The sequence below is a fragment of the Chryseobacterium kimseyorum genome (assembly GCF_025971945.1).
In the GTDB taxonomy this organism is placed as follows: domain Bacteria; phylum Bacteroidota; class Bacteroidia; order Flavobacteriales; family Weeksellaceae; genus Chryseobacterium; species Chryseobacterium kimseyorum.
Genome location: NZ_JAPDHW010000015.1, coordinates 1 through 42,799, shown reverse-complemented (window position 1 = coordinate 42,799; position 42,799 = coordinate 1). Strand labels below are relative to the sequence as shown.

The following is a 42,799-nucleotide window of genomic DNA, read 5'->3' as shown; positions in this document are numbered from 1 at the left end:
CCCTGATGGGAACGGCATCCTTTTTTGTTATTGCGATTGCTGATAAGTTCAATTTATTAATTCGCGTAGTTCGCAATGACAAAAAAGATATAGTGGACAGCAGGTTCCCGGCTTCTAATAATCTGTACAGTGTTGAATCAAACACTATTTTGTTTCCTCTCATACAATAAAGAAATGCTGACCATCGCAATATAAAATAAAAATAAGAAAATCAGTTCTTTAGCGATTTCGCCAATGCCACTGTTTCTTAAAATAATATCATAATACGCATTCAGTCCCCAGTTCATCGGGGAAAACTGTGCAATTTTCTGCATAAATTCAGGCATCAGGAAAACCGGAACCCAGATTCCGCCAATTGCCGCCAAAACCACTACGGAAGTCGCTCCAAACGGCGCTGATTGTTCCTGTGTGTCTGAAACGGTTCCAATTAAAACTCCAAATCCAATCGCTGCCAATCCTGCAAAAAGAGTGACAATGAGAAGATGAAACATTTTTCCTGAAACATCAAACTGAGGTAAATCCATCAAAGGGAAAAGCCAAATTCCCACCGCAACCATCAGCAAAAACTGGATGACGCAAATGATGAGGTACGTGAATGTTTTTCCTAAAATATGAATGTAATACGGCGTCGGGCTCACGCGAACTCTCACGCTAGTTCCCTGACTTTTTTCTTTGACTAAATTAATCGACAGTGGCACCACAATAAAGAAAATCGCGAACAGCGCCCACGCAGGAACGTTGTGTTGTACGGAATTTGGCATTACTTCTTCGCTGCCTCTGTTCGGGGTGATTTCTTTGAAGGTAATCAGACTTTTATTTTCAAGGTCTTCCGTCGTTCCAAGTTGGTCCTGGAAGGCTTTGTAGATTTTTTTATTCTCAATTTCGAAAACCATTTTATTGATGGCATTCATTACAGAATTTTTGAAACCTGCGTTGGTAGCTGGGTCGAAATAGAGATGAATGTCTTTTGTCTTTGAAGCTACAGCTTTTGTCGAAGTAGAATCAGTTTCCAGGCCAAACGAACTTACGACGGTCTGAACTTTGGAATCGATATTTGAATTTAAATCTTTCGTTAAATTTTCAGGAATGACGATGGCCATCTGATAATCTCCCGTAAACACAGCTTTTTCGGCTGATTTTTCGTTGTAATCGGTGACGAGTTCAAATGTTTTGCTGGTTTCGAGTTCTTTTTTAATGACTTTCGAAACTTCAGATTTATCGTTATCAATGAAAATAATCGGGATTTTTGAGCCTTCCAGATTTTTGAATGTCGAATCCTGAATTAAAGTGATGGTAATAATCAACAGCAACGGCATCAGGAAAATAATGACAATTCCGCCTGAATCTCTCTTCAACAACTGAATTTCCTTGATGAAACTTCTCCACAATTTATACAACATCTCTCAATTCTTTTCCGGTTAATGAAATGAAAACATCCTCCAGGTTTTCCGCATTGGCAACTCTTTCCACCAATTCTTCCGGCGTTCCTGTTGCGTGGATTTTCCCGTGGTCGATGATGGCGATTCTTGTACAGAATTCCTCGGCTTCAGATAAGTGATGCGAGGTGTAAATAATGCACATTCCTTTTTTATTTAAATCTAAAAGATAATCAATAATCGCTTTTTTGGATTGAACATCAACGCCAACAGTCGGCTCGTCCAGAAACAGAACTTTTGGGTTGTGAAGCGTTCCTGCAATCAGATTGCAACGGCGTTTCATTCCGCCTGAAAACTGGTCGACTTTTTTATTGGCAAATTTCGTTAAGCCCATTAATTCTAAAGCTTCATCGATGGCTTTGTGAAGATAATCGTTCTTCAAACCATACAGACTTCCGAAGAACAAAAGATTTTCTTTCGCCGTTAAAGTCGGATAGAGCGCATATTCCTGAGGAACAACGCCGATAATTTGTTTGATTTTGGAATTGTCTTTTTTAGGAGACAAACCGTTGATGGAAAAACTTCCTGAGGTTGGTTTAATCAAACCTGAAAGCATAGAGATCAACGTTGTTTTCCCCGCTCCGTTGGGTCCGAGAATTCCGTAGATTTCGTTTTTATCGATGTTCAAAGAAATATCATTAACCGAAAAGTCTTCCGAGTTTTTGTATTTCTTGTAGAGGTTTTTTATTTCGATGATTTTCTCCAAACTATATCGCTTTTCTCAATTTCTTATAAAAAGCTTCTTCTAAATCGGCAATATGCAACATTGATTTTGAAAGCTGATTGTAAATATCGCTTTTCGAATTTCTATTTTTGTAAACTCTTGCAATATCCACGGCAAAGTCTCTCCAAAGGTCACCGATTGCAGTAATTTCTTTAGATAATTCTTTCAATTCGTCATTTTTAAGAATCATTGAGGCTTCCTGTAAAAAAGCACCGTAAATAAACCTGAATCCGCCACCGCCGGTTCCGATTTCCTCCTGCATTCTGATGAGTTGTCCAAGATAATGGTTGGTTACTTTCGTGCCTTTTTTCTCAGCCCATTTCGGGATGCTTTTCGCCACCCAACGCATTGCTTTTATTCCAATAATCGGAACGGGAGCGAGCATATTTTTGCAGGTGTCTTTAATTCCTTTCTTGATAGCTTCTTCCAAGTGGACATTCTCAGGAATGTGTGTCGGGAAATACATATGACCTTTTGGAGCGAGTGCACCTTTGGCGTAACGAACTTTCTCAAGTTCTGCTTCGGTCAGCGTTGTTGCGAAATCCATCACAGGGTCGCTGATGAGGAATTTTCCGTCCTCTTTTCCGTAAACCACTAAGTTGTGGGCGTTGAAATGGAATTTATATTCTTCAGGAAAATAAGTAAGGTTGAAAACTCCAACCTGTAAACCTGTTGGTATATTTTGTTCTAAATTTTTCTCCAAAGCGGCCTGAGCTTCTTTCGGGCTTGAAAATTTAATTCTTTTGATTTTGATGCCCAGTCTTTTTGCTGCTTTGCTGAAAATAGCTCCCGGCATTGGTCGGTAACTGAAACCAGGCGCAAAATTCACTTTTAGAAAAGGCAGATACACGAAAAACAATCCGGAACCGATTCCGAAAATCATCGGTTCGCTGAGTTTTAATCCTTTGTTGAGTAATAGATTGGAGGCAACACCGTTTTCGCAGTGGGCTGTCTGGTGGTGTTCGAAATTGATCTTCATTATAAGTCTGGATTTTATTAAACCTTATAGTTTTTGAAACCTAAAAGGTTTATTTACCATTGAAGTTTTTTAATTCATCTACTGAAATCCCGAACGTGTCGGCGTATTTTTTCAAAGTAGAATCGCTGAGTTTTTTAAATATATTCGGTTTTGCGTGTCGTTTGACTGTCCATTGCCACTTTCCGACGTATGCCGCAAGAACCTGCAAATCCATTTTATTGAGTTCCATAAAATAGATGATGGGGCTCACGACATTATTCGCCACATTTTGTTTCGCTTCTTCAATTCTTTCGTTAATGAGCGCCATCGATTCATCTAAGGCCGCTTTCTTAGCTTCCCAACCGATGCTTTGGGCGGTGGTATAATTGTTATTTTCATCAGTCACATATAACATTTCGGTCATATTTGCTGACTGCAAATTACTTTCGTCTTGTGGAATGTCTTGTTTTTTCATCCGGGAAGATTAATGTTAAATTCAGATGATATTTCAAGCATCTGTTGTACTGATTTTTCAATGCGCTAAAATAATAAAAATGCAGGACATAAGATAATGGAATGTATCGGCTTCATAAATTGGAATTTATGGCATTTTGCCAGTAAATCATTGGAATTACGCATTTTGTTACATCATAAACACATTAAACTTGTGTCCGTCTGGATCTGAAAAGACAAAACCATAATAACCATCTCCAAATTCTTCGGGCTCAGACTCAATCTTTCCGCCTGCATCTTCTACAGATTTTGCCCATTGATCTACTTCTTCTCTTGTTTCTGCCGACAATGTAAAAATAATTTCATTGGCAGTTTGACTGTCTACAAAAACCACTTTCGTGTTCTTTTCTATACTATCTTTGAGAAAAAAATGGATCACAAAATTGTTTTCACTAAAGAAAAAACTGGTCAAATCACCAGAACGGCTATTTGATTTAAATCCCAATGCACTATAAAATTCAGTGGTGCGGTTAAGATCGGCTACTGCATAATTTGCCCAAATCATTTTAGTTTTCATAATATTTTTTTGGTGGATTAGTTAGTTTTCAACTGCAAAATCTATTCCCTGTAAATTTGTTTTAATTAAAATTACAATCTAAAATCACCCGTTATTAAAGCCAAGAAAAAATTTTAATAAAGATAATTATTGGTCTAGAGTAGCAAAAAGTTTGTATAGAATTACACATAAATAAAGTTGATCTCTGTAGAAACTACACTTTACCAGATGCAATATAAATAGTTATAAGGCTGTAACAAACGACTTCGAAATCCTACTTATTCAGCATTAAATTAATAAATTCAACTATGAAGAAAGTTTTTATTTCTCTTTCATTCTTTTTCATGATCAACGCAATGGCGCAGAAATTTGATACCCAGACAGTGACTGACGGTCAGGGTTATACGTATGAAACTGTGAAAAATGATCAGGCGGGAGTGAGGGTCTATACTTTAAAGAACGGATTAAAAGTTTATCTCGCAAAAAACGACGATGCTCCGAGAATCCAGACCTATGTTCCGGTAAGAACAGGTTCAAATAACGATCCAGGCGACAATACAGGATTGGCTCACTACCTTGAGCACATGGTTTTCAAAGGAACTTCTCACTTGGGAACTCAGGACTGGGCAAAAGAGAAGGTTTTGCTGCAGCAGATTTCTGACCTTTACGAACAGCATAAAGCAGAAAAAGATCCTGAAAAGAAAAAAGCACTCTATAAGAAAATCGATGATGTTTCTCAGGAAGCTTCAAAATTTGCAATTGCCAATGAATATGACAAAGCGATTTCTTCTTTGGGAGCAACGGGAACTAATGCTCACACCTGGTTAGACGAAACGGTTTACAAAAATAATATTCCGGCTAATGAGTTGGAGAAGTGGCTTAAAGTTGAAAAAGAACGTTTCTCAGAATTGGTTTTAAGACTTTTCCATACAGAACTGGAAGCGGTTTATGAGGAATTCAACAGAGCTCAGGATAACGACAGCCGTCTGGTAAATTATACTTTAATGGAGGCGCTTTTCCCTAAGCATCCGAACGGTCAGCAAACGACAATCGGTACGTCGGAGCATTTGAAAAGTCCTTCAATGGTGGCTATTCATAAATATTTTGATACGTACTATGTGCCTAACAACATGGCAGTAGTTTTGGTAGGAGATTTAGATTTCGACAAAACGATAAAATTAGTTGACCACTACTTCGGGTCATTCAAATACAAAGAACTTCCGATGAAAAAAATGGTTTCTGAGGAGCCAATGACACAGGTGGTAAGCAGAACTGTAAAAAGTCCTTCTGCACCAAGAATGACCATGGCCTGGAGATCTGATTCATACGGAACCAAAGATGCAAGAATGGCAAGCATGGTTGCTGAAATTCTGAGCAACAGCGGTGATGCTGGTTTGATCGATTTAAACATCAGCCAAAAACAGAAAGTGCTGAGCGCAGGAGCATATGAATCACCTTACAAAACTTATGGTGCATTTACAATGTATGTTGTACCAAAAGATGGGCAAAGTTTTGATGAGGCTAAAAAATTATTGCTGGGGCAGTTAGATTTAGTTAAAAAAGGGCAGTTCCCGGATTGGATGCTGAAAGCCATCGTCAACGATATGAAAGTACAGCGTATGAAAGGCTGGGAAACTGCCGACGGTTTGGCAACGACGCTTTACAATGCTTACATCAACGAAAGAACCTGGCAGCAGGAATTAGACGAGATCAATGACTATGAAAAAATTACCAAAGCAGATATTGTAAAATTTGCCAACGAGTTTTTCAAAGACAATTATGTAGCCGTTTATAAAGAAAAAGGAGTGAATGATAAATTGGTTCGCGTACAGAACCCTGCCATCACACCTATTAAATTAAACAGAGAAGCACAGTCGCCTTTCCTTAAAGATCTGTTGGCAACAAAAGCAGGAGACATCAAACCTCAGTTTATTGATTACAAAACTGCCATCGCCACTTCGCAAATCAAAGACAAGAAAATAAGTTTTGTTGAAAACAAATACAACAAAGTTGCTCAGGTCAACTATATTTTCCCTTTCGGAACAGATAATGATAAAGAACTGAGCCTTGGGGTAAGCGTTTTACAATATTTAGGAACCGATAAATATACTCCTGAACAGTTAAAAGAAGAATTCTATAAATTAGGAATCTCCAACGGTTTCAGAACTTCAAATGACCAGACGATCATCTATCTGAGCGGACTGGAAAGCAATATGAAGAAAGGAGTAGAACTGTTGAACCACTGGATGAACAACGTAAAAGCTGACAAAGCAATTTATGATCAGACGGTAAAAACAATCTTGGAATCCAGAGAAGTGGCCAAAAAAGATAAAGCAAGAATTATGGCAGCACTTTCCAATTATGCTAAGTATGGAAAGGATTCCAGAATGACTGATATTATCTCAAAACAACGTCTGGAAAGCATCAACGTTAACGACCTGATGTCTAAAATCAAGACTTTAAACCAGTATCCTTACGAAGTTTTCTTATACGGAGAAGATCAGAAAGGTCTTGAAAAAGCAGTGAAACCATTTATTGCTGACACCAAACTGCAGCCTGCGAAAGCTAAAGTATATGCAGAGCCGGCAACCGAAGGCAAAGTATATTTCACGGCTTATGATATGGTACAAATGGAAATGGCGAAAGTGGCAAAAGGAAGCAATGTAAACCTTGCAGACTTCGGAAAATCAAATGTATTTAACGAGTACTTCGGACGTGGACTGTCTTCTATCGTTTTCCAGGAAATCAGAGAGAGTAAGTCATTGGCGTATTCTGCTTACGTTTCTTATGGAACGGCTTCTGAAAAAGATCATCCGAACTATGTGACCAACTATATTGGAACCCAGGCAAACAAATTACCTCTTGCAGTAAACGCAATGAATGATTTGATGGCAGATTTTCCTCAGATCCCGGCGCAGTTTGAGAATTCTAGAGGGTCAGCATTGAAGCAGATTGCATCAAACAGAATCAACAGAACCAATATTTTCTATAACCAACTGGCACTGAAAAAACTTGGCGTAGATTACGATATCAGAAAAGATTACTATACTGAAATTCAAAATCTGACGTTGCCTCAACTGACAAGTTTCTACAACAAAGAAATTAAACCGTTGAAGTACAACACCGCCATCATCGGGAAAAAAGAAAACCTGAATATGGAATCAATCAACAAAATGGGTGAGTTCAAAGAAGTTACCCTAGAAGAAATCTTTGGATATTAATTTTTCATTAATATAAATTGTTTGAAGTGAGGCAGAAATGTCTCACTTTTTTTATTGAATTTATTTAATAACTGATGAATGAGAATTTACTTATACAGTCACTTAAAATCCTATCGAAGGACGCCGATCAGGAAAAATATATTCATAATTTGTTTAAAGATGAGAATATGGTAATGCCTAAGAACTTCTTTTAGAGTCTGAAGATTCTGGATTTTTAATTGAAAAACATTTGGAAATCAGGATGCTAAGACTTTATTTTTTTGAGCTTAAAAAAGTAATTGACGAGATTGATCGTAGACAGTTTATCCCATAACGATTCTCCCAATGAAAAATCTAAACTGGTGAACGAACTGAAAGAGAAAACGGAGAAAATTACAGATCTTGAAAAGGAAATTCAGATTTATAAAGCTGCTCTCGGAATTCGGAATTGAATGATAAAACTAAAGCTGCCCAGAATTGAGCAGCTTTAGTTTTTGTCGGAAATTTAAGCAGTATTTACTTTCTCCTCTTATACTTTAAATGAATCAGTAAATACACCTCATCTTTGTCTATATCTTTACACCAGGTACGCTCGGTAACCAATGCATTTTCGTACAGATAAAGATCTTCCATGTTGTTGACGTATTCTAATCTTTCTGAAGTTTTGTATTTGAAAAACGATATCAGATTTACTTCATCCCCAATTGACGGTGCAATGGGAAATTCCACAGAGTTTTCAAATTCAAATTCAATATCGTAGGAGTAGAATCTTACTTTAACGCTCATATTTTTATTTTTACCAAATATATCGAAAATAAAAAGGTTTTCACATGTGGGCCTGCAAACTATATTCCGCTTAACGCTTTTAAGTTTATAACCAATTTGATTACTTTGCTGAAACGAAACTGCTTTGTCACACCGTCAATTCGATTGTTTTTCGAAGAAAAATGTATCGAGAATTAGTGAACTACAGACTGCAAGTCATCCAATCAGAAACTTCTCGATACAAATTCTTTCAGAATTTTACTCGAAGTGACGATGTGAGATAAATTAATAGTAAATTTAAAAATACGAAAAAAGCCAACTTCTGAGTTGGCTTTTATATTTTAAAAACAAATTATTCTAAGACTTCAGTTCCTGAATAAACAAGCTAATCTCCGTACGAATCAGTAATTCATCATTACAAAAGGTTTCGCAGAAAATCTGGCAGATGTTTTCGTATTGAGAAATAAGAGAAGCTTTAGAAATAATCGTGTCACCAACAGTTGGCAAACTGAAAATTTCAATCTTCTTGATATTGGTAATGAAACCGATCACTTTTGTTTCAACATCCGAACCTTTAAAAAAACTCTGCCCTAGAATCGATGAGCAGGTCTGTGCTGAATGTTCAATAAGGCCTACTTCAGCAAATCTGTTATCGTGAACAAAGATATTGTCAGATTTGATCTCAAAAGAAGTAACTACTTTTTCAGGAGTAAGCTCAAGAATATAATCAGCCATCAGCATCGGCTCGCGATGCGGTAAAAAATGGTGAATGTTGATGAGGTTGTCTTCTTTTAACTCCATTTTTTATGTTTAAAACCTAACGGGTTTCAAAAACCCGTTAGGTTTGTATTGTGTTAATTTAAATCTTTGCAATTCCTAGGATTACGAGTTTTTTAAAACTTCTGTAAAACAAACCGGACTGATCACTTGCCTCCTTTTACTTTTTCCCTGGCTCTTCACAGCTATTTCACAACCGTTTTCATCTGCGATTTTGCAATTACGGTGTCATTTATTTTAGTGATAATTTCCACTAAAGTGACCCCCAGCATTTCATTCAGAATGGTTGCTTCGGTGACCAACCGATCACCTACTTTTGGTAAAGCATCGGCTTCAAAAGATTTGATGGCACCGATGTAGCCTGTAGGCGATTCTTTTCCCAAAAGAAAGTATTTGTATCCTGTGTGCAAAGCTACAGTCTGAGCCTGATGCTCGATCAATCCTGATGCCTGGAAAATTCCTTCATGTACAAAAAGATTATCTTCCTGAATGGTAAATCCTGAGATCACGTGATTTTCAGAATACTCTGAAACCTCACCTACCATTACGAAAGGAGCTTTCTGCGGAATGAGATTTTCTACAAAACTTTTATCGGAATTGGGTAATGTAGCTTCCATTAGCAAACCGTTAGTAATGCACAAGAATAAGCGAATCTTCCACTTTCCGGAACACAAAGAAGGATTTTCTCTCCTTTTTTCAGGTTTCCGGAGTTCATCAGCTGCTCAACAGCGATAAAGATAGAACCGGCTCCTACATTTCCAACTTCTGAAAGATTGTAGAACCATTTTTCCCAAGGGAAGTCTAATCCAACGTTGGCAAATTCTTCTTTTAAACCTTCTTTAAAATATCCGGAAGAAATGTGCGCCAAAACGTGATCTACCGTGTCCGGATCCAATTGATGTTTGTCGAATGAAGTTCTTAAACTTTCGGCACCTTTTACCAGAATGTATTTATCTAAAATTTTAGTGTCCTGTTTTAAAGCAAAAATAGATTGGTTCAGCCATTCTTCAGCAGGATATTCTGCCCAGGATTTTAAGCTACCGTCTTCCTGCTTTTCACAGCCTGAGTACATACATGCTTCAATTTCGTGAGCGTATGAATAGAAATCAATCCATTCTATTTTAAGTGAAGTTTCGTTTTCTCTCGGTTTTGGCTCTAATAAGAACGCAGCAGCACCGTCAGAAAGCATCCATCTCAAAAACTCTCTTTTGAAAGCAACGATTGGTCTTTCTTCAAGTAATTTCAGGTTTTCAGCTTCGTGGTTAAATTTATCAGCGGTCATCCAGGCAGACATTCTTTCAGAGCCTACACAGACAGCGTTATCTTTTACACCTGCTTTGATATTTAGAAAACCATAGTTCAGAGCGTTCATCCCTGAATTACAAAGTCCCGTTGCTGTATTGATTTCAACTGATTTACCAATATTCAGTTCGCCATGTACCATTGAGGAGTGAGACGGCTGAATCTGATCTGCAGAAGAAGTTCCGCATGAAAGAAGCTGCATATCTTCTCTTTTGAATTGCTCATCAAAAAGTCCTTCCACGGCTTTCGCTGTGATCTGGGCATTCGTATGCGTAGGTTTTCCTTCTTTGTCTAGAGCGTAATATCTGGTTTTTATTTTATTGTTCCTTAGAATTAAAGCTCTCGCTTTAGAAGGTGTATTATTGACCAAGCCAAGATAGCTTTCCATTTCGTCATTCGAAACCGGCTCATTCGGCAAGTATGTTGAAGCTTTTGTTATAAATACGTCTTGCATTTCTATTTTAAATTAATTCCTTGTAAATATTCTTTTTGTTTTTGTCTTTTAGACCACAAAAGGGGTGCTAATAATATATGGAAAACCAACACAATTGGCGAAATAATCCAAATTGCTGCCATCAAATATACTTTAAAGAATTTGATCAGCAAAGGTCGTTTTTCTTTTTTCTTGATAATGAGATTGCTCCATACAGTAAAGATTTTGTTGCCTACTTTCTCTACTCTAACCAAAAAAGGTCGGATTTCTACGGCTCCGTTTTTTACCAGATCGGGCTGTAAATTTGCAAAGTCATTGTTGTCGAAATGATTTTCAATAATCTTTCCGTACTTGCCGGCTCCTTTGATTTCATCATCAGAAATTCCGGCTGCAGGAAGCATTCCTGACTTTTCTTTCTGTCCGGTTGTCAGCCAGCGCAGAATCGTTAAAACACTGGTGTAATTATCATGTCTGTCTACCAAAGCGATATTTCCGATCAGTCTGGCATCCAGATTTTTCAGATAAACTTTTAGTTTTTCCTGAGACAGCATCCACATGTTTCTGGTTCCTGAAACAGTAACGATAGGAGTGTTTTTTAACAGGCCTTCAGCATAACTGCTCTTCAGGAAAGAAATAATAGGAATAGAAGGAGTCAGATACCAAACCTGATATCCGAAAAGAATAAGGTCATATTTTTTATTCAGCACATTTTCCGGTGGCGGAAGAATCTCGCTCGGAATCTGCAAATAAGATTCGGGGAAAGTATTGAAAAAAACATCACTCGGCCATGGAAAAGGAAAGTCTTCTTTCAGCTGAATGTTGTAGTAAGTGACTAGATATTCGTCTTTTTTATCCTCAAACGGCTGGGCAATATTTTTCATAATATCCTCCAGCTGACCCGTCTGTGTATAATAGAGAACAAGTACGTTTTTCTGCATTAATATTCTTTATGGATTACAAAAATATGCTTTTAAAATTTATTATTCGTGTCGGAATACTCTTATTGATTCATTAGTGCGCACTAAGTTAAATGAAGGGTCATTAAAAACAATGTTTTCTGTATTTATAAAAATAACGGTTTTCGGAAGCTGAGCAATTTCGTCAACATTAAAATTGGCATCTGAGATCAGGAGAACATCAATGTCTTTGGTGATTTCAGAAGTATTTTTAATATAGTTTATTTTTCTGTTTTTTACGACATAATTGTTTTCAGCAATCTGTCTTTTTTCTTCATTACCAATAAGACTGAAAATTCTTCTTCCTGCCTGCTGAAGTGTCATCAAAATGTCTTTCTGCCCAAAATCGTCCGCTATGTGTAAGATGTTTGCATCTTTTGCGATGTGTTGATTCAGTTCGAAATAAACGGATTTGTTGTCATTAAAATCCTGCTTAACTTCTTTTACAACTTCCGTTTCTTTATAGAGGAAACTTAAAAATAATTTCTTTTTAAAATAATTCTCATCTTCAATTTCATTTCGCAGCTTGGCAAATTCATTCCTAAAGTAAGAATTAATGTTTTTTGCTCTCTCTTTATAAGTTGTCCCAAATGACAGATTGTCTTTACTGATTCTGTCACCTACTTTTACGATAATGTTACCGTCATAAATAATGAAATCGCCTTTAGGTAAAACTTCAGAATTTCCGTGGATGTATAATGGTAAAATATCTAAACCAAATTCTTCAGCTAAGTAAAAAGCACCTTTGTGAAAACGTTTCACGTCATTGGTGTAAGATCTTTCCGCTTCAGGAAAAACGACTAATGAATATCCCTGATCGATTTTTTCCTTTAATTTTTCCTTCCCATTTTCTATACCCTGTGAAACCGGATAAAAACCTAAAGCTTTCACCAACTTTCCGAAAACCGGAGAATCGTACACCCAATCGTTGACCAAATAAACAATTTTGTGGGTTGCCATCGCAATCGCCAAAGTATCAAGAAACGAAGTGTGATTGGCAATAATAATCGCAGGCTTACTGAAATCTTCGTTGGGATTGGTGATGACTTTCTTTTTTACAAAAGGATTTCCGTGCAGTACCGATGTTAAAAATTTAGCTAAAATTAATTTAATCAGATCTAAAGTTTTCCCTTTCGAATTTTTCACAAAAAAACTACCGATGACCGAAAATATCAATCCGCCTAAACCATAATAAATAAAGAGAATCACCGAATGTAAAAACAGTCTGAAAGTGATCGGAGATAGTCCTTTTTTAGTTCTGTTAATAATTAAAAATCTAAACCAAAACGGATACAAAGTTGAGGTAATGATAATCACAGAAAGCATTCCAATCAAAGCGACCAGAGCTAATGAATGTAAAGCGGGATGTTTTGCGAAAATTAAAGAACCGATAGATAAAATCGTGGTGAAGACTGCCAAAATAATCGAAATTCTGTATGTGGGAAGTTCATTTTTTCCTGTCGTATGTTCTTTCTGCATTGCTTTCGTGAGGAAAATACTGAAATCGTCACCAACTCCGAAAACCAATGTGCAGACAACGGTACTGAAAATATTGAGTTCTAATCCTAAGAAATATAAAATTCCCGCTGTCACAACTCCAGTTAAAACAATCGGAAACATTGTCAACAAAGTCAGTTCAAAATTCCTGAAGAAAACAATAATGGTCAGGAGAATTGCCAAAAGAGAGTAATTAATCAAGGTATTGAAATCTCTTTTCAGCAATCCCAAAAAGTTCTCATTCATCTGCTGACGGTCGATTGCGATAGCGTCGTGTTTCTTTTCAATGTCTTGTATGAAGGCATCTCTTTTCTTTTCGTCTACTTTTACCACATTCGAAACGGTGTAAAAACCATTTTCCTGACTAAGAAATTCTGAGATTTGAAGCGCTTTTATTTTTTCATAATCTTTGAGGCTTAAAGTAGGATAGGTTTTATTTAAATTTTCACTGAACTGGTCAAAAGCAGAACTGTTGAAACCGAATTTGTTCCCATTCGAAACCAATTCAGAAATTGTGGAGTTCTTCTTATTCTCGTTCCAGAAATTTTGCCAGATTGCTACTTTTTTCTGCTGGTCTTCTTTAGATAAAACAACGTTTCCAAGCGAATTGTAGCTTAAGATTTTGCCATCCTTCTTTTCTTTTTCCAAAAATGTACTTAAGTCTGAATTTCTGGCGAGAGCTTCTTCCTCAGAGTTTCCGTAAGAAATCGTGTAGATGGATTTTGAGGTGATGTCTGACAGTTTTTCAAGTTTCGCCTCACTGATTTTTAATTCTTTCGGAATGTAATTTAAGTCGCCAATGTCTTCATTAAAACCCACGTGACGGAAACCAAACAGACACGCAATAATCACAAGCGAACAGCCGATAATCAACGGCTTGTTTTTTTCGTAAGGATAATGCCCGATTTTATCGATGAAATTAGTATTGAGTTTGTCCGATTTTTCTTTAGGATGATACAATTGCGGAACAATAATCAAGGCTAAAACTGAGGAAAACAAAACCGTAATTGATGCAAAAAGTCCCAAATCTTTCAAAGCTTCCGAACGCACAAAAACCAGACATAAAAATGAAACCGCCGTGGTTGCGCTACTCAGAATAATCGGTTGGGTGATTTCTTTGTAAAGCTCTTCAATATTGTTATTGTGCTTGTAATGCGTGAGAATGTGGAGCGCATAATCAATCGTGATTCCAATTAGAATAGCACCAACACTTAAGGAAATGGCAGAAATTTTATCTTTAATAAAATATAAAACCATCAACGCCAATAAAACAGAGAATAATGTCGGCAGGAAAACGATAATCGGGGTGAAAAAATTTCGGAAATAGTAAATCAACAAAATCAGCAAAACCGTCATCGAAATAATGACCGTGTTTTGAATATCTTTCTTGATTTGCTGGGCATTGGCAACCGCAATCACCGGCGAACCAAAATAACTCAGTTCGGTTTTTCCTTTAAATTCTTTGTTAAGGTTGTCTTTGATTTCGTTTAACTGATTGACAAATGTTTCGTTGTTTTTAGTATCGTTGCTCTTGTTTTTCGGTTCGATGAATAGCAGGAGGTTTTTTCCGTCTTTGGTAACAACGTAATTGTCTTCAAGCTTAAAATCTTTACTGATATTTAAAGCATTCAGTTTTTTAATTCCAAGAAAAGTAATTCCCAAAGGGTCTTTTTTAATGAAATCTTTCGTGACCAAACTTGTTGGCGAAACCAAAGAAACATAATTGTTCTCGACCTGTTTTGCGATACTGTCTTTGTTGAGTTTTCTTTCAATTTCCAGATAATCGTTTTTGTCTAAAAATAACGGGAGATTCTGATTGACAAAATCAAACGTTTCGGAAATCTCATTATCATTTACCTTTCCCTGAACGGAACTGATGTATTTCTCTAATGGCTTTGTTTTTTCTAAAAATGAATCAGCCGTTTCGGATAACTGGAAATTGTCGTCTTTCGATTTCTTTTCGATAATGACGATGATTTTGTCTGAAAAATTAAGTTGTTTAAGAACTTTCGCCGTGAGATCAGATTTTTCACTTTTTGGGATAATCTGATTGATATCTTCTTCAAAATTGATTTTAGACGCAAAAAATAAACACAAAACCGCAACTCCCAACGCCGCTGCGATAGAAAGAATTCTGTTTCTGGCAATCAGATAATATAGATAGATGAAAAAGCGATGCATGAGATTCTCAAATCAAGTGTGCAAATTTAAATTTTTATGCAGTAGTTTTGAAAAAATTGTGATAAGTTTTCGCTGAAAATCAATAAAATATTCCATTTAAAATGAAAAAAACTTTTACTTTTGCAAAAGTTCCCTTTTCGTTGACCATTATTTTTTAAACACAAAATCATTCTTAATCGGGAAACTACTTTGTATGTTGAGAACTTTTGATGAAAAATTGAACGGATTTCTGTTTGTCGTACTACTGCCGATTTTGTTGTTTGTAATGTCTTATTATGGGTTTGAGTCATCCTATACGAGATTCAAGACTTCAGAAAGACCTCCTGATTTTTTGTTTTCTTCAGTGTATTCTTACAGAATCATTCCGAATCAGCTCAGCATTTATATGACCGATTTTATAGAAAACGTCATTAATGGTCAGAATTCTTCAGTTAAAAACCTAATTCTGAAAAACGGGACACCCTTTTACCATGGGCTTTTTTTAACAAATTTGTTTTTCCTGATTTTAAATACTGTGCTTTTAAATACTATTTTAAAATATATTCCTGCACAACTGATTTCAAATATCAATGTCAGAAGGATGATTCATCTTTTACTGGTATTTTTTATTGTAATGACACAATACACGCCGTCAAACTGCGACATGATTGCCCTGTTTTGTTACCTGGCAGGAATTTTACTAACGCTAAAATATGCTCATACAGGAAAAAAAATACTTTTTTTCAGTTTAATTCTGCTTATTATGGGTTCCACTTTTGTTAGAGAAACGGCCTGTCTGAATATTGCTTTTTTTGCTGCGATATTTTTCAGTTTTAAAGAATTGAAGAATAGAAACTATAAGTTTATCTGGAATATTATTCCTCTAATACTTGCATTTATACTTCCATATCTTGGTTTAAGAATGGTATTGAATCGTAACGAAACGACCTTTGTAGAAGGATATTATATTATTCAGAATTTTTCAAGTCCGTTTAATTTAGCCGGTTTGCTTTTTTCGGTAATCGTACTGTACTTTTTGTATAAGCTGTGTGGCAGTTTAGAAAATAGATTCATTTTTCAGAAATATTTGTTTTTTTCTTTACCTTATTTGGGTATGATTACTTTAGTCGGTCTTTTTTGGGAAGTAAGACTTTTTTTACCTCTTATTCTTACTGTAGCCATCGTGGCGTGTCATGATTTTAAAAATCTTTATTGTTAAGCCATGAGTTTACTGCATCCTTATTTTATTATTGCAATTACCTACATGCTTTTCTTCAGTGTTCAGGAGGTGTTTGGCAATAAGGTTGATAAAAAATGGTTTTGGTTTTTGGGGATTTACTTAATTATTCTTGCGGGTCTGCGTAATAATGTTGGTCCTGATTATGGAAGTTATAAAAGTCTTTATCTGTACTCTGACACAAAGGAATATATTAATATATTCTTAAAAGCACTTCATCTTGAAGGCTCTGAGAATGTAGATTTGGAATGGCTTTATGCTTTGATTAATAAGGTGTTGCTTAATGTTTTTAATGCTCCTTTTTACATTCTGACATTTGTAATTGCGATTTTTGCCATCTATTTTAAGGTTGAATATACCGACGATAACACTTTTTACCCTTTCACTTTTACGCTATTTATGTTTATTCCCAACTTTTTTATTGGGGAAAGTGGACAGATCAGGCAGAACTTAGGAACTTTTATTGTGTATTTTTCTTTACGGTTTATCAAAGAACGTAAGCTCCTTCTTTATCTGTTTTGGATGTTTATTGCAACAGGTATTCACAATGTCTGTTATATTTTCTTGCCGATGTATTGGCTTGTGAGAGTACCTTTAAATAAGATGACCATGTTGGTATTAATCATTGCATCGGTGTTTGCTTCTCCTTTTGAAGTGTATAGGGTTTTTGGAGATTTCTTAACTAATATTTCCACTGACAGTATGTTGGTAGAGGGCTTCAACGGGTATATGGACGAATCATCTCAAAGATTAAATGGTGGTTTCGGTATTCCTGAGGCGATGCTGATGATTGTTACCTTTTTTCTGTTTGTTTTTGATGATAAAATGGTTGAAAAGTATCCGTACTACGAGTACCACAGAGTTTATGTGGTATTAGGGATTTGTCTGTACTTTATATTCAGAAACAATCCTATCTTTTCTTCAAGATTGGCAGGTGCGTTTATTGGTTTTTCATATATCATTGTTATTAATGCAATGTATGTGGTGTCCTCAAATACCAAAAAGTTGATTTATACTTTTATTATCGCATTAGTGTTTTTCAATTTTGTGGTTTTTGCAAGCTTTAAAAATATTATCGGGGGTAGATTTACAGTCGATCTTTACAAAAACCATATCCTGCCCTAGTTTTTAAACCTATTTTTCTTTCTTCTTATTCTGAAAAGTTCTTAAATTTTTCAGCGCGTTTAATTTTTTTTAAAATGTTAAGAAAAGTTGACTTCACGCATACCACATTACTCTACGATTATTGTACTTTTGTCGAATATTAGTAAAATGAATAATTTATTGATATTGAATTACACATGGTTATTTAGTAATATTATTATTTTATCTTTTGCTAATCGTCAAAACAAATTGATTATCGTTTGTTTTGGTTTAAATTTTGAAAACTGTTTGATTAAGTACAATTTTTAAGTATGAAAAGTAAAATGACAAAGAATCTAATAGCAATGTTTTGCTTAGTTTCTTTAAATGCGTATTCTAAAATTAGTTTAGAAACAGAGAGGAATTTTATTACAACTAAAGAAGATGCTCGCAGCCTCATAAAAAATGATACTTTAGTTAAAATCTCCGGGAATTTAAGTGAATCTTCACTTAGTCAGTCAAAAGGAGTCATTGCCTTAGACTGGACGAAAGCACCAAACAGTTATATTTTTGACCCGGCACAAAATGGCGAAGGCTTATATATTCCTGTGAAAAAGGCTTATGAAATGTGGCGCAGTTACAAATATTTAGCAAGCGCCGGAACAATTAAAGGCAAAATGACCGCCGATGTTCTTTGGGAAGATGTTCCCGGACTTATAAAATCGGGAGCTAATTATAATCTCGAAATTGTAGATTCCGGTGAAGACGGAAAGATCAAAGTTATGGTCAACAAAGCCAAGAAAGGAAATGCCGTTGTAGCCTTCAGACTCAATGGTGAAATTTTCTGGTCATGGCATATCTGGGTAACCGATGATCCTACCAACGGTTCAACCTACAAAAGTTTTACCGCAGTCAGAAGAGAACGAAGTAATGGTGTGATTGAAAATATACCTGATGCTGACTGGAAGTGGATGGACAGAAACTTAGGAGCTATAACCAATAGCAATACAGGTGGTGAATGGAACCGAAGTGGAGGACTCCTTTACCAGTGGGGAAGGAAAGATCCCATTCCGCCATTGGTTTTAAGAGGAAATGATTTTTACGAAGTTTCAGGATCAATAGGAAAGGTGAGACACAGAGGTGCGAAAAACTTTACCAATGCTGTGAATTTTGATGTTCTGAGAAAGTTTGTCCTGCTTTCTAATGCGACACTAGATAATAATATTCAGCTTTCTGTAAAAAATCCTTTGAGTTTAATTTATGTTAATAAGGATGATAATTCAGGTCCTGCGTATTATAACAACAACGCAAATCTTATGGTCAATTGGTTTGGGAGATCTGCAAGTCTCGTTGACAGTAAATTGACGGAACTGAATCTTTGGTCAGATAACTCAAAAGGAAAGCTGCCCACCAACTACAATTATTATAGCAGCAACGCGCCGTACCGCGATAAGTCACCGTTTGATCCGTGTCCAAATGGATGGCGAATTCCTTCTATGTTGGTGCCCAATCTTGCATCAGGATCTTATGTCGACGACATCAGGATAGATTACTCACCTTTCGGGTTGCAGACCACTATTGGTAAGAGTGCTTTTGAGGCGAGTGGTTATCATATTATTAAACCTACAGATGCTAATGTTCCAGCTTTTATGACTGGTTTTAAAGTGTATCCCAATGTAGGCTTTAATCTCTCCAATGTAGGTGGAAATAATATGGGCGTTTTTCCGGGGACTGGACAGCTGGCGATCAATGCTCAGGGTGGACAGTATACCGATCAGCATCACGTAGCTTTGTGGACCGCAACTTTAACGCGGTTTTTTGACACCACTCCGGCTGTAAGTGCCAGAGCTTTATTTATGGTTCCCGATAAGTATCAGAACGATACTCCTGATTCCGCAAACCCTACAATTAAAGGAAGATATTGGTATCAGCCAACCGCAACTGCCAAAACTTCTGATGCAAACGGTTGCCGATGCATAAAAGATCCTCTTTATGAAGTTAACGGCTATGATTTTCCGACACAATACTTAAATACAAATACAGAATATACAGAAGGATTGAACAATCCAAATACTTATCAGGTAGTAAAAAGTTCTACTTCGGCTAGTGTAGAAATTCCAGTTACAAAGGCATTTTCTGTTCAAAGCCAGCTTTTGAATAATCCGGCAATTTTAAATTCGGCAAATTTCAGTGATCTGAAAGCAAATGTTCTTTGGACAACGAATACAGATTTGATTAATACAGTTACTGTTACAAATCCTTCTCCCGGGTCAGCTTCGAGTCTGATTAATTCAAAAATTGTAGTTTCTTTAAATCCTAATCAGAGTGGTAATGCTGTTGTAACTTTACATAATGGAAGTGTTTCGAATCCTGTGTATTGGTCATGGCACGTTTGGGTTACTGATACAGCGGTTGGCTCGTATACTTATGCAACTGAAACACCTAATGCGGTAGCTACAAATTACGTCAACTATATTACTAGAGGCGATATACTTAAAACAGAATTTATGGATAGAAATCTCGGTGCGACTGATGCGTTTCCCGTGATTGCCAATCCTCTAGTGCCAACTGTTGCTGAGTACGAAAAAATAAGAGCCTCAACAGGTCTGCAGTATCAGTGGGGAAGAAAAGATCCGATTCCTTCTTTTCAATTTGCTGACAACCGCGCGTCATATAATGTATTTTTAGGAAATGTAAATGCAAACGGTGGTGTGGCTTACACAACACTCACTCCTGCTGCATATAATAATCTGTCGGGTTCATATATTATTCCTTATGATACATATACCAATGGTTCTAATGCCAATGTTCTGTCAACAGATAAAACATCAGATAAGGTGGCAAAAGTTCTATCTTATTCCGTTAAAAATCCTCTGGTCTATATGGTTCCGAGTGCGCTGGCGCCTTACAATACGGCTGTTCCTAATTATACAAACGGAACCGACTGGCTGTTGAATGAGCCAAATGCTGCTGCAGACCGATGGGGAAGAGGAGGGAAGAAATCTCCTTTTGATCCATGTCCGGAAGGCTGGAGAATTCCTGATGTTACCGGAGCTGCCATCATTACCAACCAGGATTATGGATTGTCTCCATGGTATAAGAAAGATAAAAAAGCAGCCACCAGCTACAGTATTGTTAATGATTATTTAGGGGTGAGAGTTCAGAATACAACAGCTTCTACAATAGGTTACACTTATAATGATGCAGGATATTCCGTTGGCAATTATCCAAATTCCGGTTCACGAGGTATCAGAAGTGTTACAGCCAACCAAACTGCACAGGGAACTTTTGAAGTGAATAACTTCCAGTATCCTGGAATTTGGACAGCAGCTTTAAATTCAAATTACCTGGGAAGACCAATCAATGTACTTTTCAATGCATCTTCCAATGCGATGATTGCATTCCACGATAATAATGATCCTTATTTTGGGATGAACTGTCGCTGCGTAAAAGTAAAGTATGATCAAAACGGAAGTGAGGCCGGTCCAATTCCTGCAATTCCGGTAACTCCGGGTGCAACTGTAAAAGCTTCAAATGTTTTTACGCAAAAGGAAATCACTGCGATTGCTAAAGAGAATAAGATCACGCTGTTCCCGAATCCGGTAAAAGATGTTCTATATATCAAGGCTACTGATGTTAAAGATTATTATTACCAGATATACAACGCTTCCGGTCAGTTGGTAAAATCAGGTAAATTCGAAAATACTCAGACAGACGTTTCTGCATTGGTTTCGGGAGTTTATCTGGTTCGGATAAATAATTCTGAAATGGTGGTAAAGATTATTAAAAGATAAATCTGCGCGGATATTTAATTTTTAAAAGAGACAAAACAATTATCGGTTTTGTCTCTTTTTTTTAGTCATTAAAATATTATTAAAATTTAATCTAAAGATACTGCTATAGTTTATCTAAAATTTCAAACAGCTATAATGATAGAATCTATTTAAAGAATTTCCATGATTCTTTTTAAAAATTGCCACATATGATTTTGATATAATTTTTAAATTGCTATCAACATACAGTTAATCAGCATTGCTGTGGATTAATGTTTACCAGATTATGATGAGACTTTCACTAAACTAAATACTTTATTTGTTATTCAACATTATAATTTTTAAATGGTAAAGTGTTATAAATATTTCTTTAATCTACAGAATTCTCACAATAAAATGACCGCACAAAAATCTATATAATAAAAAAGCTTTACTTTTGCAAAAATTTAGAGGATGTCGAAAAATTTAGTAATCGTCGAGTCTCCGGCAAAAGCAAAAACTATTCAGAAATATTTAGGGAAGGATTTCGAAGTCAAATCGAGCTTCGGACACATCCGTGATCTTCCGAAAAAAGGAATGGGAATTGACCTTGCCACCTTCAGTCCGGATTACGAAGTTTCCGCCGATAAAAAGAAATTGGTAACAGAATTAAAGTCTGCCGTAAAGAAAGCCGAAATGGTTTGGCTCGCTTCCGATGAGGACCGCGAGGGTGAAGCAATCGCCTGGCACTTGGCAGATGAATTGAAACTAAAACCTGAAAACAGAAAAAGAATCGTCTTTCACGAGATCACCAAAAATGCTATTCTTAAAGCAATAGAAAACCCAAGAGATATTGATCAGAACTTAGTAAATGCTCAACAGGCAAGAAGAGTTCTCGACAGAATTGTAGGTTTCGAAATGTCTCCGGTACTTTGGAAAAAAGTAAAACCGGGATTGTCTGCAGGAAGAGTGCAGTCGGTTGCAGTACGTTTGGTGGTAGAAAGAGAAAAAGAAATTCGTCAGTTTACTCCTAAGGCAAGTTTCAAACTTGATGGAGTTTTCTTAAATAAAGCAGATCAAGAAATCGCCGCCAAGCTTAAAAAAGATTTCGAAAAAGAAGAAGACGCAGAGAAATTCTTAGAATTGGCCAGAACTACAGAGTTCAAAGTTCTGAACGTTGAAACCAAACCGGGCACTCGTTCAGCGTCTGCACCTTTTACAACGTCTACACTTCAGCAGGAAGCTTCTTCAAGATTGGGTTACAACGTGACAAACACGATGCGTTTGGCTCAGAGATTATACGAAGAAGGTTTCATTACGTATATGAGAACTGACTCGGTAAACCTTTCTCAGGAAGCGATTGACGGTGCCAAAAATCAAATTACATCAGAATACGGAGCAGAATATTCGGCTCCAAGAAAATATACCACCAAATCATCTTCAGCACAGGAAGCTCACGAAGCCATCCGTCCGACAGATTTTTCTGTAAAATCGATTGGTGATGTTCAGCTAAGTAAATTATATCAGTTGATTTACAGAAGGACATTAGCTTCTCAGATGGCAAATGCTAAAATTGAGAAAACAGTGATCGAAATCGGAAATGCAAAACTTCCGCAGCATTTTGAAGCACAGGGTGAAGTGATCATCTTTGACGGTTTCTTAAAAGCATACGGAATTGTAAAAACTGAAGACGAAGACGAGGAAAGCAGCGAAAAACTTTTACCGAAAGTGACCGTAGGTGAAGTTTTAGACTATAAAAAAATTACTGCTACAGAAAAATTCACAAGACCATCAGCAAGATTTACCGAAGCGATGTTGGTTAAAAAATTGGAGGAATTGGGAATCGGCCGTCCGTCAACGTATGCGCCGACAATCCAGACCATTCAGAACCGTGAGTATGTAGACAAAAGAGAATTGGAACCGCAGACCCGTGAAGTGGTGAAAATCTCTTTGGCAAAAGATAAAATCAAAAAAGAAGTTCTTGAAGAAAAATTCGGGGGCGACAAAAATAAATTTATTCCTACCGACATTGGTGAGGTAGTGAATGATTTCTTAACCAATAACTTCTCAGAAATTCTTGATTACGGTTTTACGGCAAGAGTAGAGGAAAGCTTTGACGAAATCGCCAATGGCGACCAAAAGTGGAAGGAAATGATGACCGATTTCTACTCAAAATTCCACCCGAGAATTGAAGATGTAGAAGAAAATGCCGACCGTGCCAATGGTGAGCGTCTTTTAGGTGTAGATCCTAAGTCAGGAAAGAATATTTATGCAAGAATCGGAAGATTCGGACCCATGATTCAAATTGGGGAACAGGACGATGAAGAAAAGCCGATTTTCGCATCACTGATGGCAGGACAAAACATAGCAACCATCGCTTTAGAGGATGCTTTGGAATTGTTTAAATTACCATTTGAATTAAAGGATTTCGAAGATCAGTCGATAACGATCGGTGTCGGAAGATTCGGGCCTTACGTGAAGTGGGGAGAAACCTATATCAGTATTCCTAAAGGTGAAGATCCACTTTCTGTAGATCAGAAACGTGCAGAAGAAATTATTGCTGAAAAGAAATTAGCTGATGCTCCTATTGCCAACTTCAAAGGTGAGCCAATTACCAAAGGAACCGGGAGATTTGGGCCTTTCATTAAATATCAGAGCATTTTTATCAATGTTCCAAAAAGATATGACTTCGACAATCTGTCTCAAAGCGATATCAACGAATTGGTAGAAGCTAAGTTAGAAAAAGAAGCCAACCGATACATCCAGCAGTGGGAAAAAGAGAAAATCTCTCTTGAAAACGGCAGATGGGGACCATTCATCAAATTTGGAAAAGCCATGTTCAAAATTCCAAAGAAAAAGGATGACACCAAATATGAATCTGACGAGCTAAAAGAAGTCTCTCTCGATGAGGTTAAAAAATGGATTACCGCGCAGGATCCTAAAGCTTTTGCAGAAAAGAAAAAACCTGCAGCGAAAAAGCCAGCCGCAAAAAAAGCAACTACGGCGAAGAAAGCTCCGGCGAAGAAGCCAGCAGCTAAGAAATAATAAGTTTTAAATATAAAATCGCAAAATCCTTTTTTGAAACGATCAAAAGAGGGTTTGCTATTTTTGGGACTTATTTTTTTATTGCGTTATAATAAGCTTCTGACGCTGGCAAGAGCATTTTGCTCATGTCCGTATAAAGTATGCGTGAACATGAGTAGGCATTTTACAAAATGCTAAAATATTCATTGCTTTATTTTTCCTGCAATAGTCTTGTGCATCAATCATAATAATATTAAAATACGCAATTCTTGTTAAAAGGTCTATCCATTATACGGTAGTAAACTGATAAAAATTGCTTTCTTACAGTGTTATATTAATCCATTAATATTTTACTGGATATTAGAACACGAGCGGAAGCTTGCGATAGTAGTGGAGAAGGATTGTTTGGTAGTAACCGGTTTATAGAAAAGACTGAAATTATTGCTGTTAATCCAGTCTTTTTATTGATGAATAATTTTATGAAAAACTATAATAATTCATCAAGGTAGAAGAAAAATTAATAATTATTGAGATGGATAAGATAAGTATAAGTATTATGTCTTTTAGTGGTTTTTGTGATTTAATAGAAAATATTAAAGAAGAGAAAAAGAAAAAATAGAAAGGTAACAGTAGCCTAAAGTCAAGAACGTCAATTCTTGTTGTTAAGTAGGAATATATAATTAAAGCTAAAAAGGTTAATGACGATATCAGGCAGAACACAATCGTCTTCTCATGATAGCCGTTTAATAAACTTTTTCTGATTATATGACACCATAATATGACTAGACTCGTACTGATTATGTAAGCGGTCTGCCAACTAAATGTTATAAAGCCTAAAAGATTATCCTGTCTGCCATGAAAAAAAGGGTTCAAATTAAATAAAATAAATGATAAGGAAAGTCTTATATTAAATTTACCACCAAAATCTGGTGCAGACCTCATTCCCATAAAATTATCTGTACTGTATTTGTTCAATGCAAGATACAAGAGAACTAGAATAGATACACCTAAAAAAATAATTATGTAATCTTTAGCTTTTTCTTTATAGTTTTTTATGAATAGATAGAAACAAAATGGAATGATGGAAGCTAAAATGAATATTGAACTATATTTTGTAGTAACCATGATAATCAAAAGAAATATATTTATAGCTATTATTTTTCTATTGTGGTGTCCATTGGTTAGTAGGCGATGATTTACCATTACATAAATAGTTAGTAAAGGAATCATGACAATTTCACTCCATGCCCAAGGTGCAATTTTGAAAAATGCTGTGAAGCTGAAAAAACACCAGAATTCTTTCCAAAAGAAATTATAATATTTTACTATGAAGAAAGAAATACCGAATGCCAAAATCGTAATTAATTTGTAAGAGATTAAGTAATTGTCAAATATCGTGTTAGTAATTCTGAGGAGGACTGGATAAAATATCGGATAAAGAGAATCTGATACTACTGGTAATTTTTTAGCCAAACTAATATAATAGTGAGAATCATAACTACGGTAATCTTTTATTTTCCATTGACTTAAGATGGAAAGCAGTAAAAAGAGTGGGGATAAATAAAATAATAAATATGTTTTTTTACCGTACATTTCTGATATTGTGTCTTTATTTGCGAAATAAAATGTTCACTCATCCATCTTTGATAAGAATGGTTATTAATTCTGTTTCAGAGTAATTTTTTGATCAAATATAAAAAATTATCATGAGATGCAATATTGATCGGTTGTTTCATTCTTAGTTTATATCATAGTACACCCGAAACCGCAGGACACTATTGCATTCGGTTTCTTCTAAATTAGCTGAAAATCAAATACAATGAGTCCAGCAAAATATTCACGCAGAGATTTTTTACAAACTTCGGCATTGGGAATCGCCGCAGTGTTTTTCGCTTCATCATTTACCCGTGCATTTGATTTTTCAGACAAGCCTTATTTTAAATTAAAACCGATTGGCAGATCTTTGGAATTAGACGGCTACTATATTTGGTGCTCTTCTCCGATTTGGGGTGAAGATGGGAAAGTGCATCTTTTCTACTCACGCTGGAAAAAAGAAAAAGGGATGGGCGGCTGGCTTAGTGGTTCTGAAATCTGCCGTGCAGAAGCGAATTCTCCTTTTGATAAATTTGAACATAAGCAGGTTATTCTCAGTCCGAGAGGTGAAGGTTTTTGGGATGCAACGACTTGTCATAATCCTCTAATTAAAAAAGTGGATGATCAATATTATCTGTTTTTTATGGGGAATTCAAACGGAAAGACGAATACGAAAAGAATTGGTTTGGCAACTTCCAAAAGTCTCGACGGAGAATGGGCAAGACCTGATCAGCCCTTACTTCTTCCCGGAGAAGAAGGAGCCTGGGACGATCATTGTACCACAAACCCTGCTTTTGAAAAAGGCAATGACGGAAAATACTGGCTCTTCTACAAATCATGGAACACCAAAGAATATGAAACCCAAAAAGGAACCGTCCGTGGAAATCGAAAATATGGCTTAGCAAAAGCTTTAAAGCCGGAAGGTCCATACATGAAAGTTTCTGAAAATCCGGTGATCGATTTCTCTTCTTTGCCCAATAATGCTCAGTTGGAAGACGCTTTCATCTGGAAGCAAAACGGTAAATTTCACATGGTCGCCCGTGATATGGGATTTTATAACCATGAATATGGTTTACATTTAACGACCAAAGACGGCATCAAATGGACACAGCCTGAAGTTGCTTATTTAGATTTAAAACAATACGTAACCGAACCAGAACCTCCCAAACATTTAAAAAGATTCGGAAGGTTGGAAAGACCCATGATTCTGATGAGTAAAGATGGCAAAAGACCACAGTTTTTATTTGGAGCAACGCAGGGAGGGAAGTTTGAGACTTCTACAACTTTTGTTTTTGAGATTTTAAAAAGATACGTTTCAGGATGGAATTTCTCAGAACTTTGTCAAAGTTGAAGCGCCTAGAAAATTATAACTGTTTCTCCGTAGTCCCGATAATATATCAGTCTGAATTTTAAAATGTCATTTCTAAACTCTGCTTACTCATTTAATTTTAATATTTTTGAGCTTTAATAAGTATTTGAGCACATGAATTTTGAAGATTTTATCATTTCCCCAAGAAATTTCAGAACAGAAAACTGGCAGATCGGTCACCAAATAACCAAAGAAATAAAAGAGGACAGTATTGTTTTGCTTTTCGTTTCAGATTACAGAGGCGCCAGTGGAGATGCAGAAGTGCAGGATTTCACAGCTATCAGGAGAGAGTTTTATAAATTATCAAAGCTTGATTTTGAAATTCCGGTGGTGGACTTGGGAGATTTGGTTTCAGGGAAATCGGTGGAGGATTCTCATTATATTTTGCAGGAAGTATTGTCAGAGTGCCACACCAAAAGAGCCATTCCGGTAATTGTGGGCGGCTCGAATGATTTTGCTTTTTCTTTGTTTTCAGGATTAAATTTTCATCAGCAAAACATTAATTACACACAGATCAGCAATATAATTTCGCTGAAAAATGATGAGGGAATTAATGAGCATACTTTTTTGAGCAAGATTTTAGGTTCTAAAAATTTCTCTATTAAAAATTATCATCATTTAGGGTATCAAAAACATCTGAATGAAGCAGATTCTGTAAAGCTCATCAAAGAAGTTGAGTTTGATATTGTCCGTCTGGCCGAAATGATGAATTCTACAGAACGCACAGAGCCTTATTTCAGAAAAGCTGATTTGGTGACGGTTAATTGTGATGCTATTGAAAGTTTCAGTGATGCTTTTTCGATGAATCCGCAAGTGAACGGCTTGAACCGAAGAGAAATCTGTGCTTACATGAAAGAAATCGGACTGAGTGAAAATCTAAAGTCTGTAGGAATTTTTAATTATAATATTTATACAGAAAATCAGCTTAATCACCAGCTTTTGGCACAAATGCTCTGGTATCTGATTGAGGGAATTAATATTCAGCAGTCACATCCGAAAGAAAGACAGTATGAAATGTTTTATGTTTTGATAGAGGACAGACAATACGCTTTTAAGCGAGATACATTTAGCAATCTGTGGTATTTTGGAGATGATGAAAATATTGAAAACTGTATTCCGTGTTCAAGAAAAGATTTTGATGAAGCTAAAAAAGGCTGGCTAAGCGCAAGATTTACCAAAAGCTAAACGATGACAAAGGTTCCCTGTCTAATCTCCATCATCGTTCCGGTTTACAATGTCGAAAATTATCTGGCTAAATGTCTTGATTCTTTGGTGAATCAGACGTATCCGCATATTGAGATCTTGGTGGTGAATGATGGGAGTACAGATCATTCTGAAAAAATAATTCGGGATTACGCTCTAAGATTTCCTGATAAAATAAATGCTTTTACAAAAGAAAACGGCGGTTTGAGCGATGCAAGAAACTTTGGAATTGATCGTGCTGCCGGAGATTATGTAGGATTTGTCGACAGCGATGATTTTGTTACAGAGACGATGTATGAGGAAATGCTGGTTTTAGCAGTAAAACATGAGGCAGAAATGGTGATCTGCAACATCCAGAAAGTTGATGAGAAAGGGAATGTAACGCAAAAGCTTACGCAGATTCCGAACATGCCTGAAAAAATTGATTTGGAAGCTCATTTTTCGGTCTTTTCAGATTTAAGTTATTTTGCCTGTAATAAATTATTTAAAACTGAACTTTTTAAAACTCAAAGGTTTAAAAAAGATGTTCATTTCGAAGATATCCAGCTTGTACCACAACTTTTGCTAGACTGCAAAACAGTGGCGCAGACTCAGGATTATCATTATCAATATCTTGAGCGTACAGATTCAATTTCAAAAACACATACAGAGAAAGGGCTGGACATCCTGAAAGCAGTGAAGGATGTAGAGCTTTATTTTGAAAGTTCAATGTATGCAGCGAAGAGAAATGCACTTAAAAACTTCCAGATTTTGGAAGGGGTTTATACATTTTTAGCATATCTGGCCTTTGTAAAAGATGAAAAAATATTTTATAAAATGTCACAGGAATTGGAGGTATTCATGCGTCAACGGAATATTAAATTTAAAGATATATTGATTTACAGTCGTTTTGATAAGAATTATCTATTATCTTTGCCCCTGAAAAAAAAGATCTTTTATCTGTTATTCTTTTCAGGACAAAAAAAGCTGATCAGAAAATTAATATAAACACAAATGGAAAGCAATTTGTCAATGTATTTAACTCACTGACAATGATTTCGTTAAGACTTTAAGGTCAACTAAACCCTGTAAAGTACTTAAATAGAAAAAAATGAAGAATTTTGAATTGTTCTTAAATAACTCTGGGATTTCTATTTTTTATGTAAAAATAGGTCTAGGCTTTCTATTCTCTTTTTTAATCACATTTTTCTCAATTCCTACAATCACAAAAATTTCCAGAAGAAAAAATCTTATGGATGAACCTGGGGTGAGAAGTTCGCATCTGAGAAAAATTCCTAATTTGGGCGGTATCGCTATTTTCTATTCTATTGGTATTTGTACTTCGGTTTTTGCGTATGAACTTTTTGATTTATATAAATTTCTCTTTGCATCGCTCGTTGTTCTCCTGTATGTTGGCGTAATGGACGATATTGTCGTTATGCGTGCCTATAAAAAGCTTGTGGCTCAGATTATAGTGTCTGTCTTCATCGTGATCGGTTCTGATATTAGAATAAGAAATCTTTTCGGTATCTGCGGGATTTATCAGATCAATTATCTTGTAAGTGTGCTCATCACGATCATTACATTCATCATTTTAATCAATGCATTTAATCTGATTGACGGTATAGATGGGCTGGCCGGTGGATATTCTTTGGTATGCAGCGCTCTTTTCGGAATTAGCTATTACCGTTTGGGACCTTATAATTATCCTTTAGTTATATTATCAGTAATAATCATCGGTGCTGTGCTTGCTTTTCTCTATTATAATTTATCGAACTATAGGGCTGCAAAAATCTTTATGGGTGATACTGGCTCTATGCTTTTGGGATTTTTATTAGCATTTACCTGTATTTGTTTTATCGATATTTTTATCGACCGACAGTTACCGTATATTCCGAGATATCATTTAAAATCTTCGCCGGTGATTGCGGTTGCCATATTAATCTTACCTATTGTTGACACACTGAATGTCATTATTGTTAGACTTTGGAATAAAAAATCTCCTTTCCTGGCGGATAAAAACCACATTCATCATAAACTTTTAAAGCTGGATCTCACACACAGAAGATCAAGTTTCTATATCATATCATATTATCTTTTTATTGTAGCAGTAGCCTACTTTTTAAGGCATACAGACGTAAATCTTTTATTAATAACAATTTTGCTGCTCGGTTTTATAGGTGCGTATTTGCCAGACCTTCTATATCTGCTTAGAAATAAAACGTTAAAAAGTAATAATTAAATTTCTATTTTTGCAAACTACATTTAATTTACGATGAAAATCTATAAGTATTTACTATTTCTAATTTTTCCATTTTTCTTGAGTTCTTGTATTACCACAAAGGATGTCAAATATATGCAGCCTAGTGAAAGTCTTGTTATCAATGAAGAAGGGCTGATTCCTTATAATATTCCTGTCTACAGAATCACCAAAAACGATATGTTTATCCTGAATATTGTGACGACTCCAAAAGGTGATGCCGCACAGTTTTATTCTAGCTTAAATACTTCTGGAGGCTCAGCTGGTGGTGGTGTAACCGCAGGAGGTACTTCAGGCGGAAGCGGAGGTAATGCATACCTTTATACAAATGGATTGAAAGTTGATTCTAATGGTGATATTTACGTTTTTGGGATTGGTTATCTTAAAGCAGAAGGAAAAACTATTGAAGATTTAGCTAAAGAAATTCAGGAAAAAGTAAACGAAAATTTTCAGGAAGGAAAATCTGAAGTAAGATTAAATATTGACGGCATCACATATTATGTTTTAGGTGATATTGAAACTGTTGGTATTACTGGAGAGAAAAAAGCCCATAAAAACATATTAACTCTATCGGAGGCAATTTCAATCAATGGTGGATTGAATAGAACTGTAGACCGTAAGAATATTGTTGTCTACAGAAAATTCCCTGAAGGTATAAAAAAGGCTCAGATAGATCTTACCAGAGAAGATGTAATGAATTCTCCATATTATTATGTTCAAAACGGAGACGAAATTTTCCTTTCTACTCAAAGAAGAGCTCTTAACGGTTTCGGAAAAGATCCTATACAAACACTTGTTAGTGGAGTTTCTGTTATTACAACAGCATTATCAATTTATCTACTTCTTAAAAACCTTTAATTATGATTCCTGGAAAAGATGCTACTGTAGATAAAAATGCAGCTCAGAAAGATAAATTCGGATCCTTCTCTCTGTTTGATATTGAACATTTTTTAAGAAGACTTTTAAAAAATTGGTATTGGTTCGTTGTTATGTTTTTCATAGGTTATGGAATTTCATGGTTCTATGGAAAATACTATGCTCAAAATATATATTCTTCAAATCTTTCGTTAAGTATATCAAACAGCACAGCAAGTTATTTTACTCCCAACCAATCAATAAATTTCATTTGGGGACAGGGAGGAAATCAGGATGGCGTTTATCTGAAAAAAATGCTTTTATCAAGATCTCATAACGAATTTTTGGTGAATGAACTTAATCTCTTCGTTAACTATCAGACGAAAGGTCTTATAAAAGCAACTTATCTTGATAAGGATGATTCTCCTGTCTTTTTAGAGGTTGACAGAAAGCATTTGCAACAGGTTAATTATCCTATTACAATTGTTCCAAAAGGAGCGAATTCGTATGAGGTGGTTTTACCAGAAGAAGGTCAGTCTACAAATTTATACTCTTACGAATTTGAGGGTTTTCAGAATATCAACAATTATGAAAGGCCAGCAAATAAAACCATTAAAGTTAATGAATGGTATACGACTCCTAATTTAAGATTTAGGCTGATACCGAATCCTGTGGCAAGCTCGATCAAATTTGATAATATTATCGTGAATCTGAGCACCGTAAACGATGCCGTAAATGGAATTATTGGGAGTGTGGGAGTAGACTTCGACAGGGAAATTAATACCATTATGATTATTTCCAAAACAGGATTTAATCTTAACAGCACTGTGAATTTTCTAAATAAATCTGTGACTGAGTTACAGAAAAAAAGATTTATAGACAAAAATACGGTTGATAAAAATACTGAGGAATATCTTAAAGAAAGCCTTGCGAGTATCAGAAAAAAATTAGACTCAAGTGGGTCTGTTCTTAATTATCTGAAAACTTCTGAGAAACTTTACGACATAGATAATCGTGATGAGAAATCGCTGGAGCAGATTAAAGATTTAGAAGCTAAGAAAGCGGACATTCTTAGTAAAATGAATTCTCTTAACAATATAAGAAATACCGTAGAGACACAGAGTTTTGATAAAATGATCAGCAGTTCTGCTGCAGGATTTGACGATGGTTTATTCTCTGCTACCGTATCAGAATTAAAAGCTTTGTATCTTAAGAAAAGAGAAATGTCTTCCATTTATACTCCGAACTCAGAACCGATGAAGGAGATCAACAGATTGATTAATGAGGCGAAACAAAACTCTTCAGGATCTCTAAGAAACGTTTATACTGTATATCGAGATCAGCTTAGCAAGATTGATCAGCAGGTTGCAGAAGCGAATTCAGAGTTGTCGACTTATCCTGAAAAACAGAGAAAATATCTGGATGCTGAACGTGGCTACAATATGATTGAAGCTACCTATAGCAGCCTTCTCAGCAGACAGAATGAAAGCAAAATGAGATTGGCAACGAATCAGCCGGATATTTCAGTAATTGATCCGGCTAAAAATCTTGGACAAGGCCCGATTGGACCCAATGTTAAAGGCACAAAGATGGCAATTATCGGTGGTCTGCTTGCCTTTCCATTTGTTATTATTTTAATTGGGGGACTTTTAGACAGTAAAATCCGAAACATTAAAGAGCTTCTGGCTGCTACTAAAATACCATTATTGGGTGTTATCGGGAATAACACAAATGAAAACATGCTTACGGTTTTGGATCATCCTAAATCTTCGGTTTCAGAAGCTTTCCGTGGGATTAGGGCCAATATGCGATTTTTGGCAAGTGAAGATGGTAAAAGTAAAGTGATTTTAATAACATCTTCTGTTGGTGGTGAGGGTAAAACATATGTTTCGATCAACTTAGCTTCAGTTTTAGGATTAAGTGATAAAAAAACTATTTTACTTGGAATGGATCTTAGAAAACCAAAAATTTTCGGAGACTTTAATATTGACAACAAAAACGGGATTTCCAATTATCTAACTGGGGAGGTTACTATTGATCAAATCATTAATAAAACAAAAATTCCAAATCTTGATGTAGCGACTTCAGGTCCAATACCGCCGAATCCATCAGAGCTTTTGATGAGTGACAGAAACCTTAATTTAATTGAGGAGTTAAAGACACGATATGATTTCATCATCATCGATTCACCACCAGTAGGACTAGTAGCAGATTCTTATGATCTGATGAAATATTCTGATGCGAATTTATATATTGTCCGTCATGAATATACCGAAAAGTATATGCTTAAAATGATTACAGAAAAATACCACAATGACGAAATCAAACATTTAGGATTTGTGTATAATGATTACGTAGTGAAGCAGGGTTACGGCTATGGATATGGTTACGGTTATGGATACGGTTATGGATACGGATACGGTTACTTTGATGAAGACAAAAATTATAAGGAGCCTTTACTGATAAAAATAAGAAATTTTGTAAAAGCTTATTTAGATCGAAAAAGCTAATGATAATAAACCCTCATGATATGAGGGTTTGCTCTTACCTTAAGATAGCAATCTGTTAAAAAAAGAATAATTTTGCCAGTTTGTCGTTTACTTTATAATAAATTATGTTTTTTTGTTTATTTTTAACGAAACATTAAGGTTATCATTAATATAAAAATGTTTTATATTTGCAAAAATTAATTTTTAAAATAACCATAAATCCATATTCTTCTATGAATAAAAAATTATTGTTTAGCTTTCTTACCCTCTTAGGCACAATGGTAAGTGTAAAGGCACAAAGAAATGAATTGGGAATTCGTCTTGGCATGAGTAATTTAGTAGGTGATATAGGAAATACCAATTACATTTTGCAGCAGCCATTGGATTTGGACAGAGCTTCAGACTGGGGAGTTCCTTTTTATGGTGGATTGTTATACAGATTCAATTTTAATCCTCATCAGACTGTAAGGTTAGATTTGGGTTACAATCAGGTTCAGTTCAGTGATAAAGCTGCAAAAGAAGAATATAGAAGAAACAGAAATTCATTTGGGAAAAACAATGTGTACGAAGCAAGTGTTGTTTTCGAATACAATTTATTTCCTGTAAACAATGAGCAGTTAAGTATGGTTAGCCCATATATTTTTGCTGGGATTGGAGGTTTAATGTTTGATGCTCCAAAAGCTACATTAAATCATGATTTCAGAAGAAATGCTGATGGTGTGGCACAGGCTCCTATCAACGAGTTAGATTTTGTGACAACCACAGAATATACGATGGGTAGAAAAACAGTGGCTCATGTACCTTTCGGAGTTGGCTTAAAATATAAATTCAATCACGGTTGGGCTGTTTTTGCAGAGGCTACATTCAGACTTGCATTGACAGATCAATTAGATCATAGCAAAATTTTGGCTAAAGATGTAGTGTCTAATTATAATGCTGATATTTTAAATCCTTCTACTGGTGGATCGCTGTTACAGACAGGAGATTATTTTGTTGTTTCTAAAGAGAGAGAGTCTGCATTTATCGGTAGCAGAAATGTAGGAGATACTGACTCAAGAGATTGGATGAACACCTTTAGTTTAGGATTGACCTATTCTTTTGGAAGACCACCATGTTATTGTGATTAATTAATTATGTCATTGATTAAAGAAAAAATAGATTCCGAGAATTTACCACAGCATGTAGCCATCATTATGGATGGTAATGGAAGATGGGCAAAGTCTCGTGGCGAAGAAAGAACGTTTGGTCATAAAAATGCCATTGATGCTGTAAGAAATGCCATTAATGCATGTAATGAAGTCAATATTCCCTATCTCACACTTTATACATTTTCCTCAGAAAACTGGAAGCGACCTACTGATGAAGTAAATACGCTGATGAGTCTGCTTACCGAAACTTTGCTTTTGGAAGCAGAAGAAATCTTCAGCAAAGGGTTGAGAATGCACGTGATCGGGAATTTAGAAAAATTACCAGTACTCGTAAGAGAGCAACTTTTAAAAGTTGTAGAGCTTACAAAAGAAAACACAAAAGGAAACTTGGTTTTGGCCATTAGCTATGGTTCGCAAAACGAAATTCTGAATGCCGTTAAAAATATCAGCTCCGACGTAAAAGACGGGAAGGTTGATATTGAAAATATTGATGAAAAATTATTTGAGAATTATCTCTATACAAAAGATTTTCCACCTGTAGATTTGTTGATAAGAACCAGTGGCGAAATCAGGATTAGCAATTTCCTGCTTTGGCAGATTGCTTATGCCGAACTGCAGTTTCTCAATGTTCTGTGGCCAGATTTCACAAAAGATATTTTTTTCCAGTGTATTGTTGATTATCAAAACAAGGAAAGAAGATATGGCCTTACGGGCGAACAGATACAAATCAAGTAAATTTAAGAAAAGAAAGATAACGATAAAATGAAGTTTAGATTATTACCCATCATTATGTTTGCTGCTTCTGCACATTTTTATGGACAGGTGACACCACAAGACAGCACAGCGGTTAATACTGCATCTGTTCTTACGGAAAATCAAACAGGAACTTACACTCTGAAAGACATTGTTGTTGATGGGGTAAAAAAATATACACCCGCTCAGATTCTAAGATTTACGGGTCTTACAAAAGGAGAAGAGGTAGATATTCCGGGACAGAAAATCAGTGGTGCCATTAAGAAACTTTGGGACACACAATCTTTCTCTGAAGTAGAAGTTTACATTCAAAGTATTGAAGGTAAAACAGTAGTTTTAAAATTCTATCTTGAAGATTTAAAAGACCTTGGTGAAGTAAAATTCACAGGAAAAGGGATTGGTAAATCTAAAAATGAAAAATTAGCTAAAGATAATAACCTGAAGCCAGGTACAAAAATTACCCAGAATCTTATCTCAAGCCTTAAAACAAATATTCCGAAGGACTATGTGAAAAAAGGTTTTGCAGATGCGAAGATTAGCATTGAGGATAAAGTAAATGCCGGGGATCCAAACCTGGTAGACTGGACAATCAATGTAGATAAAGGCAAAAGAATAAAAATCAGCCATATCGAATTTGAAGGTAATGAAAACGTTACTGATGCTCAGTTAAGAAAGAAGGCATTCAAAGAAACCAAGCAGAAGAGATTCGGAATTGGCGGTATTTTGAAGTCATCTAAATTTATTGAAGAGAAATATCAGGAAGATAAGCAGAGTCTTATCAGCTATTATAACTCTTTAGGATACAGAGATGCACAAATCGTTTCTGATTCTGTTTGGAGAAATAAGAAAAACAATTACGAAATCAACGTAAAACTGAGCGAAGGAAAACAATATTACATTGGTGATATTACATTTACCGGAAATACAGTTTATTCTACAGAGTATCTTCAGAGAATTTTAGGTTACAAGAAGGGAGATATCTATGATGCGGTAGGATTCAACAAAAAAGTTGGTGAAGACGGAGGTAAGGAAGACGATTCAGATATCAAATCGAACTACATGAATAACGGTTACCTTTTCTCGAATGTTACACCTGTAGAGAAATCTGTAAGCGGTAATAACATCAACTTAGAAATAAGAATTAATGAAGGAGAGCAGGCTACCTGGAACAGAGTAACCTGGGAAGGAAACACAACAACGCATGACCACGTTATCCTGAGAGCTTTAAGAACGAAGCCGGGAGAATTGTTCAAGAAAACTGAAATTAAAAGAACATATTTTGATTTAGCAGGAATGTCTTTCTTCGATCCTCAACAGATCGGTCAGGATATTCAGCCAAATCAGCTTGATAATACCGTAGACATCAACTGGAAATTGGTAGAGAAAGGATCTTCTCAGGTTCAGTTGCAGGCAGGTTACGGTGGTAACAGCTTTATCGGAACTTTAGGATTGACATTTAATAACTTCTCTCTTAGAAACTTCCTGAAATTTAAAGACTTCAGACCGGTTCCTCAAGGTGACGGACAAACATTATCAATCACTGCGCAGGCAGGACAGTATTTCCAGAATTATGGTGTTTCATTTGTGGAGCCATGGTTATTCGGAACGAAGCCTACTGCACTTTCTGTAAGTTTAAATAATTCAAGAGTTAATTATAGCCAGGTAACCGGTCCGGATCAGAGATTAAATATTTTCTCAGCAACGGTAGGTTTAAACAGATTATTGAAGTGGCCAGATGATTATTTCTCGTTATATACAGGACTTCAGTTTCAGAAATATAACTTCAGTAACTATCCGTTTGAGTTCGGAGACACTACCGAATTATATGGAAATGCCAATAACTTAAGTTTAAATATTGGGTTAAGCAGAAACTCAGCAGGTATCGATCCTATTTTCCCAACAATGGGTTCTAATATAGAGTTGTCAGGTAAGTTTACGCCACCATATTCATTGTTCAGTAATAAAAATTATTCAACAATGGCTCCTACTGATAAGTACAAGTGGATGGAATTCTACAAAATCAAATTTAAAGCTGACGTTTATAACGAAGTTGTAGGTAAATTGGTTTTAAGATCTTCTGCTGAAATGGGCTTCATGGATGGTTATAATAAAGAACTGGGAGCACCACCATTTGAAAGATTCTATGTGGGTGGTACAGGACTTTTCGGAGGTAGATTTGACGGTAGAGAATTGATTCCTTTGAGAGGTTATGAAAATGCTTCTACCTACGGAGGAACTATTGATGATATTACTCAGAAAGGTGGAGGTACTATTTACAACAGATTTACGTTAGAATTAAGATATCCGATTTCAATGAGCCAAACAGCTAAAATTTATGCTCTAACTTTTGCTGAAGGAGGTAACGTTTGGAACTCTTGGGGCAAGTACAATCCTTTCCAGTTGAAAAGATCAGTTGGTGTAGGTGTAAGAGTTTACATGGGTGCATTTGGTTTGATTGGATTTGATTTCGCATACGGATTTGACAAAACTGTTCTTGGAACAGAGCCGTCAGGAACGAAGACTCACTTCTTAATGAACCAATCTTTATAACAGTATGAAGAATTTTAAAACACTTTTCACTTTTACCTTACTATTGCTTTTCGGCATCAGCAACGCCCAAAAAATTGGTGTAGTTGATACAGATTATATATTAAATATGATGCCGCAATATAAAGAAGCAGAGGCAAGATTAAATTCTCAGATTGACACCTGGGAACAGGAACTTCAAAGTTTGCAGGCTGAATATGAGAAAAAAAGATCAGCTTTCGAAAACGAAAAAGTTCTGTTGGTAGGAGATCAACTGAAGTTGAGAGAAAAGGAAGTTTTGGATTTGGAAAAAAATATCAAAACCACAACAAGTTTAAGATTCGGAAAAACCGGTGAGATTCATCAGTTAAGAGCAAATTTAGTGGAACCGTTTCAGGATCAGATCTATGCAGCCATCAGAACGATGGTGCAGAAAAATGGCTTAGGCATAGTTCTTGATAAGAGCAACGATATTAATGTCATTTCTCTTGAAAAAAGATATGATTATACAGATAAGGTGTTGGCAATACTAATGAAAGACACTGAAGAAAAAGATAAGAAAACTAATAAAAAATAGTAAAAGTTATTTTTCGGAATTAACTTTTACCTAAATTTAAAATCTAAAAACAAATTAATTATTTATTACCCCGTTATGAAAAAATTAAGTGTATTATTTGCAGCAGCGATGATGGTTGTGTCTGTAGGTATGGCAAAAGCTCAGAAAATTGCTACTTTGGATGTCGCAGGTATTCTTAATGCAATGCCAGAAAAGAAAAAAGCTGATACAGAAATTACTACGTTTGTAAATGCAAAACAGGCTGAATTAAAGAAAAAAGCTGAAGCTGCACAAACTAAGTATGCTCTTTATACAAAAGAAGCTCCTACTAAAACTGAAGCTGAAAATAAAGCAAGAGGTGAAGAAATGCAGAAAGTTCAGGAAGAGATGGCTCAGATGGAAGACAAAATGAGAAAAGATGCAACTGCTAAGCAGGATCTACTTTTCGAACCTATCGAGAAAAAGTTGATGGACGTTGTAACTAAAGTTGCGAAAGCAAACGGTTATGATTACATTATGGATGCCAACTCTACAGGTCTTGTTTACAAAGCAGGTCCGGATGCTACAGCAGCTGTAAAAAAAGAATTAGGTCTTCAATAATAGAGATATTAACAAAGATTTATAAAAACTACCACTTCTATTAGAGGTGGTTTTTTTATTTTTGCGCTATGGAAAAAGAAGTATCAACCAAGGTTAAAGTGAGATTCAGTGACTGTGATCCTATTGGGCATTTGAATAATGTAAAATACTTGGATTATATGTTCAATGCAAGAGAAGATCATGTCGAAGAGTTTTATGGTTTCACATACGAAGAATATACAAAAAAAACCGGCTGCACCTGGATTGCTATTCAAAATGAAATTGCCTACCTACGAGAGGTCAGATACAATACACAGGTAGTTATCAGCAGCAAAACTATCGAAATACAGGACCGCACTGCAAAAGTAGAGATTCTCATGAAAAGTCTCGATGAAAAAACGGTACATGCAGTATTATGGGTAACTGTAATCTATTTTAATATAAAAACCAGAAAGTCAGAAGTTCATCCGGAAGATATCAAAGACACTTTTCATAAATTCTTTGTAGATTTAGAGCAGAAAGATTTCCAGCCAAGAGTTAAATTTTTAAGATCGCAAAACGCGAAAAATTCATAAAATGAAAAAAATAGCAGTAATAGGAAGCAACGGACAGTTAGGAAACTGTATAAAAAAATTAGCTCCGGATTTTGAATTAGATTATGAATTTATTTTCACAGATTCGAAAACGGTAGATATTACAAACAAAGATCAAGTCAATGACTTCTTTTCTGAACACAAGCCAGATTTTTGCATCAATGCATCAGCATACACTGCAGTTGATTTGGCTGAGCAGGAAAGAGAGAAAGCTTTTGCTGTCAATGCTTATGGAGTTGAGAACTTGGCAAAAGCATGCTCAGAATATAAAACAGTATTGATACATGTTTCTACAGACTATGTTTTTGATGGCGAAACCAATTTAGATTACTCAGAAGATGATTTCACAAATCCTATTGGTGTGTACGGAGAATCGAAGAGGGAAGGTGAGGAGCTGGCTTTAGAAGCAAATCCGCAAACAGTTATCCTGAGAACATCGTGGCTGTACTCTGAGTTTAATAAGAACTTCGTGAAAACGATGCTGAATCTGTTCTCTCAAAAAGATGAATTAGGAATTGTAGGAGATCAGTTTGGTCAGCCAACTAACGCAAATGACTTGGCAGAAGCCATCATGGAAATCATTGAAAATCCTAATAAGACTTTCGGGATCTTTCATTTCTCAAATTATCCTGAAACGACATGGTTTGAATTTGCAAAAAAGATTGCAGAATTTTCCAAATCATCAGTAAAATTGAATTCTTTAACAACGGAGCAGTATCCAACGCCGGCAAAAAGACCAAAGAGAAGCACAATGTGTCTTGATAAAATTGAAGAGATTTACAAAATCAACCCAAAACATTGGGAAAACAGCTTGGAAGAGTGTGTAACCATTCTTTCCAAATAATAAATTATGGGAAAACTTATAACGCTATTTTTTATTTTCATTACCTCTGTAATCAGTGCGCAAAACGTATATCTCACTAAAGTCGAAAAGACCAATGATAACGCAGATAAATTTCTTTATCATTTAAAAGAGAAAATCAGTGATTCAGAATTTCTTGGAGAAGTAGAAGTGCAGGGGTTCTCAGCAGATGATGCTGATGTTTTTTCTCAGATTTACAAAAAAGCTAAAGAAGTTGGTGCCAACTCTTTTATGGTAAAGCCTTTTGAAACTGTAGACGGAATTTCTCAAAAATTTGATGCTGCACATTATAAGTTACACTTATATTACACACCTTCTGAAAAATTTTCTGTCGATGCAGGTGATCTGTATCTTTTCGCGGCTTCATCCAAAGATCAGAAAATAAACATCAACAGACAAGATTATCTGCTAGCACCGCGCACCTATTTAAAAATCCCAATGGTTACTAGTGAAATTTATACCATCTCTACGAAGAAACTTTTAGGTTCGACCATTAAAATACAGAAAAGTGCAAAAAACACTGATCAATATTATCAGATCTCATCTGCGAGATTAGGTAACAGCAGTCAGAATGACGGCACGCTTCATCTAAAATCAGGAGATATCGTAGGATTGGAAAAATCTTTTGCACAGTTTCTCTCAGTTATCTACCAAGAGAAGAAATAATATTTGATTAATTAATCAGACCCCGCCAAAAACCTCTGAATTTTCAGAGGTTTTTTTGTGACATAATATAATATTAGATTATGCGCCATAGGTGCGGAATGTTTACAGCATAACTATTTCCAATATAATTAGAATTTATTAGGTGCGGAATTTTTGTGGCATCAGTTTCAAAAATATAGATAGCTTTATAGAAGATAAATATTAATAACTCAATGATTCTTATTTGGAAAGAGCTCCGTAGGAGCGGAGTGGTTGTAGCTTTAGATTCCCTAGAATAGTTATAGCACCGTAGGAGCACCATGTGTGTAGCTTCCGATTTCCGAGAAAAGGTAGAGCTCCGTAGGAGCGGCATGTCTGTAGCATCATCATTCTGTATATAAGAAGAGCACCGTAGGAGCTGAATGTTTGTAGCATCATCATTCTGTATATAATAAAGCACCGTAGGAGCGGCATGTCTGTAGCATCATCATTATGTATATAAGAAAGAGCTCCGTAGGAGCGCCATAAAGAGCGGAGCAAATTACAAAACACAACACTTAAAACCTATTACTCACAGCCACGAAATCTAGCTCTCCATTCGCTTCATCCAGTTTTTGTTCTAAAAGCCCTTTGATTGCGAACTCCCACTCCAACCTGAACTATTCCTCACGTCACCAGACTTTTACTCAAACACCTCCATCCCACACGTTCACTCTCAAACTCTCACACCGTCCAATATACCCATCATCCATCATCACCCATCATTGATCATTCATCCATCAACTAACGTCTCACTCCCCAAAATTTTTCTCTCACGCTTTCAGTTAATTACCAACAAATATGAATTTAAAGTAAACATTATGTTAAATATATTTGGAAGTAGAGGGGTAAACGTACTACTTTTGCCCCACTGAAAAACGAGAGTTAGTCAGTAGCGCAGAAGAGCCTTTAGATGGGCAGGAACAAAAACTCTGAATAGAAATTAACTTTAAAAATTCCAATAAATTTTAATCAAATAAAATTTGTGGGAATAAAAAAAGTTTTTATCTTTGCAGTCCCGATACGGGGAGCGCAGG

General features: G+C 35.8%; 31 protein-coding genes. 20 read left to right on the top strand and 11 right to left on the bottom strand.

What is annotated here, in order from left to right:
- Positions 1-137: 137 nt before the first annotated feature.
- The 5 genes from OMO38_RS16890 to OMO38_RS16870 all read right to left on the bottom strand — a co-directional run bounded on the left by OMO38_RS16890 (position 138) and on the right by OMO38_RS16870 (position 4,148).
- Entirely contained in the window at positions 138-1,400 is a 1,263-nt protein-coding gene (locus OMO38_RS16890; RefSeq protein WP_264751365.1) for an ABC transporter permease, read from the bottom strand.
- Complete coding sequence (locus OMO38_RS16885; RefSeq protein ID WP_264751364.1) at positions 1,390-2,142, bottom strand: ABC transporter ATP-binding protein; 753 nt, start codon at positions 2,140-2,142, stop codon at positions 1,390-1,392. The genes OMO38_RS16890 and OMO38_RS16885 overlap by 11 nt, the downstream gene beginning before the upstream one ends.
- A 1-nt stretch (position 2,143) precedes the next feature.
- Positions 2,144-3,139, bottom strand: coding sequence for a BtrH N-terminal domain-containing protein (locus OMO38_RS16880; protein WP_264751363.1), 996 nt, complete (start codon positions 3,137-3,139; stop codon positions 2,144-2,146).
- 49 nt (positions 3,140-3,188) lie between these two features.
- On the bottom strand, positions 3,189-3,593 hold the full coding sequence (locus OMO38_RS16875; RefSeq protein WP_056075851.1) for a hypothetical protein: 405 nt from the start codon (positions 3,591-3,593) through the stop codon (positions 3,189-3,191).
- Positions 3,594-3,761: 168 nt separating this feature from the next.
- Complete coding sequence (locus OMO38_RS16870; RefSeq protein WP_264751362.1) at positions 3,762-4,148, bottom strand: VOC family protein; 387 nt, start codon at positions 4,146-4,148, stop codon at positions 3,762-3,764.
- Positions 4,149-4,435: 287 nt separating this feature from the next.
- On the opposite strand from OMO38_RS16870, the gene OMO38_RS16865 reads away from it, so the two are divergent.
- Together OMO38_RS16865 and OMO38_RS16860 are read left to right on the top strand one after the other, a co-directional pair.
- A complete protein-coding gene (locus OMO38_RS16865; RefSeq protein WP_264751361.1) occupies positions 4,436-7,348 on the top strand; it encodes a M16 family metallopeptidase in 2,913 nt (970 codons plus the stop codon).
- 278 nt (positions 7,349-7,626) lie between these two features.
- Positions 7,627-7,779 carry a hypothetical protein gene (locus tag OMO38_RS16860; protein ID WP_264751360.1) on the top strand — a complete coding sequence of 51 codons (153 nt, stop codon included), beginning with the start codon at positions 7,627-7,629 and terminating at the stop codon, positions 7,777-7,779.
- Positions 7,780-7,843: 64 nt separating this feature from the next.
- On the opposite strand, the gene OMO38_RS16855 is transcribed toward OMO38_RS16860, so the two are convergent.
- The 6 genes from OMO38_RS16855 to OMO38_RS16830 form a co-directional block, all read right to left on the bottom strand.
- Entirely contained in the window at positions 7,844-8,113 is a 270-nt protein-coding gene (locus tag OMO38_RS16855) for a hypothetical protein (RefSeq protein WP_264751359.1), read from the bottom strand.
- A 336-nt stretch (positions 8,114-8,449) separates the two neighbouring features.
- Positions 8,450-8,893, bottom strand: a complete 444-nt coding sequence (locus OMO38_RS16850) for an ABC transporter permease (RefSeq protein WP_264751358.1) — start codon at positions 8,891-8,893, stop codon at positions 8,450-8,452.
- A 161-nt stretch (positions 8,894-9,054) separates the two neighbouring features.
- Entirely contained in the window at positions 9,055-9,486 is a 432-nt protein-coding gene (locus tag OMO38_RS16845; protein WP_264751357.1) for a hypothetical protein, read from the bottom strand.
- The gene (locus OMO38_RS16840) at positions 9,486-10,625 is read right to left on the bottom strand and encodes a beta-ketoacyl-ACP synthase III (RefSeq protein ID WP_264751356.1); all 1,140 of its coding nucleotides are present in this window, start codon (positions 10,623-10,625) and stop codon (positions 9,486-9,488) included. Before OMO38_RS16840 ends, OMO38_RS16845 begins: the two co-directional genes overlap by 1 nt.
- Positions 10,626-10,627: 2 nt before the next feature.
- Complete coding sequence (locus OMO38_RS16835; protein WP_264751355.1) at positions 10,628-11,542, bottom strand: dialkylrecorsinol condensing enzyme DarA; 915 nt, start codon at positions 11,540-11,542, stop codon at positions 10,628-10,630.
- Positions 11,543-11,584: 42 nt separating this feature from the next.
- Entirely contained in the window at positions 11,585-15,238 is a 3,654-nt protein-coding gene (locus OMO38_RS16830) for an MMPL family transporter (RefSeq protein WP_264751354.1), read from the bottom strand.
- A gap of 193 nt (positions 15,239-15,431) precedes the next feature.
- On the opposite strand from OMO38_RS16830, the gene OMO38_RS16825 reads away from it, so the two are divergent.
- From OMO38_RS16825 to OMO38_RS16740, 18 genes are all read left to right on the top strand, one after another.
- The gene (locus OMO38_RS16825) at positions 15,432-16,436 is read left to right on the top strand and encodes a hypothetical protein (protein ID WP_264751353.1); all 1,005 of its coding nucleotides are present in this window, start codon (positions 15,432-15,434) and stop codon (positions 16,434-16,436) included.
- A gap of 3 nt (positions 16,437-16,439) precedes the next feature.
- Positions 16,440-17,579 (top strand): EpsG family protein, encoded by a 1,140-nt coding sequence (locus OMO38_RS16820; protein ID WP_264751352.1) that lies wholly within the window; start codon positions 16,440-16,442, stop codon positions 17,577-17,579.
- Between the two features lie 302 nt (positions 17,580-17,881).
- On the top strand, positions 17,882-21,331 hold the full coding sequence (locus OMO38_RS16815; protein ID WP_264751351.1) for a T9SS type A sorting domain-containing protein: 3,450 nt from the start codon (positions 17,882-17,884) through the stop codon (positions 21,329-21,331).
- Between the two features lie 432 nt (positions 21,332-21,763).
- Entirely contained in the window at positions 21,764-24,334 is a 2,571-nt protein-coding gene (gene topA, locus OMO38_RS16810; protein ID WP_264751350.1) for a type I DNA topoisomerase, read from the top strand.
- A 1,798-nt stretch (positions 24,335-26,132) separates the two neighbouring features.
- On the top strand, positions 26,133-27,257 hold the full coding sequence (locus OMO38_RS16805; RefSeq protein ID WP_264751349.1) for a glycoside hydrolase family protein: 1,125 nt from the start codon (positions 26,133-26,135) through the stop codon (positions 27,255-27,257).
- A 132-nt stretch (positions 27,258-27,389) separates the two neighbouring features.
- Entirely contained in the window at positions 27,390-28,460 is a 1,071-nt protein-coding gene (locus OMO38_RS16800; protein ID WP_264751348.1) for a formimidoylglutamase, read from the top strand.
- Between the two features lie 3 nt (positions 28,461-28,463).
- Positions 28,464-29,465 (top strand): glycosyltransferase, encoded by a 1,002-nt coding sequence (locus OMO38_RS16795; RefSeq protein ID WP_264751347.1) that lies wholly within the window; start codon positions 28,464-28,466, stop codon positions 29,463-29,465.
- A 103-nt stretch (positions 29,466-29,568) separates the two neighbouring features.
- Positions 29,569-30,699: a glycosyltransferase family 4 protein gene (locus OMO38_RS16790; protein WP_264751346.1), complete on the top strand. Its 1,131-nt coding sequence runs from the start codon at positions 29,569-29,571 to the stop codon at positions 30,697-30,699.
- Between the two features lie 33 nt (positions 30,700-30,732).
- Positions 30,733-31,575 carry a polysaccharide biosynthesis/export family protein gene (locus tag OMO38_RS16785; RefSeq protein ID WP_264751345.1) on the top strand — a complete coding sequence of 281 codons (843 nt, stop codon included), beginning with the start codon at positions 30,733-30,735 and terminating at the stop codon, positions 31,573-31,575.
- 2 nt (positions 31,576-31,577) lie between these two features.
- The gene (locus OMO38_RS16780) at positions 31,578-34,082 is read left to right on the top strand and encodes an exopolysaccharide transport family protein (protein WP_264751344.1); all 2,505 of its coding nucleotides are present in this window, start codon (positions 31,578-31,580) and stop codon (positions 34,080-34,082) included.
- A 212-nt stretch (positions 34,083-34,294) separates the two neighbouring features.
- Positions 34,295-35,188, top strand: coding sequence for a DUF6089 family protein (locus tag OMO38_RS16775; protein ID WP_264751343.1), 894 nt, complete (start codon positions 34,295-34,297; stop codon positions 35,186-35,188).
- A gap of 6 nt (positions 35,189-35,194) precedes the next feature.
- Complete coding sequence (locus OMO38_RS16770; RefSeq protein WP_264751342.1) at positions 35,195-35,944, top strand: isoprenyl transferase; 750 nt, start codon at positions 35,195-35,197, stop codon at positions 35,942-35,944.
- Between the two features lie 27 nt (positions 35,945-35,971).
- Positions 35,972-38,512, top strand: a complete 2,541-nt coding sequence (gene bamA / locus OMO38_RS16765; RefSeq protein ID WP_264751341.1) for an outer membrane protein assembly factor BamA — start codon at positions 35,972-35,974, stop codon at positions 38,510-38,512.
- 4 nt (positions 38,513-38,516) lie between these two features.
- On the top strand, positions 38,517-39,065 hold the full coding sequence (locus OMO38_RS16760; RefSeq protein WP_264751340.1) for an OmpH/Skp family outer membrane protein: 549 nt from the start codon (positions 38,517-38,519) through the stop codon (positions 39,063-39,065).
- A 75-nt stretch (positions 39,066-39,140) separates the two neighbouring features.
- Entirely contained in the window at positions 39,141-39,644 is a 504-nt protein-coding gene (locus OMO38_RS16755) for an OmpH/Skp family outer membrane protein (protein ID WP_264751339.1), read from the top strand.
- 68 nt (positions 39,645-39,712) lie between these two features.
- Positions 39,713-40,198 (top strand): acyl-CoA thioesterase, encoded by a 486-nt coding sequence (locus OMO38_RS16750; RefSeq protein ID WP_264751338.1) that lies wholly within the window; start codon positions 39,713-39,715, stop codon positions 40,196-40,198.
- 1 nt (position 40,199) lies between these two features.
- Entirely contained in the window at positions 40,200-41,060 is an 861-nt protein-coding gene (rfbD, locus tag OMO38_RS16745; protein WP_264751337.1) for a dTDP-4-dehydrorhamnose reductase, read from the top strand.
- 6 nt (positions 41,061-41,066) lie between these two features.
- Positions 41,067-41,744, top strand: coding sequence for a hypothetical protein (locus OMO38_RS16740; protein ID WP_264751336.1), 678 nt, complete (start codon positions 41,067-41,069; stop codon positions 41,742-41,744).
- Positions 41,745-42,799: the final 1,055 nt, after the last annotated feature.

What these genes read in the sequence shown, in the direction of transcription:
- OMO38_RS16890 (WP_264751365.1), bottom strand. Translation starts at nt 1,400, where the DNA reads ATGTTGTATAAATTGTGGAGAAGTTTCATCAAGGAAATTCAGTTGTTG.
- OMO38_RS16880 (WP_264751363.1), bottom strand. Translation starts at nt 3,139, where the DNA reads ATGAAGATCAATTTCGAACACCACCAGACAGCCCACTGCGAAAACGGT.
- OMO38_RS16875 (WP_056075851.1), bottom strand. Translation starts at nt 3,593, where the DNA reads ATGAAAAAACAAGACATTCCACAAGACGAAAGTAATTTGCAGTCAGCA.
- OMO38_RS16870 (WP_264751362.1), bottom strand. Translation starts at nt 4,148, where the DNA reads ATGAAAACTAAAATGATTTGGGCAAATTATGCAGTAGCCGATCTTAAC.
- OMO38_RS16865 (WP_264751361.1), top strand. Translation starts at nt 4,436, where the DNA reads ATGAAGAAAGTTTTTATTTCTCTTTCATTCTTTTTCATGATCAACGCA.
- OMO38_RS16855 (WP_264751359.1), bottom strand. Translation starts at nt 8,113, where the DNA reads ATGAGCGTTAAAGTAAGATTCTACTCCTACGATATTGAATTTGAATTT.
- OMO38_RS16850 (WP_264751358.1), bottom strand. Translation starts at nt 8,893, where the DNA reads ATGGAGTTAAAAGAAGACAACCTCATCAACATTCACCATTTTTTACCG.
- OMO38_RS16845 (WP_264751357.1), bottom strand. Translation starts at nt 9,486, where the DNA reads ATGGAAGCTACATTACCCAATTCCGATAAAAGTTTTGTAGAAAATCTC.
- OMO38_RS16840 (WP_264751356.1), bottom strand. Translation starts at nt 10,625, where the DNA reads ATGCAAGACGTATTTATAACAAAAGCTTCAACATACTTGCCGAATGAG.
- OMO38_RS16835 (WP_264751355.1), bottom strand. Translation starts at nt 11,542, where the DNA reads ATGCAGAAAAACGTACTTGTTCTCTATTATACACAGACGGGTCAGCTG.
- OMO38_RS16830 (WP_264751354.1), bottom strand. Translation starts at nt 15,238, where the DNA reads ATGCATCGCTTTTTCATCTATCTATATTATCTGATTGCCAGAAACAGA.
- OMO38_RS16825 (WP_264751353.1), top strand. Translation starts at nt 15,432, where the DNA reads ATGTTGAGAACTTTTGATGAAAAATTGAACGGATTTCTGTTTGTCGTA.
- OMO38_RS16820 (WP_264751352.1), top strand. Translation starts at nt 16,440, where the DNA reads ATGAGTTTACTGCATCCTTATTTTATTATTGCAATTACCTACATGCTT.
- OMO38_RS16815 (WP_264751351.1), top strand. Translation starts at nt 17,882, where the DNA reads ATGACAAAGAATCTAATAGCAATGTTTTGCTTAGTTTCTTTAAATGCG.
- topA (WP_264751350.1), top strand. Translation starts at nt 21,764, where the DNA reads ATGTCGAAAAATTTAGTAATCGTCGAGTCTCCGGCAAAAGCAAAAACT.
- OMO38_RS16805 (WP_264751349.1), top strand. Translation starts at nt 26,133, where the DNA reads ATGAGTCCAGCAAAATATTCACGCAGAGATTTTTTACAAACTTCGGCA.
- OMO38_RS16800 (WP_264751348.1), top strand. Translation starts at nt 27,390, where the DNA reads ATGAATTTTGAAGATTTTATCATTTCCCCAAGAAATTTCAGAACAGAA.
- OMO38_RS16795 (WP_264751347.1), top strand. Translation starts at nt 28,464, where the DNA reads ATGACAAAGGTTCCCTGTCTAATCTCCATCATCGTTCCGGTTTACAAT.
- OMO38_RS16790 (WP_264751346.1), top strand. Translation starts at nt 29,569, where the DNA reads ATGAAGAATTTTGAATTGTTCTTAAATAACTCTGGGATTTCTATTTTT.
- OMO38_RS16785 (WP_264751345.1), top strand. Translation starts at nt 30,733, where the DNA reads ATGAAAATCTATAAGTATTTACTATTTCTAATTTTTCCATTTTTCTTG.
- OMO38_RS16780 (WP_264751344.1), top strand. Translation starts at nt 31,578, where the DNA reads ATGATTCCTGGAAAAGATGCTACTGTAGATAAAAATGCAGCTCAGAAA.
- OMO38_RS16775 (WP_264751343.1), top strand. Translation starts at nt 34,295, where the DNA reads ATGAATAAAAAATTATTGTTTAGCTTTCTTACCCTCTTAGGCACAATG.
- OMO38_RS16770 (WP_264751342.1), top strand. Translation starts at nt 35,195, where the DNA reads ATGTCATTGATTAAAGAAAAAATAGATTCCGAGAATTTACCACAGCAT.
- bamA (WP_264751341.1), top strand. Translation starts at nt 35,972, where the DNA reads ATGAAGTTTAGATTATTACCCATCATTATGTTTGCTGCTTCTGCACAT.
- OMO38_RS16760 (WP_264751340.1), top strand. Translation starts at nt 38,517, where the DNA reads ATGAAGAATTTTAAAACACTTTTCACTTTTACCTTACTATTGCTTTTC.
- OMO38_RS16755 (WP_264751339.1), top strand. Translation starts at nt 39,141, where the DNA reads ATGAAAAAATTAAGTGTATTATTTGCAGCAGCGATGATGGTTGTGTCT.
- OMO38_RS16750 (WP_264751338.1), top strand. Translation starts at nt 39,713, where the DNA reads ATGGAAAAAGAAGTATCAACCAAGGTTAAAGTGAGATTCAGTGACTGT.
- rfbD (WP_264751337.1), top strand. Translation starts at nt 40,200, where the DNA reads ATGAAAAAAATAGCAGTAATAGGAAGCAACGGACAGTTAGGAAACTGT.
- OMO38_RS16740 (WP_264751336.1), top strand. Translation starts at nt 41,067, where the DNA reads ATGGGAAAACTTATAACGCTATTTTTTATTTTCATTACCTCTGTAATC.